The following is a 57,456-nucleotide window of genomic DNA, read 5'->3' as shown; positions in this document are numbered from 1 at the left end:
ACGGTCTCAACATCTGGGTCGTTTCCGACAACCTGCGCAAGGGTGCGGCACTCAACGCGATCCAGATTGCCGAGCTCCTGGTCAACCGCGGTCTCATCAAGCCGCGTAAGCAGGCCGCCTGAAACGGCAATTGAGCAATTCGTTCCCGCCGAGCCCATCCGGGCTTGGCGGGTTTCCTGTTTCACAATCGCGGGTCGTTTCGCCCCGGCTTCACGTGAAACCACGAAAAAGTTACCGCCGCTTCCGGCAGGTGACATGGCCGGCCAAGGCTGGCATTTTTGAAAGCAATGAGATTCGGGCTATGACGGGGTATTTCATGCACAGGGCAAAGTGCGTAGCGGTGGGGCTTGCTGCCCTGGTTTCGACTGTAGTTTTTCCGGCGGTGGCCTCCGCCGCCCAATGCGGCAACGACGGAAGCGGATTTGCTGCCTGGGTGCAGAATTTCAAGCAGGAAGCCTCAGGCAGCGGCATCAGCCCTGCGGTGCTCGACCGCGCCCTTTCCAGCGTCTCCTACAACAAGGCGACGATCCGCGCCGACCGCGGCCAGAAGAGCTTCAAGCTGTCGCTCGACCAGTTCATGCAGAAGCGCGGCGGTCAGACGATCATTTCCCGCGGCAAGAAGATGAAGCAGCAGAATGCGGCGCTCTTCACCAGCATTGAACGCCGCTTCGGCGTGCCCGCCGGCCCGCTGATCGCTATCTGGGGCATGGAAACAGGCTTTGGCGGCTTCATGGGCAAAGAGCATACGCTCTCGGCGGTTTCGACGCTCGCCTATGACTGCCGCCGCTCGGACTATTTCACCGACCAGCTCTATGCCGCCCTGCAGCTTGTACAGCGCGGTGACCTGAGCCCCGATGCGCGCGGTGCGGCCCACGGCGAGATAGGGCAGACCCAGTTCCTGCCGGCCAACGTCCTGAAATACGGCGTCGATGGCGACGGCAACGGCCACATCGACATGGTTCGCTCCAAGGCCGACGCGCTGGCCTCGACCGCCAACTTCCTGCGCGGTCACGGCTGGCAGCCGGGTGCCGGCTATCAACAAGGCCAGGCGAATTTCGGCGCGATCCAGGGCTGGAACGCGGCAACCGTCTACCAGCAGGCAATCGCCATCATCGGCGCCGAGATCGACGGCCTCTGATCGAACCCAATTCGCGCATCTCTCCGGATGCACGATGCCTTTCGGAAGATTGCAAAGCCCGGATCGTCGATTCGGGCTTTTTTGCTGGTTACATGCCCGGGCGGGAGAAGTCGCCGGTCGCGGGATCCATGATCCAAAGCTCGCCGGTCGAGATGTCGAACCAGGCGCCGTGCAGATGCAGCTTGCCCTTGGCTTCGAGGATCTGAACACAAGGGAAGGTGCGCAGGTTGGCAAGCGAGTTGCGGATCGAGACCCGCTCGAGCGCACGCTGCCGCTCCGCCTGGGTCATGACGTCGTTGCTTTGGATCTGCTCGGCGGCCGGCTTCAGGAGGTTCATCCAGCGACCGATGAAATCGCCCGGCGACAAGGGCTCGGCATCAGGATCGAGCACCGCCTTGATACCGCCGCAGCGGCCATGCCCCATCACGACGATGTCGCTGACGCGGAGCGACTGCACGGCGAACTCAAGCGCGGCCGACGTCGAATGGTAATGGCCGTCCGGCTCATAGGGCGGCATGAGATTGGCGACGTTGCGCACGACGAAGAGTTCACCCGGCCCGCTGTCGAAGATCGTTTCCGGCGCCGCCCGCGAATCGCAACAGGCAACAACCATCGTCCTCGGCTTCTGGCCGGTTTCCGCCAGCACCTTGTAGCGCTTCTGCTGTTCGCTGAAGCGGCCATTCATGAAGTTGTGGTAGCCGTTCAGAAGGTGGTCCGGAAAACGCTGTTGCTGCTTGTCCATCGATTACTCCGCTGCTGCTTCGAGCGGGATGAGCGGACTTCCGCCCGCATCACGCCCCGCCATGAATATCATCATGACCTAAAGTTCAATCCACGATGCGACAAGGGCTGCTGCCCATGAACAGTTTCTTCTATTTGCGCCGCATCTGATTCGGATGCACCAGGCGGCGCATCTGCACCATCGCCATCGGCGTCGAAAGGCTCGAAGCGTCCTGCTCGATCGTCAACTCGTCGGCACCGCGTTTGACGCTCCGCGCGATGATCTCGAACACGCTTGCGGTCGCCATCTGCAATGCGCGCTCTTCCGATAGTCCTTCGAGAAGCCGCGCGAGAAACAGGGCAGTCAGCAAGTCTCCGGTGCCATTCGGCGGGTTCTCGACGAGCCGATGTTCGGCGAGCAGCGCGTGATTGCCCGAAAGGAAGAGATTGCCGGTACCGCCGCTCATCATCGGCACCGCTGAGGTCACCAGCACGCGGGCCGGACCGAGGCCGAGGGCGGCATCGAGGATCGCCGTATTGGTCTCCAGCGTCGCGCCGGCGAGCCAGGCGAGCTCGAAGCGGTTCGGCGTCGCCAGGTTGGCGAGCGGCAGCAGCTGGTCGCGGATGGCCGTCGCGGTCGCCTCCGGAACATAGAGCCCGCCGGCGTCGCCAATGACGGGATCGCAGGCGTAGATCAGCTTGGGATTACGTTCCCTGAGAGTCGTCACCAACCGCACAACGCCTTCGGCCTGACCGGGCGATCCGAGATAGCCCGAAAGCACGGCGCGCACCTCCCCGACCCAGGGCGCGGCAATGAGATCGTCGATCATCGACTGGAAATCCGCGTCTGAAATGGTGACGCGGGTCGAGCGCCCGTGTCCGGGATGCCAGGGAAGAATGACCGTCGGCAGTGCCCAGACCGGATGCCCCAGCGTCTCCAACGCGAACACCGCGGCCCGGTTGCCGACCTTGCCACGCACGACATGGCTCGAGATGACGATGACGGCGCCGGGCAGGGAGGGCATTTCGGGCATCGACGAGTCCAATCCTTCGGTCTACAAACTCTGATCACCCGACTGTCACCGCCCTGTCAACAGGCGATGGCAGATAGGTCCGGTGGAAGCCGCCGGCGTTTTCGTGCTTTTTCATCGATTTTCGAGCAATTTTCGCGAAATTGCCTTCGATTTAAATGGATTTAAGCTGTTTTCACGTGAAATTCTCCAATTTTCGGCTCGATTTTGCCGAAATCGGCGTAAATAGCGGTCGCCATTAGCCATGGTTCTGATAGGGTTTGGCCTATCATGAGTGGGAGAGACTTCATGGGCGTGAAATACAATCCGAAGCGGGACAGACACATCGACGCAGCAAAGGCGGCCGCCATCAAACTGGGCGTCGACGCGCTGGCGCCGGAGAGCCTCTTCGGTGGGGCCAGCAACGATGACCTCGATCTTTATTCGGCGGACATGCTGGCGCTGATTGCAGCCCATGCGCATCGTGAACTCGCCCGCTGGGATGGCGGCAAGCCGCAAGTTTCGGTCGAAACCGTCGCCGGCGTCGCGCCGGGTGGCACCGAGGTTTCGATCATCGCGATCACCGAACACAACATGCCGTTCCTCTATGATTCGGTCATGGGGGAAATCACCAGCACGCACCGCGATATCCACCTTGCGATCCATCCCATCCTGGTCAAGGAACCGGGCAAGCCGGTAAAACTCTTCGATCCGGAAGAGGCAAGCGATCCGGCGCACCGCGTCAGCCACATCCAGATCCACTTGACGAAGCTGGCGCCCGTCGAAGCCGAGCAGCTCAGCAACCGCATCCGCGACGTGCTGGAGCAGGTACACCAGACGGTACACGACTGGCCGGCGATGACGGCGCTGCTCGACCAGGCCGTGCAGGAACTCGAGGCCTACAACGCCTCGCGCAAGAAAAGCGACCGTGATGAGGCGCTCGCCTTCCTTCGCTGGCTGCGCGACAACAACTTCACCTTTATCGGCATGCGCGAGTATACCTACTCGGGCAAGGGCGGAAAGGCGACGGTCGAGCGCGGCAAGGGCAGGGGCCTCGGCATCCTCTCCAACCCCGACGTGCGCGTTCTGCGCCAGGGCAAGGACGCAGTACTGACCACGCCGGAAATCCTCGCCTTCCTCGACGGCCCCGATTTCCTGATCGTCACCAAGGCCAACGTGAAATCGGTCGTCCATCGCCGCGCCTATATGGACTATATCGGCATCAAGCGCTTCGATGCCGACGGCAATGTCGCCGGCGAGTTGCGCATTGTCGGCCTGTTCACTTCCTCGGCCTATACCCGCCAGGCGGCTGAAATCCCGTTGCTGCGCCACAAGATCGAGAAGATCGTCGACCATTTCGGCTACGACCCGCAGAGCCACTCCGGCAAGATGCTGGACAACACGCTCGAATCCTATCCGCGCGACGACCTCTTCCAGATCGATGTCGGTCTGCTCGCCGCCTTCTGCGAACAGATCAACGAGTTGGGCGACCGGCCGCGCATCCGCGTCCTGCCGCGCATCGACCATTTCGACCGCTTTGTCTCGGTCATCGTCTTCGTGCCGCGCGAACAATATGATTCCGACGTACGCGAAAAGATCGGCGACTACCTGAAGACCGCCTATGACGGCCGCGTTTCGGCCTATTACCCGGCCTTCCCCGAAGGCGGTCTGGCGCGCGTCCACTTCATCATAGGCCGCACCAGCGGCAAGACCCCGCGCATTCCGCAGGCCAAGCTTGAAGAGGCCGTTCGCGGCATCGTCACGCGCTGGATCGATCGGTTCGACCTTCTCGCCCGTAAGGACGGCATCGAGCTTGATGTCGACGGCGCCTACCAGTCGTTCTTCACGCCGGCGGAAGCCTATGCCGACCTTGCAGACATTGCCGCCTGCAAGGCGGAAGATCCGATCCGGATCTCGTTCTACAACTATAACCGCCCGGTCAACCGTCCTGACACGGCCGAGCTGAAGATCTTCCATGCCGGCGAGCCCGTGTCGCTGTCGCGCCGCGTGCCGCTGCTGGAAAACCTCGGCTTCCGGGTCATCAGCGAACAGACCTACGACCTCAATGTCGGCAGGCACGGCGAGGACAAGCACCGCGTCGTGCTGCACGACATGGAGCTGATCCATCGCGACGGCCTTGCGCTCAATCTCGAAAAGTCGGGTGCGGCGCTGGAGGAAGCCTTCCTCGCCGCCTGGAACGGCACGATCGAGGACGACAACTTCAACCGGCTGATCCTGCTTGCGGGCCTCAATGCCCGCGAAGTCACGGTGCTGCGCGCCTATTCCCGCTATCTGCGCCAGGCCGGCATCACCTATTCGCAGGGCTATATCGCCGACACGCTGAACAAGTATCCGGCGATCGCAGCCGATATCTTCAAGCTGTTCGTGACCCGGATGGATCCGAAGCTCGAGGAAAAGCCGCGTGCAAAGAAGTGCAGCGCCCTGCTTTCCGCGATCGAGGACGCGCTGTCTGCCGTTCCGAGCCTCGACGAGGATCGCATCCTGCGCCGCTACGTCAACGCGATCGAAGCGACGCTCCGGACCAACTACTTCCAGCATGGCGCCGACGGCAAGCCGCGCGCGGTTCTCGCCTTCAAGCTTGACCCGAAGCAGCTCGACGGCCTGCCGGAACCGCGTCCGTTCCGCGAAATCTTCGTCTACGGCACCGAGGTCGAGGGCGTGCACCTGCGCTTCGGCAAGGTCGCCCGTGGCGGCCTGCGCTGGTCGGACCGCGCCCAGGACTACCGCACGGAAGTGCTTGGCCTCGTCAAGGCGCAGCAGGTCAAGAACGCCGTCATCGTACCGGTTGGCGCCAAGGGCGGCTTCTATCCGAAGCAACTCCCCGTCGGCGGCACCCGTGACGAGGTCTTCAGGGCCGGTACCGAAGCCTACAAGACCTACATCCGCACTCTGCTTTCGGTGACTGACAACATCGTCGGCCAGGATATCGTGCCGCCCGCCGATACGCTGCGCCGCGATGGTGACGACCCCTATTTCGTCGTTGCCGCCGACAAGGGCACTGCGACCTTCTCCGACACGGCCAACGGCCTGGCGCAGGAAGCGGGCTTCTGGCTTGACGACGCCTTCGCCTCGGGCGGCTCCGCCGGCTACGACCACAAGAAGATGGGCATCACCGCCCGCGGCGCCTGGGAGACCGTCAAGCGGCACTTCCGCGAGATGGACATCGACATCCAGACGACGCCCTTCACCGTTGCCGGCGTCGGCGACATGTCCGGTGACGTCTTCGGCAACGGCATGCTGCTCTCGGAGAAGATCCGCCTGATCGCGGCCTTCGACCACCGCGACATCTTCATCGATCCGTCGCCGGATATCGATGCCTCGTTCGCCGAGCGCACGCGCATGTTCGCTCTGCCGCGTTCGAGCTGGCAGGACTATGACCGCAAGACGCTGTCCGAGGGCGCGATGATCATCTCGCGTGCCGAAAAGTCGGTGACGCTCACGCCTCAGGCGATGGCCGCCATCGGCCTCGACAAGCAGAAGGCAACGCCCTTCGAGATAATGAATGCGATCCTGAAGAACCAGGTCGATCTGCTATGGTTCGGCGGCATCGGCACCTACATCCGCGGCAGCAACGAAACGGATGCGGAAGTCGGCGACCGCGCCAACGATGCCATCCGTGTGACGGCCGAAGAGGTCCGCGCCCGCGTCATCGGCGAGGGCGCTAACCTGGGCGTTACCCAGAAGGGCCGCATCGGCTTCGGCCTCAATGGCGGCCGCTGCAACTCGGACGCCATCGACAACTCGGCCGGCGTCAACTCCTCCGACGTCGAGGTCAACATCAAGATCGCGCTTGCTTCGGCCATGCGCGATGGTCGCCTGACCCGCCCGAAGCGCAATACGCTGCTCGCCTCGATGACCGAGGAAGTGGGCCATCTGGTGCTGCGCAACAACTACGAGCAATCGCTGGCGATCTCGCTGACCGCGATGCAAGGGCTCGGCAACCGCACGACGCTTGGCCGGCTCATGACGCGCCTCGAGGCCGACGGCCATCTCAACCGCAAGGTCGAGACGCTGCCGACCGACCAGGCGATGACCGAGCGCTACCAGGCAGGCAAGCCGTTGACCCGCGCGGAAATCGGCGTGTTGCTTTCCTACTCCAAGCTCGTTCTCTTCGATGAACTGATTGCGAGCGAACTGCCCGACGATCCGTACTTCACGGCAACGCTGGAGCGCTACTTCCCGGGCAAGATGCGCAAGACCTATGCCGGCGACATTCACGGCCATCGCCTGCGCCGCGAAATCATCGCGACGATCCTCGCCAACGAAGTCATCAACCGCGGTGGCCCGGCCTTCGTCTCGACGCTGACGGATGCCACCGGCTTCCTCTCGGCCGACGTCGTCAAGGCCGCTGTGCTGGCGCTCGACGGCTTCGACCTGCCGCGGATCTATGACGAGATCGACGCACTCGACAACAAGATCGGCGGCGGCCTGCAGAACATCCTCTACCAGGAAGTCGGTCGCATCTTCACACTCGTCACCGAGCGGGCGTTGCGTACCCACGCGGCGACCGGCTCGGTCTCCGAAGCCGTATCGCGTCTCGGCGACGGCCTGCAGAAGCTGCGCGCTACCATGCGGACCGCCGTCTCCGGCGAGAGCGCCGAAGAGGCCCGGTTGAAGACGGCTGCCTTCGTCGAGGGCGGGGTACCCGCCAAGCTCGCCGAGGAGATTTCGGAACTGGCGTTGATGACGCTCGTGCCCGAGATCATGCAGATTGCCGCTGAAACCGGCGAAACGCTGAGCCGCACGGCCCAGGGCTACTTCGCCGTCACCGACACGCTTCGGATCAACCGCCTGCTTGCGGCGTCCGATCGTGTTCCGGCAACGGAGCAGTTCGAGGCAATGGCTCTGTCGCGGGCCGTATCCGATATCGCCGCAGCGCGGCGGGATATCACCGCGGCAGCGCTGCGCGAGCAGAAGAAGGACCGCAATCCGGTAGCCGCCTGGGAAGAGAGCGAACGCGTCCGAGTCGCCCAGGCGACCGGCCAGCTGCGGCTCCTGACCGAGAAGGGCGAAACGACGCTCGCCAAGATCACCGTTGCTGCAGGTCTCCTCAATGACCTCGCACGCGGTAGGGCGAAGTAAGGCATTTTATCCCGTACCGATCGGCGCGGGTTGGATGGAACCGGCCCGCCTGAACGGGACAAACGCAGATGCGGGCAGTTTTTTCGTCCGCATCCTGCTCTGGACCTTTTGGAATCGGTGGGATTGAAGATAGGCTGCGCCGCGCGTTCGAGAGGACGCGCGGCGCAGTCGTTTCGGGAGGGGACCTTGCAGATTTCGGCCGAGAGGACTGAGGAACAACCGCGGGCGTCGCGCGCGGGCATCGCTGGCTGGATGCTGTTCGACTGGGCGGCGCAACCCTTCTTCACGGTCATCACCACCTTCATCTTCGGCCCCTACTTCGTCTCGCGCCTGACGGAGGATCACGCCGTCGGCCAGGCGATGTGGGGCTATACGCTGACGGTTTCCGGCATCATTATCGCCGTGCTTTCACCGGTACTTGGCTCGATCGCCGATGCGACGGGGCCGCGCAAACCCTGGATCGCCTTCTTTGCGGTCATCAAGATCGCATCACTCGCCATGCTCTGGTTCGCGGCACCCGGCTCGCCCATCCTCTACCCGGCGATCTTCATGATCCTCGCAAGCATCGCGGCCGAGTTCTCGATCGTCTTCAACGATTCGATGATGCCGCGCCTCGTTCCGGAGAAGGACGTCGGCCGCATCTCGAATATCGCCTGGGGGCTTGGCTATCTCGGCGGCATGATCGTGCTGATCGCCGTCGTGGCACTCCTTGCCGGCAGCCCCGAGACCGGCAAGACGGCAGCCGGCATCGATCCGTTGTTTGGTCTCGATCCTGCCAAGGGAGAGGATGCGCGCATCACCGGCCCGATCTCGGCGCTTTGGTACCTCGTCTTCATCCTGCCGATGTTCCTGTTCACCCCGGATGCGACTAAGGCGACCATGTCGCTTGGCAAGGCAACCGTCACCGGCCTTCGGGAATTGAAGGGCACGCTCGGCGAACTCAAGGAAAGAACGGGCATTCTGCGCTTCCTCATCGCGCGCATGATCTTCCAGGATGGCGTCAACGGCCTTCTGGCGCTTGGCGGCACCTTCGCCGCCGCAATGTTTGGCTGGCGGACGCTGGAACTCGGCATCTACGGCATCATCTTGAACGTCGTCGCCATCGGCGGCTGCCTCTATGCAAGCAGGCTTGATACGCGGCTCGGCTCCAAGGTCATCGTCACTGCCAGCCTGATCTGCCTGACATTGGCAACGATCGGCATCGTCTCGACCGGCCCGGGCTTCACCCTGTTCGGTCTCATGCCGCTGTCGACGGAGGATACCGGGGGCCTGTTCGGCACGGCGGCTGAGAAGGCCTACATCCTCTATGGCCTCTTGGTTGGCATAGCCTTCGGCCCGGTTCAGGCCTCGTCGCGTTCATATCTTGCCCGCAGCGTCAGCCTGGACGAGGCCGGGCGCTACTTCGGTCTCTATGCGCTTTCCGGCCGCGCCACGTCGTTCCTTGCCCCTGCCTCGGTCGCGACGATCACGCTTGCCACCGGTTCGGCCCGCATCGGCATGATGGCCCTCATCGCGTTTCTGGTCGTTGGCCTGTTGATCCTCCTGCGCACGCCCTATCCGGCTGACGACGGGCGCAAAAAAACCGCCGCATCCTTCGGACGCGACGGCCTCTGACTTGTCGTTCACGCGCCTTAGTGGCGGAAGTGGCGCATACCGGTGAAGACCATGGCAACGCCGTGCTCGTTGGCAGCGGCAATCACCTCTTCGTCACGCATCGAGCCGCCCGGCTGGATGACGGCGGTGGCACCTGCGGCAATCGCCGAGAGCAGACCGTCAGCAAAGGGCAGGAAGGCTTCGGAGGCGACGGCGGAGCCCTTGGTGAGCGGCGTCGCGAGACCGAGCGCCTTGGCCGCTTCCTCGGCCTTGATCGCAGCGATGCGGGCGGAATCGACGCGGCTCATCTGGCCAGCGCCGATGCCGGCGGTCTGGCCGTCCTTGGCATAGACGATCGCGTTCGACTTGACGTGTTTCGCCACCTTGAAGGCGAACTTCATGTCCTCGAGTTCCTGGGCCGTCGGCGCGCGCTTGGTCACGACCTTGAGCTCGAGATCTTCGACCATGCCGTTGTCGCGCGTCTGCACCAGCAGACCGCCTGAGACGGTCTTGGCCGCAAGGCCGGGAATGCGCGGGTCCGGCAGGCCACCGGTCGAAAGCAGGCGAAGGTTTGGCTTGCGGGCGATGACCGCCTTGGCAGCATCGCTGACGGAAGGCGCGATGATCACTTCGGTGAAGAGCTTGACGATTTCTTCCGCCGTTTCCGCATCGAGTTCCTGGTTGAGCGCGATGATGCCGCCGAACGCCGACGTGGAATCGCAGGCAAGCGCCCGGCGATAGGCTTCCGTCAGCGTCGGTGCCGTTGCAACGCCGCAAGGATTGGCGTGCTTGATGATGGCACAGGCCGGCGCCTTCTCCGGCAGGAATTCGGCGACCAGTTCGAAGGCCGCATCCGTGTCGTTGATGTTGTTGTAGGAGAGCTGCTTGCCCTGAAGCAGCGTCGCGGTGGCGACACCCGGGCGGTTCTCGCCGGTGAGATAAAAGCCCGCCTTCTGATGCGGGTTCTCGCCGTAGCGCATCTCTTCCTTGAGCACGCCGCCGATCACCCGGTGGCGCGGCATCGGCGTATCGAGCGCCTCGGCGAACCAGTTGGAGATGGCTGCATCGTAAGCCGCGGTGCGGGCATAGGCCTTGGCCGCCATCTTCTGGCGGAAGGCATAGGTCGTCTTGCCGGCAGCAAGCTCTTCCAAAAGAACCGGATAGTCGGCCGGATCGGTGACGATCGTCACATAGGCATGGTTCTTGGCCGAGGCGCGGATCATTGCCGGGCCGCCGATGTCGATGTTTTCGACTGTGGTCGGATAGTCGCCGCCCTGGGCGCGGACTTCTTCGAAGGGATAGAGGTTGATGATCGCAAGGTCGATCGCGGTGATGCCGTGCGTCGACATCGCGGCGACGTGATCGGCATCGTCGCGGATCGCGAGCAAGCCGCCGTGCACGCCCGGATGCAGCGTCTTCACGCGGCCATCCATGACTTCAGGAAAGCCGGTCAGTTCGGAAACGTCGCTCACCGGCAGGCCGGCCTCCGAGAGCGCCTTGTGCGTGCCGCCGGTCGATACGAGCCGGATGCCCTTTTCATGAAGAGCGCGCGCCAGATCGACGACGCCTGCTTTATCGGACACGGAGAGGAGGGCGGTGCGGACCGTAACCTCGTTCGGGGCGGGGATTTTCTTCGAGGCGACAGCCATCACCATGCTCCTTTGGCGGCGCCGGACGCCCGGGAGGAAGCTCCGGCGGTTGGGATGGCTGCCCGTTAGCATAGCTTGTCTGGAGAAGGAACCTCCACGAGACGGTAGCGCTAAAATAAGCACCTCAGTTCACGCGCGAGAAGGTCCACTGGATCTCCGGCTGACGGGCGACGGCGAAGGTTACGGTCAGTTGCGACGACGCGCGGATGCCCGAAGGATCGGCAAAGAAGATGTCCTCCTCCACCGCAAGCTCTCCGTCCTGGCAGGCAAAGAGCCAGATTTCGCCATCCGGCGCGGTCAGAAAGATCTCGCGCGCATTATTCTGGCGGATGCCCACGGCCGGATGAATGTGGAAACGCGCGACAGCCGTTGCCGTATTGCCGTCGTCCGGATCACTGCCATCGGCCCGCGACAGCCGGTCGCGGCCACGGATCATGCGGCCGCCGTTCAGGACGCCGATGTCGCGTTCGTGGACCAGGTCGAAGGCCGCAAGATAACCGTCATGACTTGCCGTCACCGACTCCAGCCCGCCAGGCTCGTCTTTCCGTGCCACCGTTACCTTCGAAACGCCTGTCGTCATGATCGGCCCCAGGAAACGGGAGTGCGAGAAGCGCGAAGAGGACGTGTCGTTGACGGTGACAGTGGAATGCGCTGCGGTCGTGCGCGACATCTGCCGGAAACGGTCGCCGGCAAATTTCGGGGCACCGGAATTGACGACGAAGCGCGTCTTGCCCGACGACATTTCGAAGGACAGGCAGCCGGCATGGGCGCTGCGCGAGAGATCGACGGAAAGCGGCCGGCCGGTATCCATGATGACGACCGTGTTCTCGATCGCCAGACGCTCGTAATGCGCATGGGGCAGCGAACGGAACGGTTCGCCTGCGGTCTCGTCATAACGCAGCACCGAGGCCAGTTCGTGCGCCAGGACCGACGTCGCGCCGTTGAACAGCGCGAGCTCGCCGCCCTGATGGCGGAAAAAGCGCAGGGCCGGATACATGCGGTCGATGCAGGGGATCAGCCGCGACGGCACGTCATGGCCGAGATTGACGTAGGTCTGCCGAAGCGGCAGCAGATCGAGCAGCAATTCGAGCCCGGCCCGCGGGCTGCGCGAGCAATGGCTGCCATCCGGCAGGATCTGGCGATCGAGTTCGAGGTCGAGATGGCGCGAGGCTTTGCGAATGGCGCTCGGCGAAGCTGGCATGGCGACCGACGCCATGGCAAGCGCAAGCCGCACCCGAAGCCTCGCCTCGCCATCGCGCACCGTCTCTGCGATGTGGCGCAGGTAGCGCACCTGAAGCGCCAGACTCTTCAGGAAACGGCGATAGAAACCATGCTCCGCATTGCGCAAAACAACGGGCGAGTGGGAAAGCCAGGCAATGATACGCTGGGCGATGATATCCGGATCCCAGGCAATGCCGCCGAGATCGCGGCCGTGGGTGGCGATCCAGTCGTCGACGATCTGGCGCAAACGCACATAGCCGGCATCCTCGCGGATCGCACGCAGGTGCCTCAGCCAGCCGAAGGAGTGGAGACGCGCCGCGAACTCGCGCGACGGCAGGTCGATCTCGAACGGCGACTCGCCTTCCGTATCGACAACGCGGCCGGCAAGCGGGAAACGGCCGGCGAGAATTTCTTCGGCAACAAAGGGATCGACGGCTCTAAGATCGGTCGGCGCGACGATCAGGCGGTTGGGCGTCGAGCCAGTAAAACGCAAAGTGGAGACGCGACCGATCGACAGCCGGCGCGACACCCGGCGCCAACCTTCACGCACATACAGGTAAGAAAGCCTCCGCCTGCCGGAAAACAACATCAAGGCCGCCGGTTTCCTCATTTCTGGCACGACCGCTCAAGACATCTGAACGGGCGATGGTCTCGCGCCAGCCGCCGCATGGTGTCAGAGAGACCGTTAAACTTTTATCAATATTGTCGTCTTTGATAGGCCTCTGGCGCGATAGCGTCAAATGACGCGGCAAAACAGGGCCTTGAGCCCCATTTTGACCGACTCAACTTCGGTTGGCGCTGCTATTTGCGGCGAATCACCGCCGCGTAGAAGCCGTCGAGACCACTGGCAAAGGGCGCGTCGAGCGGGAACATCGCCGGCGTGGTGCGCATTTCGCCGAGCGGCGTGATTGCGTCCTCCAGCCCCGGCCAGTCCGCAGCCGAAATCGCAACCCGTTCATAGGCAGCACCGGAACCGATCACTCGCTCAACAACCTCTTCGCCTTCGAGCGGATCGAGAGAGCAATTGGAAAAGACGACGATGCCACCGGGCTTGACGACGGTGAGCGCATGGCGGAGCAGCCGCTCCTGCAAGGTGGCGAGCTTTGCGATATCCTCCGGCCCCTTGGTCCACAGCACGTCGGGGTGACGACGTGTCGTGCCGGTGGAAGAGCAGGGTGCATCGAGCAGGGCCGCATCGAACAGCATTTCCGGCTGGAAGTCGGCCATGTTAACTTCCTTCGTCTCCGCCTCCAGGCCAAGCCGCTTCAGATTGCCCTTCAGCCGACGCAAACGGCTGCCGGACTGATCAAGCGCCGTCACTTCGGCGCCGGCGAGGATGAGCTGTGCGGTCTTGCCGCCCGGTGCGGCACAGAGATCGACGACCCGCTTGCCGCTGAGGTCGCCGAACAGCCGCGCCGGTATCGACGCTGCAGCATCCTGAACCCACCATGCGCCATCGTCGAATCCGGCTAAGGAAGGGATGGAGCCGGAAAATGCGCCGAGACGGACCGAACCGGTCGGCAAGACGATGCCACCAAGACGCTCGGCCCAAGCTGCGGGCTCAGACTTGACCGACAAATCGATTGCCGCCGGCGTCAGCTGCGCTTCCGCGATCTGTTGGGCTGGTCCAGCGCCATAGCGGGCGACCAGGCGCTCGAAGAACCAATCCGGCATCGCCGGGACATCACGCATACCTTCGAGAATGGCATCCTTTTCACGTGACAGGCGCCGAAGAACCGCATTCACGAGATTGGCGAAACGCCGATTGCGCGGATCCGCCTGCGCCTGCTCAACGGCGAGGTCGACGGCGGAATGATCAGGCACATCGAGATAGAGGATCTGCGCTGCCGCGACGGCAAGTACGTGATCGAGCGCGCGCGCGCCCTCCGGCAAAGGCGTCTGCAACAGCGAATTGATGGCGGCCTGGATGCGCGGGAGATGGCGAAGCCCTGAGTTCAGGATCGCCCGCACCAGAGCACGGTCGGCCTCACTGAGTTCGCGATAGGCCGGATTGCCGTGCTCGCTGTCGAGCATGCCGTCGAGCGACGTCTTGCGGTCGATCACCGCGCCGAGAATCTTGGCGGCGGCCTGACGTGCTCTCAGCCCCGGTTTTTCCGGGCCGCGAGGCGCATCGGCGGGTTTTTTCGATTTCGCTGCGGCGCCGTTTCGGTGCGATCGTTTCGGGAGTGAATCGTTCTTGTTATCTGTGGACATCAGGACCAGGGACCTTTGGGTGGTTCGGAACCACCGCGACCCCAACCGGTAGAGGGTACAGAGCGCGATTTGCGCACCGGATTATCAGCCCGAACCGGCGGCGTCGAGACCGAAGACATTTCCTGGGCCATCTGCTGCAGGGCCGCAATCCGGTTTTCGGTGTTCGGATGGGTCGAGAACAGGTTGTCCATCCGCTCGCCGGAGAGCGGGTTGATGATGAACATATGCGCCGTCGCCGGATTGCGTTCGGCGTCGTCATTGTGAATCTGCTGCGCCGCACCGGCAATCTTCTGCAGCGCCGAGGCCAGCGCCATGGGCTTGCCGCAGATCTCGGCGCCGCGCCGGTCAGCCGAGTATTCACGGGTACGGCTGATCGCCATCTGCACCAGCATCGCCGCCATCGGCGCCACGATCATGGCGACCAGCGTGCCGATGAAACCGAGCGGATTGTTGTTTTCACGGTTGCCGCCGAAGAAGAAGGCAAAGTTGCCGAGCATCGAGATCGCGCCGGCAAGCGTCGCCGTCAGCGTCATCGTGAGCGTATCACGGTTCTGCACGTGCGCCAGTTCGTGCGCCATGACGCCCGCCACTTCATCATAGTTCAGCGCATGCAGCAGGCCGGTGGAGGCGGCAACCGCGGCATTTTCGGGATTGCGACCGGTGGCGAAGGCATTCGGCTGGGGGCTGTCGATCACATAGACGCGCGGCATCGGCAGACCGGCATTCCGGGCAAGGTCACGCACGATGCCGTAGTACTCCGGCGCACAGCGCTCATCGACTTCCTGGGCGCGATATATGCGCAGCACCATCTTGTCGGAGTTCCAGTACGAGAAGAAGTTCATGCCCGCGGCCATGACGAAGGCGATCATCATGCCGCCGCGTCCGCCGATGACGAAGCCCACCGCCATGAACAGGGCGGTCATGACTGCAAGCAGCATGGCGGTGCGGACAAGGTTCATCTAAGTCTCCGGATCGTCGATGTTTCACGTGAATCAGGGTTCCCGTTGTGTGAACGGCATCCTATATGATGGGTGCAAATGCCCCGTTCTTCAATATTGATGCTCGAATCCGGATACCGTTCAGATGCAGAACGACAATGACAACGCTCCCGATCGCCCGAAACGGCCACTGCCGCCCGCAGCCATGCGCGCGCTGAAGGAAGCCGAAGAGCGGCGTCAGGCGGAAGAGAAGAAGGAATTGCCACCAGAGATCGGCGGACGCGGCGGTGAAGATCCTGCCCGCTACGGCGACTGGGAGATCAAGGGTCGGGCGATCGACTTCTAAGCTTGAGGCGGCAAGCCGCCGGCCCCTTAGCTGCGAACTGAATCCGGCTCACTAAATCGCCACAGGTGCAGAGCACTGCGTGCAGCGACACCGCAAATCACGTGCAAACCTTATTTGTTTCAGTCGAAACGGCCGCTACACACCCAGTGGGCTCGTAGCGGCCGCAAGAGATCAGGCCTTGTTCTGACGATTGGCGATGAGGTCGTCGACGACGGCCGGATCGGCGAGCGTCGAAGTATCGCCGAGCGCGCCGAAATCGTCTTCGGCGATCTTGCGCAGGATGCGTCGCATGATCTTGCCAGAGCGGGTCTTCGGCAGGCCCGGTGCGAACTGGATCTTGTCCGGCGTGGCGATCGGTCCGATTTCCGAACGGACGTGCTTCACCAAAGCAGCGCGAAGATCGTCATTGCCGATTTCGCCGGCCATCAGCGAAACATAGCAGTAGATGCCCTGGCCCTTGATCGGATGCGGATAGCCGACAACTGCCGCTTCCGAGACGAGGTGATGCGATACCAGCGCCGATTCGACTTCTGCCGTTCCGAGACGGTGGCCGGAAACATTGAGAACGTCGTCCACGCGACCGGTGATCCAGTAATAGCCGTCCTCATCGCGACGGCAGCCGTCACCGGTGAAATACTTGCCCTTGTAAGTGGCGAAGTAGGTCTGGCCGAAGCGCGCGTGATCGCCGTAGATCGTGCGCATCTGGCCGGGCCAGCTGTCGGTGATGCAGAGGTTGCCGTCAGCGGCGCCCTCAAGCACGTTTCCTTCATTGTCGACCAGCTGCGGCTGCACACCGAAGAACGGCCGGGTGGCGGAACCGGGCTTGAGATCGGTTGCGCCCGGCAGCGGCGTAATCAGGATGCCACCGGTCTCCGTCTGCCACCAGGTATCGACGATCGGCGACTTCTGCTCGCCGACGACGTTGTAGTACCACTCCCAGGCTTCCGGGTTGATCGGCTCACCAACCGAGCCGAGCAGGCGGAGCGACGAGCGCGACGAGCGCTTGACGAAGTCGTCACCGGCACCCATCAACGAGCGGATCGCCGTCGGCGCCGTGTAGAAGACGTTGACCTTGTGCTTTTCGACCACTTCCCAGAAGCGCCCAGCATCCGGGAAATTCGGGACACCTTCGAACATGACGGTCGTCGCCGCATTCGCCAGCGGGCCGTAGACGATATAAGAGTGGCCGGTGACCCAGCCGACGTCGGCCGTGCACCAGTAGACTTCGCCGTCGCGGTAGTCGAAGACATATTCATGCGTCATCGACGCATAGACGAGGTAACCGCCGGTCGTGTGCAGCACGCCCTTCGGCTTGCCGGTCGAGCCTGAGGTATAGAGGATGAACAGCGGATCTTCCGCCTTCATCTTCGCCGGCTCGCAATGCGGCTTCACCGTGGCGATTTCCTGGTGATACCAGAGGTCGCGGCCAGGCGCCCAGGCGGTCTTGCCGCCGGTGCGGCGGACCACGAGCACCTTGTTGACGATGACATGCTGCTTAGCCGCGATGTCGATCGCGGTGTCGGTGTTTTCCTTGAGCGGTACCGGCTTGCCGCCGCGCACGCCCTCATCGCAGGTAATGACGAAGGTGGATTCGCAGTCGACGATACGGCCGGCAAGCGCATCCGGCGAGAAACCGCCGAAGACGACCGAATGGATGGCACCGATGCGGGCGCAGGCAAGCATCGCATAGGCCGCTTCCGGGATCATCGGCATGTAGATGGTGACGCGGTCGCCCTTTTTGACGCCGTGCTTCTTCAGCACGTTGGCGAGGCGACAAACCTGCTCGTAGAGCTGGTTGTAGGTGATCTTCTTGTCGATATAGGGGTTGTCACCTTCCCAGATGATTGCCGTCTTCTCGCCATGCGTCTTCAGGTGGCGGTCGATACAGTTGTAGGAGACGTTGGTGAGGCCGTCTTCATACCACTTGATCGAAACCTTGCCCTTGAAGGAGGTGTTCTTGACCTTGGTATAGGGCTTGAACCAATCGATCCGTTTGCCGTGTTTGCCCCAGAACTTTGCCGGGTCCGAAACACTCTCCTCGTACCACTTCAGGTAAGTGGCGTTGTCGAGCAACGTCCGGCTCTTGGCAGACTTCAACACCGGATAGATTTTGGCGGACATATTTTCCTCCCTACGCATTCCTAGTGCGGCTCGCCACTCCCAGGGCCAGCCCGTTTCGCGGACATACATAGCAGGTCAAATGGCTGCCGCAATTAGACAAAAGGACATTTGGAACTGAAGAATTGCAATTTTGAGACAAGGACGGTATAGAGGCCCACATTTCCCGGAAATCAGTGGTAGACTCCACGGCCCGCGACACCGGCGCGGCGGACAAAAGGACTATATCCATGGCTCAGCAACTGCTTATGCCCAAGGCAACAGCCGTCTGGCTCGTTGACAATACCGCGCTGTCCTTCGACCAGATCGCGCAGTTTTGCAAGCTGCACCCGCTTGAAGTAAAGGCGATCGCCGACGGTGAATCCGCGCAGGGCATCAAGGGCCTCGACCCGATTGCCACGGGCCAGCTTTCGCGTGACGAGATCGCTCGCGCAGAAGGAAACCCCAACCACAAGCTGAAGCTTTCCGAGCCGAAGGTCCGCGTTCCTGACTCGAAGCGTAAAGGTCCGCGCTACACCCCGGTCTCCAAGCGCCAGGATCGCCCCAACGCCATTCTCTGGCTGGTTCGCAACCATCCCGAGTTGAAGGATGCACAGATTTCGCGCCTCGTCGGCACCACCAAGTCGACGATCGAGCAGATCCGCGAGCGCACCCACTGGAATTCCGCCAACCTGACGCCGATGGATCCGGTGACACTCGGCCTCTGCTCGCAGATCGACCTCGACCTCGAAGTCGAACGCGCCTCCAAGGGCCGTCCGCTGCCGACGGCTGCCGAACTCGGCCAGACGCTGGAATCGGCTCAGGAGACCGAAAAGCTGGGCTTCAACTACGAGCGCGAGGAAGAGAAGGAAATTGACGCCGATGCCGTCTTCGCCAAGCTCAAGTCGCTGAAGTCGGACCGCAAGGACGAGGACGAAGACGATCACTATTGATCGCCGTCCAGCTCGATGAAAAAAGCCCGGATCGTCGATCCGGGCTTTTTTGTTGGCCAGTGTTCAATACGTTCAATAGGCCGAACCGGATGGATCGTTGAGGTTGTGGCGCTCGGTCCCTTTAAGCGGCGGATTGAAGATGCTGACGAGGATCAGATCTTCGTCCTTGCCGCCGCGCAGATAGTGTTTGTCGTGCTGGTCCAGCACGTAGATATCGCCCTTGTTGATCGGGAAGATCTCGCCCTGCATATCCTCGACCTCACCGTGGCCGGCGATGCAGTAGCAGGCCTCCAGATGGTTGCGATATTCGAGCAGCGATACCGTGCCGGCGCGCACCACCGTGTGGCATACGGTGAAGCCCATGCCATCCCTTTCGGTAAGCAGCCGATGACTGGTGCCGCTGCCCCATTCGACGAAATGATCGGTTGCTTCGATCTGCTGCAGGCTGCGCACGAACATGGGTCTCTCCATCTGTAAGGATTTCTAATGTTTTCGGACGGGATTCTTCCGCCCTTTCCACGATGAGCTCAGTATCCGTTGACATAGGAAGCCAATCAAACGACGATTCCTCACGGAATTGATGAGGAAAATTTACAGATGATGCTGCCACCACTCGGCATGCTGCGCGCCTTCGAAGCCGCAGCGCGTTTGGCAAGTTTCTCCCGCGCCGGCGACGAACTGCATGTGACGCATGCGGCCGTCAGCCACCAGATCCGCTTGCTGGAAGAGTGGTTTGGCCGCCCGCTCTTCGTGCGGGAGAAACGTGGAGTGCGGCTAGCAGCAGAGGCTGAAAGCCTAGCAACGGCGCTGACATCGGCGTTCGAGCGCATCGCCGCGGAAACGGAGTTGCTGCGATTGAATGCCAAGGCGCAAGTGAGCGTCGCCTGTATTCCCTCGATCGCCACCCGCTGGCTGATACCGGCACTCGGTGAATTTCTCGGCCGTCATCCCGAGGTCGACGTCAAGGTCGTCTACGCCATGGCCGAACAGCAATTGCGCGAAACCGGCTGCGATATCCTCATCACTCTCGGCGCCGATACGAGCGAAGGGACGCGGTCAGACCGGCTGTTTTCGCGAATCAATCGGCCAGTTGCGAGCCCCCGTTACATCGAACGGAAAGGTGAGTTGAGGGCAGTGCAGGCGATCGCTTCCGCCGATCTGCTGCACGACGAGACAACCTCGCGGTGGCGCGATTGGTTCGCCAGGGCAGGGGTGACGACGGGACAAAGCCTGCGAGGTCCCATCTTCCAGGACTTCAACCTGCTCGCCACGGCCGTCATTGCCGGCCATGGCGTGGCCCTTTGTCCGGTCGAGGTCTTCCGGCGCGAAATCGAAAGCGGCGACCTCGTGATCCTCTCCGATATCGCCACTCTCGAAGACGAGAGCTACTTTCTCATTACCAAGACCGCGCGCTCAAAGGCAGTGTCAGTGTTCAGCGACTGGTTCGCGACCGTCGTCAGGTCTTAATGCAAGCGCCGTGGCGCTCACATCATAAGCCGGCTCAGGAAGTCGCTAGATGCCGATTCCCCGGCCATGCAGCGCCAACGTGATCTCGTCCAGGATAACCGGGTCGTCGATCGTCGCCGGCATTTTCCAGGGTTGGCGATCGGCAATTTTCTGGATCGTAGCCCGCAGGATCTTGCCCGACCGCGTCTTCGGCAGTCGCTTGACGCAAATCGCCATGCGGAAGGCCGCCACCGGCCCGATGCGCTCGCGCACGAGGCTGATCACTTCGCGTTCGATCTCCGACGTTTCACGGGAAACATTGGAATTGATGACGAGGAAGCCCGCTGGCACCTGACCCTTCAAATCATCGGCTATCCCGATGACAGCGCATTCGGCGACATCAGGATGGCTGGCGCAGACCTCCTCCATTGCCCCGGTCGAGAGCCGGTGACCCGCGACGTTGATGATGTCGTCGGTGCGCGCCATGATGAAGATATAGCCATCCTCGTCGAGATAGCCGGCATCGGCGGTCTTGTAATAGCCGGGAAAATCTTCGAGATAGGCCGCGCGGAACCGATGGTCTGCGTTCCAAAGCGTCGGCAGGCAGCCGGGCGGCAGCGGCAGTTTTACGACGACATTGCCGAGCGTGCCCGGGCCGACCGGATGTCCGGCATCGTCGAGAATCTGGACATCATACCCCGGCAGTGGGACCGCCGGAGAACCGTACTTGACCGGCAACAGGCCGAGACCCATGGGATTGCCGGCCACGGGCCAACCGGTCTCCGTCTGCCACCAGTGGTCGATAACGGGCACCCCAAGCGCTTTCTCCGCCCAGCGGATCGTATCCGGATCCGCCCGCTCACCGGCAAGGAACAGCGCGCGGAAGCGCGACAGGTCATAGCGGCCGACATAGGACGCATCGGGATCGTCCTTGCGGATCGCGCGCAGAGCGGTCGGCGCCGTGAACATCACCACGACCCCGTGCTCGGCGATGATCCGCCAATAGGTTCCGGGATCGGGCGTGCCGACCGGCTTGCCCTCGAAGAGGATCGAGGTGCTGCCGTTCAGGAGCGGGCCATAGACGATATAGGAGTGGCCGACGACCCAGCCGATATCGGAGGCGGCCCAGAATACCTCTCCCGGCTGGACGCCGAAGAAGTTCTCCATGGACCATTTGAGCGCAACCATGTGGCCGCCATTGTCGCGCACCACGCCCTTGGGCTGGCCGGTGGTGCCCGACGTATAGAGCACGTAAAGCGGATCGGTTGAGGCAACGGGCGTGCATCCGACCCCTTCACCCTCCTGCTTCGCCGCCGCCAGCGCCACAGCGAAATCGATGTCGCGTCCCTCCATCATGTCCGCTTCCGCCATTTCCCGTTGGAAGACGAGGCAATGCGCCGGCTTGTGGGTCGCGATCTCCAGCGCTGCATCGAGCAGCGGCTTATAGGCGACGGTTCGGCCGGGTTCGATGCCGCAGCTTGCGGACACCACGAGCTTAGCCTGGCAATCGTCGATGCGCACCGCCAGTTCGTTGGCGGCAAAACCGCCGAAGACCACCGAATGAACGGCGCCGATGCGGGCGGCGGCCAGCATGGCAACCGCCGCCTGCGGGATCATCGGCATGTAGATGATGATGCGATCACCCTTGCCGACACCGAGCTTCCGATAGACGGCAGCCAGTGCTGCCACATCGGCAAGCAATGCCGCATAGGAGATGCGCTCGACACGGCCGGTGACCGGACTGTCATAGATGAAAGCGATCTGCTCGCCGCGCCCGGCTTCGACGTGGCGGTCGAGAGAGTTATAGCAGGTGTTCGTCGAGCCACCGGCATACCAGTGCCCATAGGTGCCGCCCGCGGCATCGAAAGCGCGTTGCGGGCGTTCGAACCAGTCGATGGCGTCGGCAGCACCGGACCAGAAACCTTGCGGATCCGCCTTCCAGGCGGCGTACACTTCGGAATAGCGACTCGCCATTTCCGTTCCTCCCTATGCATTTGCCGGACATGTCCGGCCTCCTCGTGCACAAGGATAGGCTAATGGGTGGGCAGGGGAACCCCGACGAAAGCGTAATGCGGCGAAATGGCGTTATCGCGCGCCGAAAATGGCCGAACCGACACGGACGCTGGTGGCGCCGAACTGCACCGCCGTCTCGAAATCGCCGGACATGCCCATCGACAGCTTCTCGAGCTTGCAGGCGGCGGCCAGCTTGGCGAGCAGGGCGAAATGCGGGCCGGGATTTTCCTCGACCGGCGGAATGCACATCAGCCCCTCTATCTGCAGACCCAGCTCCTGGCGGCAAAGATCGACGAAGGCGACCGTTTCCTCCGGTGGGATGCCGGCCTTCTGCGGCTCCAGCCCGGTGTTGACCTGAACGTAGAGCCTGAGGTTCCGGCCCTGCTTCTGCATTTCCGCGGCAAGCGCGCGGGCAATCTTCTCGCGATCGACCGTCTCGATGACGTCGAAAAGGGCGACTGCCTCAGCCGCCTTGTTCGACTGCAGCGGGCCGATCAGGTGCAGTTCGAGGCTGGGCGTTTCAGCCTTCAGCACCGGCCACTTGCCTTGCGCTTCCTGAACCCGGTTCTCTCCGAAGACCCGCTGGCCTGCGGAAATCACCAGCCGGATTGCATCGGCGTCGAAGGTTTTGGACACGGCGACCAGCGTGGCTGCACCCTTGGCGCGATGAGCAGACTTCTCTGCCGCCTGAATCCGGCTCACGACATCCTGCAATCGCTCTTGGACTTCCATGGACCTTTTCTCCGAAACGGATTTCTCAAACCACTCACCGAGCGGATTAGGCAAAGTTGATCGGCTTGCCAAGACCGCCACCCTCATGACGGGCGCAAATCCGCCAAAGTGTCGCGGCAAACCCTTCAAAAACTTGACCGTCAGGCGGTTTCGTGGTGAAGGTCACCCCAACTATCATGAGGCGCGCCCTATGCGCCGCAGAACTTCCGGAACATCGAAAAGACATGTCTAGCGAACGATACAATCCGCGTGATGCCGAGCCCCGTTGGCAGCAGGAATGGGAAAAGAACGAGGTCTTCCAGACCGAGAACGACGATCCGCGCGAAAAGTACTACGTGCTCGAGATGTTCCCCTATCCGTCGGGCCGCATCCATATGGGCCACGTGCGCAACTACACCATGGGTGACGTGGTGGCGCGCTACAAGCGCGCCCGCGGCTTCAACGTGCTGCACCCGATGGGCTGGGACGCCTTCGGCATGCCGGCCGAAAACGCTGCCATGGAACGCGGCGTGCATCCGGCAAGCTGGACCTACCAGAACATCGCCTCGATGAAGGCGCAGCTCAAGGTCATGGGCCTGTCGCTCGACTGGAACCGCGAATTCGCGACCTGCGACCCCGCCTACTACCAGCGCCAGCAGCACCTGTTCCTGGACTTCCTGGAGAAGGGCCTCGTCTACCGCAAGCAGTCGAAGGTCAACTGGGACCCGGTCGACAACACCGTGCTCGCCAATGAGCAGGTGATCGACGGCCGCGGCTGGCGGTCGGGCGCGCTGGTCGAACAGCGCGAACTGACGCAGTGGTTCTTCCGCATCACCGACTTCAGCCAGGAACTGCTCGACGCGCTCGACACGCTGGATCAGTGGCCCGAGAAGGTGCGCCTGATGCAGAAGAACTGGATCGGCCGCTCCGAAGGCCTGTCGCTGCGTTGGGAACTGGTCGAAGGCACCGCCGGTGACGCGACCGAGCTGACCGTCTACACGACCCGTCCGGACACGCTCTTCGGCGCTTCCTTCCTGGCGATCGCTGCCGACCATCCGCTGGCTAGGCAGGCGGCGGCGACCAATCCGGAAGTCGATGCCTTCTGCGAGGAGTGCCGCCGCGCCGGCACCTCGCTCGCCGCGCTGGAAACGGCGGAAAAGAAGGGCATCGATACCGGCATTCGCGCCAAGCACCCGCTCGATCCGAGCTGGGAACTGCCTGTTTATGTCGCAAATTTCGTACTGATGGACTACGGCACGGGCGCCATCTTCGGCTGCCCCTCCGGTGACCAGCGCGACCTCGACTTCGCCCGCAAGTACGACCTGCCGGTTGTTCCGGTCGTTATGCCGAAGGACGGCGATGCCGCAACCTTCGCCATCGGCGACGAGGCCTATATCGGCGACGGCGTGATGATCAACTCGCGCTTCCTCGACGGCCTGTCGACGGAAGAGGCATTTGAGACAGTCGCCTCGAAGCTCGAGCAGGAAACGCTCGACGGCACGCGGCGCGCCGAGCGCAAGGTGAACTTCCGCCTGCGCGACTGGGGCATTTCGCGTCAGCGCTATTGGGGCTGCCCGATTCCGGTCATCCATTGTGATGATTGTGGCGTCGTGCCGGTTCCGAAGGCCGACCTGCCGGTCATTCTGCCGCCGGACGTCACCTTCGACAAGCCGGGCAATCCGCTCGACCGTCACCCGACCTGGCGCCACGTTGCCTGCCCGCATTGCGGCAAGGATGCCCGGCGCGAGACGGACACGATGGACACCTTCGTCGATTCGTCCTGGTACTTCACCCGCTTCACCGCGCCGTGGGAAGACAATCCGACCGACCCCAAGGTCGCCAACCATTGGCTGCCGGTGGATCAATATATCGGCGGCATCGAGCACGCGATCCTGCACCTGCTCTACTCGCGCTTCTTCACCCGCGCGATGAAGGCGACCGGTCATGTCGCGCTCGACGAGCCGTTCAAGGGTCTCTTCACCCAGGGCATGGTCGTGCACGAAACCTATAGCCGCGGCGAGGGTGCCCAGCGCGAATGGGTGACCCCGGCCGAGATCCGCATCGAGGAAATCGACGGACGCCGCCGCGCCGTGCTGCTCGAGACCGGCGAGGAAATCGCCATCGGCTCGATCGAGAAGATGTCGAAGTCGAAGAAGAACGTCGTCGATCCCGACGACATCATCGCTTCCTATGGCGCCGATACCGCGCGCTTCTTCGTTCTCTCCGATTCGCCGCCGGATCGTGACGTCATCTGGTCCGAAGCCGGTGTCGAAGGATCACATCGCTTCGTCCAGCGCGTATGGCGCTTGATCAGCGAGGCGGCCGAAAAGCTGCGCGGGATCGAAGCCGTACCGGCGCTTGAAGGCGAGGCCCTTGCCGTTTCTCAGGCCGCGCACAAGACGCTGCGCGCGGTCGAGGCGGATTATGACAAGCTGGCCTTCAACAAGGCCGTGGCACGGATCTATGAGCTCGTGAACACGCTTGCCGCACCGCTGACACAGGTTGCCGCCGGCAAGGCGGACGCAGCGCTCGCGAGCGCTGTAAAGGACGCCACGACGATCCTGGTCAGCCTGATTGCACCGATGACGCCGCACCTCGCCGAGGAATGCTGGCGCGAAATCGGCGGCGAGGGGCTGATCGCGGAGCGCGGCTGGCCGACGTTCAATCCTGCGCTGGTCGTCGAGAACGAAATTACCCTTCCCGTGCAGATCAACGGCAAGAAGCGCGCCGATTTGACAATCGCCCGCGATGCGGATCAGAGTGCGATCGAAAGCGCCGTCCTGGCGCTCGATGCCGTCAAGTCCGCGCTCAACGGCAGCAGCCCCAAGAAAATCATCGTCGTGCCCCAGAGGATCGTCAATGTCGTTGTCTGATAGAGCTGGCTCCCGTATCCGGTCGTTTCCGGTGCTGGCAGGTGTTCTTTTGCTGACCGCGCTCGCCGGCTGCCAGGTCAGGCCGCTCTACTCCGATCCTGTCGGTACGTCGACGGCGCTGGCGGCGATCGAGATCTCCGATGCCGACGAGCGCGTCGAACAGGAAGTCCGCAACGCGCTGATCTTCCTTGTGGCGGGCGGGCAGGGCGAACCGGTAAACCCGCAATATCACCTGTCGCTGGACGTCACGAGCCGCGCCATGGGCGTGCTCTATGATCAGAACAAGGACCGCGTGGATCGGGCAAGCGCCGGACGCATCGTCGTCAAGGCGGACTACAACCTGACGAAGATCGGAACGGGCGAGACGATCAAGTCTGGCAACCGCACGGCGGTCGCGCTTGTCGACTTCTCCGTCCAGGAATTTGCCAAGGTGCGCGCCGTGCGCGATGGCGAAAACCGCGCCGCAAAGGAATTGGCCGAGCTGATCCGGGCTGATGTTGCCGCGGCCCTCAGTCGCTAGTCCGGTGTCGGGATGAGCGAAGTCAAGTCGCACGAATTCGACTCCTTCCTCCAGAAGTCCGTCGGGGTCTACCGGCTGTTCATTCTCTACGGGCCCGATCGCGGGCTCGTATCCGAGCGTGCGTCCGCACTCGCCGCGCGCTGCGGCGTGCCGCTGGATGATCCCTTTTCCGTCCTGAAGCTCGATGTCAGCGAGCTGGCGCAATCGCCCGGCCGGCTGCTGGACGAGGTCAATTCCATCGGGCTGTTTGGCGGTGAGAAGCTCATCTGGGTGCGGGGAGCAGCCAACGAGAAGTCACTCGTCGACGCGATGCAGCTTTTGGCGGCCGAGCCGCCCTCAGGCAGCTATGTGATCGTCGAGGCCGGTGACCTGAAGAAGGGTGCCGCCCTTCGCAAGATCGGCGAGACGGCCCGCTCTGTTGCCTGTATCGCCTGCTACAGTGATGACGTTCGCGGCCTGCAGGCCTTGATTGATAAGGAACTTGGCGACGAGAAGCTGGGAATCACGCCGGCCGCCCGTGCGCGCCTGGTGGACGCTCTCGGCGGCGACCGTCTGGCGTCACGCAACGAGCTGCGCAAGCTCGCCCTTTACTGCCGTGGGAAGACGGCCGTGGACGAGGAGGACGTGCTCGACATCGTCGGCGATGCCAGCGCCATTTCCGTCGATGACGCGGTCGATGCGGTGCTCAAGGGCGATCTCGATGGCCTGCTGCACGCGATGCAAAAGATCACGACCTCGAAGACCCCGGCGTTTCTGGTACTGCAGGCCTGTCTGCGACAGTTCCAGCAGCTCGACGTGATGCGCGCCGAGATGGACGCCAGTCGTCAACAGGCAGGGCAAGTGATTGCGACGCTCGGGCGTGGTCTGCATTTCCGACGCAAACCGATCGTCGAGGCCGCGCTGAAGCAATGGACGGCGCCGGCGATACGCCGTGAACTCAATCGCCTGCAGACAACCATCTTCCAAAGCCGCAGTCGCGCCAGCCTCGAAGAAAGCCTGGTCTTGCAGAACCTCATGGCGATCGCGGTGCAATCCGCACGGCGTTGATGCGTTCGGCCCAGGGGAACTCAGCCGGCTGAGTTCGCTTGCTTCCTTCATTTCCTAGCTGGAATTGCCTCTTTACACGCATGGATCCGCGTCCTTGCAGGCGATCCCTTTGAATCTGGTCCGTTCGCGCAGAAAGATTAGAGAAATCAATATATTAAGGCGCGCCCTTGTTTGCAGGGGGCGCCTCTCGATTGTTCTCACAATGGCGTTTGTATGCGCTCAGCGGCGCTCGAGCAGACGGCAGATCTCCTCGAGCTGATCGAGCGTCTTGTAAGCGATGCGAAGATGGCCGCCGGAAGCCTTGTGATTGACGGTGACCTCGAGGCCAAGGCTGTCCGACAGGGTGCGTTCAAGCGCCAGCGTGTCCGCATCCTTCTCGTCGCGGCGTGCCGTCTTGCCGAAATTCGGGTCGTTCTGCGCGCGGATATCGTTCTGGGCGATGCGCTCGGCATCACGCACCGAAAGCCCCTTGGAGACGATCGTGCGGGCCAGCGCCGCCGGATCCGACGTCGGAATCAGCGCTCGCGCATGCCCGGCAGACAGCGCGCCTTCCGACAGCATGTCGCGCACCGGTTCCGGCAATTTCAGCAGTCTCAGGCTGTTTGCGACGTGGCTGCGGCTCTTGCCGATAATTTCGCCGAGATCGTTCTGCGTGTAACCGTGTTCGGCAATCAACTGCTCATAGCCGAGCGCCTCGTCGAGCGGGTTGAGATCCGAGCGCTGAACGTTCTCGACGATCGCGATCTCGAGCGCCGTGCGATCGTCGACGTCACGGATAATGACCGGAATCTCGGTGAATCCGGCTAACTGTGCGGCCCGCCAACGACGTTCGCCGGCGATGATCTCGTAGCGGTCGGCGCCGATCGTGCGAGCGACAACGGGCTGAACGATGCCGTGCTGACGAATCGAATTGGCGAGATCCTGAAGCTCGGCTTCGTCGAACTGCCGGCGCGGGTTGCGCGGGTTGCGCGACACGAACTCAATCGGCACACGCCGGTCCGGATTGACCGGGGCAGGGGCGGAAGCACCTGCCTGCAGCGGTTGATCCATCTCGCCGATCAACGCGGCCAGTCCGCGACCAAGCCGTCTCTTCGAGCTATCGTCGTTCATATCGTCACCCGATTTAAATTACGCTACCGAAATGATTATGCAGCCTTGCGCTGGCGTTCACGCTGAATCACTTCCGATGCCAACTGCAGATAGGCCTGGCTTCCAGCGCATTTCAGATCATAGAGAATCGCAGGCTTGCCATAGGACGGCGCCTCGGAAACGCGAACATTGCGCGGAATGAGCGTGTGATAGACCTTGTCGCCAAGATGGGTCCGGACATCACTGACGACCTGCTGGGCGAGATTGTTGCGCGAGTCGAACATCGTCAGCACGATACCCTGTATATCCAGCGACGGATTCACCGATCGGCGAACCTGATCCACAGTTTCCAACAGCTGGCTGAGACCTTCCAGCGCGAAGAACTCGCACTGCAACGGCACCAGCACGGAATGCGCTGCGGCCATGGCATTCATCGTCAGGAGATTGAACGACGGCGGGCAATCGACGAGCACATAGGAGTACTCCATCGCCGCCGGGCTGACCAAAGCTTTGCGCAGGCGGAAGACCCGGTCCGGTTCCTGAGAAATCTCCATCTCGACGCCGAGAAGATCCATAGTCGAAGGCACAATCGAAAGATTCGGCACAGCGGTTTGCTGTGCTATCTCGTTGATCCCGTGCGAGCCCATCATCAGCTCATAGGATGAGAGGTTCCGATCGCGCCGCTGAATACCCAGACCGGTGCTGGCATTGCCTTGCGGATCGAGATCGACGATGAGGACTCGTTCGCCGATTGCCGCGAGAGCAGTCGCCAGATTGATGGCGGTCGTCGTTTTACCGACTCCACCTTTCTGATTTGCGATTGTGATGATCCGATTTCTTGCGCCAAACATGTTTCCGCTCGCCGATCACTGAACCTTGCGTGATAGATTTGCGATCTCGAGCACAACAGAGTCCGGCTCGACGACGCTTGGATGTTTTACCAGATCGAACTGATAGCGGCCAATGGCTTTGTCGATTTCGCGCTGGTAATCCCGCCCTTTGTGGAAATAGGCGACCGTTTTGCGCTCATCTGCCAGCAACCACGGCGCAGAGTAGTCGAGCAAGAGCGTCAAATCGGCCAAGGCCCGCGCCGAAACCGCGTCGGCGTGCGGAATCACCTTGCCGGCTTCTTCGATTCGAATCGGGTGAACGGAGCCACGCGCGCCCGTTTCGGCCAAGGCGACTCGCAAGAATGCGGCTTTCTTGTTGTTGCTTTCGACGAGATGCACCCAGCCGTCAGCGAACTCCGAGAGATAGATCGCCGTAATGATGCCCGGGAAGCCGCCGCCGCTTCCCAGATCAACCCAGGTCTTTGGCTCGGGCGACAACTGTACAAGCTGCAAGCTATCAACGATATGGCGGCGCCATAGATCCTCAATCGTCGAAGGCGCTACGAGATTGATCGACTTCGCCCACTTCTGAAAAAGGCGGGCAAAGTGCTCCAGGCGTTCATTCGTTTCACGTGAAACACGCAGTCCGTTCAACACATCGATTGGACTCGTTTTCATTGTGCACTTGCCTTTTCTTCGCGTTCTGCGCTTCCGTTTTGACGCTTCAGCCAGGCAAGGATCAGCGATGCGGCGGCGGGCGTCATGCCATCCACCTTCATCACCTGCGACAGATTGCGCGGGGCATGCTGTTTCAGCTTCTGCTTCAACTCATTGGACAATCCCGACAGCCTGTCAAAGTCAAAGCCTTCAGGGATCACCAGATTTTCCTCGCGGCGAATGCCTGCAATATCCGCCGCCTGCCTGTCCATATAGACCGCATAGGCGGCGTCAATTTCCAGCGCCTCGACGACCCGTGAACCAATCGACGACAGCTCCGGCCAGATCGGCACCAAGGCGGAAATCGATTGATCCAGATAGGAGAGGATTTCAAAGGCGGTGCGCCGCTGGCCATCCTGGTTCAGCTTCAGGCCATGACGATTGCCTTCGGCTGGCGTCACCGAGAGGCTCTTCAACAGTTGCCGTCCATCAGCGAACTGTACTTGCCAGTCGGTAAAGCGGTCGCGGCGCGCATCTGAAATACAGCCGAGTTCCATCGCCAACGGCGTCAGTCGCGCATCGGCATTATCAGCGCGCAGCGACAAACGATACTCCGCTCGAGATGTAAACATGCGGTAAGGCTCGGTAATGCCGCGCGACGTCAGGTCGTCGATCATGACGCCGATATAGGAGTTGGTGCGGCTGAAGATCACCTCGGGCCGACCGGTCGCCAGCAGCGCCGCATTCAGGCCCGCGACCAGCCCCTGGGCGCCGGCTTCTTCGTAACCTGTCGTCCCGTTGATCTGCCCTGCCAGGAACAGGCCGGGCATCTTGCGCACCGCCAGCGTCGCGTTCAACTCGCGCGGATCCACATGGTCATACTCGATGGCATAGCCGGGCTGCAGGATCGCCACATTCTCCAATCCCGGAATTGTTCGAATGAACGCCTCCTGGATATCAGCCGGCAATGAGGTCGAGATCCCATTCGGATAGATGGTGTCATCGTCGAGGCCTTCCGGCTCCAAGAAGATCTGATGACCGTCGCGCTCGCCAAAACGCACGATCTTATCTTCGATCGACGGGCAATAGCGCGGACCGACACCTTCGATCTGACCCGAATACATCGCGGACTTTCCGATATTGTCAGCGATGATCTTGTGGGTGGCCTCGGTCGTGCGCGTCACGCCGCAATCAATCTGACGGTTCAGAATGCGGTCGGTCATGAAGGAGAACGGTACAGGATCCTCGTCGGGACCTTGTCGGCCGACACTGTCCCAATCGATCGCGCGCCCATCCAGGCGTGCCGGCGTACCGGTCTTCAGACGTCCCAGCTTCAGACCATAGCGCAGCAGTGTCGCCGAAAGCCCAACAGAGGGTTCTTCACCAACGCGGCCAGCCGGGATCTTCTGGTCGCCGATATGGATCAGCCCCTTCAGAAAGGTGCCGGTCGTCAAAACCACGGACGTCGATGCAAACGTCCGGCCGTCCTTCATGACGACACCGCTGACCTTGCCATCACTCTCGATCAAGTCGAAGGCGTCACCCTCAACCACCGTGAGGTTGGCAATGCCGCTTATTTCGCGCTGCATGGCTTCGCGATAAAGGCGCCGGTCGGCCTGCGTGCGCGGACCGCGGACAGCCGGGCCCTTGCGACGGTTGAGCAGGCGAAACTGAATCCCGCCGGCATCGGCGACCCGACCCATCAGACCATCCATGGCATCGATCTCGCGCACGAGATGGCCCTTGCCCAATCCACCAATCGCTGGATTGCAGGACATCACGCCGATGGTCGACGCCTTGTGCGTGATCAGTGCCGTGTTGGCGCCGAGACGTGCAGCCGCGGCCGCCGCCTCGCAACCGGCATGTCCACCGCCAATGACGATAACATCATACTGGGTCATTGCTCATATCTCCAAGCCAGCACACCTTTGCACCGGCACGAATCGTTTCACGTGAAACACAACGAAGGACTCGCAAACGTTGTATCGTTGTTTCCACAGACTATTTTCCGATACAGAATTCGGAAAATATCACATCCAAAAGGTTCTCGACATCCACCCGCCCGGTAATCCGTCCAATCGCGTCTCCGGCAAGACGAAGCTGCTCTGCTCGGATGTCCAGGCCGTAATGTCGCCCCGCCAAGCTCTCTTCGATTGCCCGAAGAGCCTGCCGGAGACTATCGACGTGACGGCGACGTGAAGGCAAGGCAAGGGACGTTCGACCGCTGAGGTCGGGGAGATGGGCGGCGATCTCATCCAGTAGGCGATCCATGCCTTCACCCGTCCGGGTCGAGATCAAAACATCGGCTTCATCAGGAGACCATTGCCGATCATCTCGATCTATCTTCGTTGCTACACGCAAGACGGCAGTGCCGTCAGATGTGATATCGGACAGAGAATCAAAGCCGCTCGCCGTCTCCGAAAGGAGGAGGATCAAATCTGCTCGCTCGATAATTTCTCGCGCGCGACGTATGCCCTCTTGCTCGACACGTTCCTCGGTTTCACGCAGACCGGCGGTGTCATAAAGCTTGACTGAGAATCCGGCTAATGAAAGATCCACCGAGAGCACGTCACGCGTTGTCCCGGCAATTTCCGTGACGATCGCGATATCTCTCTGCGCCAGTGCATTGAGCAAGCTGGACTTTCCGGCGTTCGGCTCACCGGCGATGACGATCTTCAGCCCATCACGGATGATCTCGGCAATCGGCGCATCGGCGATGTGTGCGGCGATCTCCTGTGCAAGCACGGACATGTCCTGCCAGATGCGTTCGCTCACCGAGCCCGGCACATCGTCCTCGTCAGCAAAGTCGAGTTCGGCCTCGATCATCGCCCGCGCGTGCGTGAGACGTTTCGCCCAAGCCGCATAGACCTGCGATTGCCCGCCGCCAGAGTGTTCGATCGCCAGGCGGCGCTGCATCTCGGTCTCGGCGACGATCAGGTCGGCGAGACCCTCGACTTCCACAAGATCCAGCTTGCCGTTCTGGAAGGCGCGTCGTGAGAACTCACCCGCTTCGGCGTGGCGTAGACCTTCGAACTCGGAGAGCTCTTCGAGCAGGGCGTTCACCGCAGCGCGACCGCCATGGATCTGAAACTCGGCGCAGTCTTCCCCCGTGAAAGAGGCTGGTCCGTGAAAATAGAGAACAAGACCGCTATCGATCACAAGACCGTTGCGTGTCCGAATCGTTTTGAGCGTTGCTGCCCGCGGTAACGGGACATCGCCGCACAATTCCCGTAGGACCGCCGCAGTGTGCTGACCGCTGACACGCACGACCGCGACGCCAGCGGGCAGGGCTCCACTGGAAAGCGCATATATCGTGTGCATTGCTGTCATTGGCTCACCTGAAAAGACCGCGGTGACGGAAGGGCGCCTCGCTGGTCGAAACAATGGGGATCGTCGAAGTTCCGGACCGATTGTTTATTCTTCGCGGAGCGTGCTCACGCAGAATGAAAACGGTACTCAAAGGGTTGGGGAGCTTATGCCGAAACGGCGCCGAAATATCAAGGTCCCGCCACGCTCATGTTTCACAGCGTCGGTGTGTTTCACGTGAATCAGCCGGGGCGATCACCGATCCCAGATCCCGGAGAGAACGAGATTGTTGCGAAGCCGAATCAATGAGGAAGAAGAATCCGGCTAAGGTTTTGGGAAAACAAAAGACCGGTCGACGATAAGTCGACCGGTCTCTCAAATCGGATATCGAACGGGTCTTACGTGTTCATCGAGTCGAAGAAATCACCGTTATTCTTCGTCTGCTTGAGCTTGTCGATGAGGAACTCGATCGCGTCGGTCGTGCCCATCGGCGCCAGGATGCGGCGGAGCACGAAGATCTTCTGCAGATCCTGGCGCGGCACCAGCAGGTCTTCCTTACGCGTACCGGACTTGAGGATGTCCATCGCCGGGAAGATGCGCTTGTCGGCGACCTTGCGGTCGAGCACGATTTCCGAGTTGCCGGTGCCCTTGAATTCTTCGAAGATGACTTCGTCCATGCGGCTGCCGGTATCGATCAGCGCGGTCGCGATAATCGTCAGCGAACCGCCTTCTTCGATGTTGCGGGCAGCGCCGAAGAAGCGCTTCGGGCGCTGCAGCGCGTTGGCATCGACACCGCCGGTCAGGACCTTACCCGATGACGGAACGACCGTGTTGTAGGCGCGGCCGAGGCGGGTGATCGAGTCGAGCAGGATGACGACGTCGCGGCCGTGTTCGACAAGACGCTTCGCCTTTTCGATCACCATTTCGGCGACCTGGACGTGGCGCGTCGCCGGCTCGTCGAAGGTCGATGAAACGACTTCGCCCTTCACCGAGCGCTGCATATCCGTCACTTCTTCCGGACGCTCGTCGATCAGAAGAACGATCAGGTAACATTCTGGATGATTGGCAGTGATCGAATGCGCGATGTTCTGCAACAGAACCGTCTTACCGGTGCGCGGCGGTGCGACGATCAGACCGCGCTGGCCTTTGCCGAGCGGCGCCACCAGGTCGATGACGCGGGCGGAGAGATCTTTCGACGTCGGAACCTCGAGCTCCATCTTGAAGCGCTCGTTCGGATAGAGCGGCGTCAAGTTGTCGAAGTGAACCTTGTGACGGATCTTTTCCGGATCGTCGAAATTGATGGTGTTGACTTTGAGGAGAGCGAAATAGCGCTCGCCTTCTTTCGGTCCGCGGATCGGGCCCTCGACCGTGTCGCCGGTCTTCAGCGAGAAGCGGCGGATCTGGGAAGGCGAGATGTAGATATCATCAGGACCGGGAAGGTAGTTTGCATTCGCGGACCGGAGAAAGCCGAACCCATCCTGCAGCACTTCAACAACGCCTTCGCCGATGATTTCGATATCCTGAGCCGCGAGCATCTTGAGGATCGCGAACATCAGCTCCTGCTTGCGCATCGTGCTGGCGTTCTCCACCTCGAGCTCCTCGGCAAAGGCGAGCAGATCGGTCGGCGTCTTGTTCTTGAGTTCTTGTAGCTTCATTTCAGCCATGAAGGATCCATGTTTGGTATGGGTAGTGGAGAGATGGCGAGTATTCGTTGGGGAGCTGCGGCTGGAAGAGGCAGGCTCTTGTCTTTGTCACAAGCCATGAAGAGGAGATGGCAGAAAATAGCGATTCACGTGAAACCCTGCAAGGGGCTGTCGCAAATTAGAAACGACTATTGCAAATCACGAATCGATTAAATTCAGAACGGCTTCACCACGACCATGATCACGATGAGAATCATCAGCAGCGTCGGGGCCTCGTTCATCAGCCGCCAATAGCGCGCATCGTGCTTGTTTTCGTCACGCTGAAATTCGCGAACGCCACGGCTGAAGCGCATGTGGACTGCCGTCAAAAGCACCACGAACAGCAGCTTGGCGTGCAGCCACCCGCCGTGGAAGCCATAGACGCTCCAGGCGAGGTAGAGGCCGAGCACCCAGGAGATCATCATCGCCGGGTTCATGATCACCTTCAGCAGCCGCATCTCCATCATCTTGAAGGTTTCCGATTGCGCGGAGCCCGGCGCGGCGTCGGTGTGGTAGATGAAAAGGCGCGGCATGTAGAGCAGGGCTGCCATCCATGACATCACCGCGATGACATGCAACGCCTTGATCCAGAGATAGAAATCATCCGGCCGCCAGACGAAGAGACCGACGAGAAGCGCCACGAAAGCACCAAGCGCGATCGTTGCCCTGAGCCGCGCCCTGTTGCCGGGCGCTAAGTCGGTCTGCTTCTCGGCCATCATTGCGCTCCACGAACCCGCGCAACCAGCGCCGACACGTGATCCGGATCGGCCTGCGGCGTGATGCCATGGCCGAGATTGAAGATCAGCGGCCCATGGCCAAGCGCATCGAGAATACGATCGATGCCTTCCTCGAGCGCCATGCCGCCCGCCACGACCCGCATCGGATCGAGATTGCCCTGGACCGGCCCTTCCTTCTGCAAATCCTTCGCAAAGGAAAGCGGCACGGTCCAGTCAAGGCCGATGGCGTCGGCGCCCGTCGCCTGGCGATAAGTCTTCAACAACTGACCGGCGCCTTTTGCAAAGGCGATAATCTTTGCATTCGGCCGCTGCGCCCTGACCGAAGCGATCATGCGCTGCACCGGCTTGACCGCGTAACGGGCGAATTCCTCCTCGCCGAGAACGCCGGCCCAGGAATCGAAGATCTGCACGGCATCGGCGCCGGCATCGATCTGCCGCACGAGATAATCGGCCGAGACATCCGCCAGGAAGGACAGCAGATGATCGAAGGCTTCCGGGTTGCGGTAGGCGAAAAGGCGGGCAGGGGCCTGGTCCGGCGTCCCGTGTCCGGCGATCATATAGGTCGCAACCGTCCAGGGAGCGCCACAGAAACCGAGCAGGGTCGTTTCGACGGGAAGTTCAGCGCGCAACCGCGATACCGTCTCAAAGACAGGCTGGAGGTGCTCAGCGATGCCCTCCGGCTTCAGGCGCAAAATACCGTCGACATCGATCGGATCCATTCGTGGCCCGTGGCCTTCCTCGAAGCGCACATTGCGTTTCAGAGCATCGGGAATGACCAGGATATCGGAGAAGAGGATGGCAGCGTCGAAAGCGTATCGACGGATCGGCTGCAGCGTCACCTCGACTGCGAGATCGGGTGTGTAACAGAGATCGAGGAAGCTCCCGGCCGTAGCCCGTGTAGCCCTGTACTCCGGCAGGTAACGGCCTGCCTGGCGCATCAGCCAGATCGGAGGAGGAGACACCGTCTTCCCTGCCAAAACCTCCAGAACCTTTCTGCGCGTTTCGGTCACGGATCATCTCTCCCAATATAAAATCAAAGATATTTAGAAGGTTTCTATTTCTTAGAGTCGGTGGGTATCAAGGATTAAAACAAGCCACTGACTTGTCCACGGCTGTCGCTCGGGACAACGCGCGATGGGACAGTGTCTGGGTAATCTGGAAAAACAGTGCAGAGAGACGAATAAAGGCATTTGGATTCAGTCGGTTAGCGGAACCACGGATTTGGTCACGCTTGTGGACAAGCGGTTGATACGCGTGACACTTTGTCATCGTCGCGAGTCTTTTCCACATTTGCCCCGAAACGGTTTCCGCGACAGCGCCAATTGTGAATAAGTCGGCAGTTTTCCACTTGCCTGGGTCGGCGCCCCGTCGTTAGCTGTCTTTCATCCCGGCTTATCAACAGCACCAGGAGAATTGCGTGGAGAACAAGAAAAACTACTTCCACCTTCACCTGATTTCGGACTCGACGGGCGAGACTCTGATTGCTGCCGGACGCGCCGCCGCCGCTCAGTTTCAGAGCTCGCATGCGCTGGAGCATGTCTATCCGTTGATCCGCAACCGCAAACAGTTGCTGCAGGTCCTCGACGCCATCGATGGTGCGCCCGGCATCGTGCTCTATACGATTGTCGACCGCGAACTCGCCGATGTCATCGATCGGCGTTGCCGCGAGATGGGTGTCCCTTGCGTCTCGGTGCTCGATCCGATCATCGACCTCTTCCAGTCCTATCTGGGATCGCCGTCGCGCCGCCGTTCGGGCGCCCAGCACGTGATGGATGCGGAGTATTTCGCCCGCATCGACGCGCTCAATTTCACGATGGACCATGACGACGGTCAGTTGCCCGCCGATTTCGACGAGGCGGATGTCGTTCTGGTCGGCATCAGCCGGACGTCGAAGACGCCGACCAGCATCTATCTCGCCAACCGCGGCATCAAGACGGTCAACATCCCGATCGTTCCGGGCGTGCCGCTACCCGAAAGATTGATGGAGGCGACGAAGCCGCTCGTCGTCGGCCTGATCGCCACGGCCGACCGTATCTCGCAGGTGCGCCAGCACCGGGTGCTCGGAACGACGCAGGGCTTTCACGGCGATCAATATACGGACAAGGCCTCGATTACCGAGGAACTGAAATATGCCCGGTCGCTTTGCGCCCGCAACAATTGGCCGGTCATCGACGTCACCCGCCGTTCGATCGAGGAAACCGCGGCGGCAATCGTTGCCCTGCGTCCGCGTCTGCGCTAGACCCGAATCGAACAATACGGGAACCTGCATGATGAATCTTTCGCTCGTCCTGGCCTCGGCAAGCCCGTTTCGACGTGCGCTCCTGGAAAATGCCGGCCTCGTTTTCGAGGCGAAGGCAGCCAAGATCGATGAACGTGCGCTGGAAAAGCCACTCGAAGAAGCCGGTGTGGCACCCGAAACTGTAGCGCTCGCGCTGGCGGAGGCAAAGGCGCGCGACGTCGCCGGCCATTTCGGCGACGCGTTGGTGATCGGCTCCGACCAGACCATGTCTCTGGAAGCACGGGTCTATCATAAGCCGAAGGACATGGCGGAAGCGGCTCAGCATTTGCTGTCTCTGTCCGGAAAGACCCATCGCCTGAACAGCGCCATCGTGCTTTTGCGCGGTGAAGAGGTTGTCTGGCGGCACGTTTCTTCCGCCCACATGACGGTGCGGCCGCTGACGGCAGGTTTCGTCGATCGCCACTTGCAGCGTGTTGGCGAAAAGGCGCTTTCGAGCGTCGGCGCCTATCAGCTGGAGGGCGAGGGGATCCAGCTCTTCGAAAAGATCGAAGGCGACTACTTCACCATCCTCGGTCTTCCGATGCTGCCGCTGCTCGCCAAACTTCGTGAACTGGGAACGATCGATGCGTGATTCACGTGAAACATTTGTTAACCACGCCTTCGTCACCGGCTATCCGATCAAGCACTCCCGGTCGCCTCTGATCCATGGTTATTGGCTGAATGAGCTCGGTCTGCGCGGCAGCTATCGCGCGCATGAGGTCAGGCCGGAAGATTTTGCCGCCTTCATCGAAAGCCTCAAGGACGGAACGTCCGGTTTCTGCGGCGGCAATGTCACCATCCCGCACAAGGAGCTCACCTGTCGTCTGGCGGATCGGCCGGATGAGCTGAGCCAGGAACTCGGCGCGGCCAATACGTTATGGCTCAGAGATGGAGCGGTGCACGCCACCAACACTGATGGCCGCGGCTTCGTTGCCAATCTCGATGAGCGGGCGGCTGGCTGGGACAAGACGTCAACCGCAGTCATTCTCGGCGCAGGCGGCGCCAGCCGTGCGATCATTCAGGCCGTCCGTGATCGCGGCATCAAGACGATCCATGTCGTCAATCGGACGGTCGACCGGGCGAAGGAACTCGCCGATCGTTTCGGCCCGGCGGTCGAAGCGCATCCGATGGGCGCGCTCAAAGAGGTGATGGCGGGTGCCGGTCTGTTCATCAACACCACGTCACTAGGCATGGATGGCAGCGAAGCGCTCGTGCTCGATTTCGGCGTCATGGCTTCCAGCGCCGTCGTCACGGACATCGTCTATGTTCCCCTGAAGACGCCGATCCTCGCGCAGGCAGAGGCGCAAGGTTTTGCGATTGTCGACGGTTTGGGCATGCTCCTGCACCAGGCCGTCCCCGGCTTCGAGCTCTGGTTCGGCTGTCGGCCGACGGTCGATGCCACGCTTCGACAACGCATCATCGATGACATGGACCGGCGCTGATGATGATCCTTGGGCTCACAGGATCGATCGCCATGGGCAAGTCGACGACGGCCCAGATGTTCCGTGACTTCGGCGTTCCGGTGAACGATGCCGATGAGGTGGTGCACCAACTTTATCGCGGCGAGGCAGTTGCGCCGGTCGAGGCGGCTTTTCCCGGAACGACGAAAGACGGCGAGGTTGACCGGTCCGAACTGTCGCGCCAGCTCATGGAGGCGCCGGGACGGCTGTCCGAACTCGAGGCGATCGTACATCCGCTCGTGCGCAAGAAGGAACAGGAGTTCCTTGCAAAGTACGCGGCTACAGCTGCGCCCTTTGTCGTCCTGGACATCCCGCTGTTGTTTGAAACAGGAGCGGAAAAAAGGGTCGACCGCGTCATCGTGGTGACCTGCTCGGCCGAGCTCCAGCGCGATAGGGCGTTGAAGCGACCGGGAATGACAGAGGGAAAACTCGCGATGATCCTTGCGCGGCAGGTGCCGGACAGCGAAAAGCGTAAACGCGCCGACTACATCATCGATACCAGCGACAGTTTCGACGTCACCCGCGGCCAGGTGAAGGCGGTCGTCGACGAACTCGCAGCCAGAAACGGAGACGCGGATGCGTGAGATCATCTTCGATACGGAAACGACGGGGCTCGACAATCGCGAGGACCGGGTGATCGAAATCGGCGGTGTCGAACTCGAAAACCAGTTTCCGACCGGCCGCACGCTCCACATCTTCATCAATCCCGGCAGCCGCAAGGTTCATCCGGATGCGCTCGCCATCCACGGGATCACCGACGACTTCCTGAAGGACAAGCCGCCCTTCGCCGATGTCGTCGATGAGATCCTAGATTTCTTCGGTGATGCGCGTTGGGTCGCCCACAACGCCACCTTCGACATGGGCTTCGTCAACGCCGAGTTCGCGCGTCTGGGACTGCCGCCGATCGCCATCGATCGGGTGACGGACACATTGGCGCTTGCTCGCCGCAAGCATCCGATGGGGCCGAACTCGCTCGATGCGCTTTGCCGTCGTTACGGCATCGACAATTCGCACCGCGCGAAACACGGCGCTCTTCTCGACTCCGAACTGCTCGCCGAAGTCTATATTGAGATGATCGGTGGTCGTCAGGCAGCGCTCGGCCTTGTCTCGACGAAATCGGCGGGGCAGTCGATCGAGCTCGATGATGTGCCGATCGTCATCGGCCAGCGTCCGCGTCCGCTGCCGAGCCGGCTGTCGGAGGACGATCTTGCGGCTCACGCTGCGCTGATTGCCAAGATCGGCGCCAAGGCGATCTGGGCAAAATACGATCCCCAGGAATAACCAGGCATCAAAAAAGCCCGGCGCGAGCCGGGCTTCATTGTTTCAGCGTTCTGATTTTCGATCAGTTCGCGGTTTCGTTCGAGTTCGAAACCTGAGCACGGACCTTTTCTTCTGCCATGCGCTGCGCGAACATCTGCGCGAAGTCGATCGGGTCGATCATCAGCGGCGGGAAGCCACCATTGCGGGTCGCGTCGGCAACGATCTGGCGCGCGAACGGGAACAGCAGGCGCGGGCACTCGATGAAGAGCAGCGGCAGCATGTGCTCCTGCGGGAAGCCTGCAACGCGGAAGACGCCGCCATAGGCGAGCTCGACATTGAAGAGAACACGGTCGCCGTCCTTAGCTTCGGCGTTCAGTGACAGAACGACGTCGAAATCGTTCTCTGCGAGCGGATTGGCGTTGACATTGACGTTGATGTTGATCGACGGCGCCTTGTCACGAGCCTGCAGCGAACGCGGAGCGCCCGGGTTTTCGAAGGAAAGGTCCTTGATATACTGGGCGAGGATATTCAGCGACGGGCTCTGCTGCGCGCTGCCGTTGCCGTTGGATGCGGTATCAGTCGTCATAAGGGTTCCTCGACATCAATTCGGTGAGGCCATCTAGCATTTCGGCCTAGGGCTTACAACCCTGCGGACCCGGCGCTTTCAGGCGGATGCGCGTACCTTTGCTCCAAACCGCCAAGCCAGGATTATGCTCCGGAATGTGGGCGACAGAGTGCCGGATGCGCATTCCGCCAAACGCTCCTCGTCTAGGGGCGATCGCGGTCCCCACCTTGCGGCGGATCCTCGTCGTCCTTCCGCGAAAATTCGCCTTCGTCGAGGTCGATGACGCGCGTCGAGGGTCGTGGCTGCCGCGGGTCGTCTTGTGGGTACCAGTTCGTCCCGGATGCCGCCGTCACGATCGTCATCCTCTTGCGCAGATAGGCGGCCACGACGTCGCGGACAAAGGGCAGAAACAGGAGGAGACCGATCACGTCGCTGACGAAGCCCGGTACGACGAGCAGGATCGCCGCGACGAACAGCAAGGCGCCGCCGATCACCTCCCGGCCCGGGTCACTGCCTGTGCGGGTGGCATCCTGCATCCTGCGGATGACGGTAAATCCCTGGACTCGGAGCAGGATCACACCCACAAATGCGCTTGCAAGCACCAGAAGCAGCGTCATCAAAAGTCCGATCTCTCGGCCGACGACGACGAAACCGGCGATCTCGGCGAGCGGGAGCCCGAAGATGACAAGGGGAATAAGAAATGAGCGCATCAATCTGCCCGAAAATGAAACCTGGTGTTCCCTTAAATCGTCTCCGACTTAAGAGCAAAAACATGCAGCAACTCTAAAGCGCCACAGCGACCTTTGTGCGTCTTAAAAGACGTTCGGTGCTGTAAGGGTGCGACATCGCCATTTGAATGATCTATTCTTGCGGACTATATGGAATAGCCACGAGAAATTCTAACAGCGGTTCCGGGTGGAAATGGGCTCTTTTGACTTCATCACGTTTTTTTTCCTGATCGCCGCGGTGGTCATTTTCCTGCAACTGCGCAGCGTTTTGGGCCGCCGGACAGGAAGCGAACGGCCGCCATTCGATCCCTATTCGCCGCGAGACATGAGCCAGGGGCCGGAAAACGGCGACAAGGGCAAGGTCGTGCAATTGCCGCGACGCGAGAGCGCGGAAGAAGAAGCGGGTCGTTACGAATCGATCGATGCCTTCGCCAAGGCTGGCACAACACTGAACACCCAGCTTCGAGCGCTGAGCGACGCTGATCCGAGCTTCGATCCCAAGGAATTCGTCAACGGCGCCAAGATGGCCTACGAGATGATCGTCATGGCCTTTGCTGACGGTGACCGCAAGACGCTGAAGAACCTGTTGTCCCGCGAGGTCTATGAAGGCTTCGACGCGGCGATCACCGACCGGGAGCGCAAGGGCGAAGTCGTCAAGTCCACCTTCGTCGGCATCGACAAGGCCGACATCATTCACGCCGAAGTGAAGGACAGCGAAGAGAACATCACGGTCCGTATCGTCAGCCAGCTGATTTCGGCGACTTATGACAAACAGGGTGGCCTGATCGACGGCGATGCCGAATCGGTTGCCGAGGTCAATGATCTCTGGACCTTTGCGCGCGACATCCGTTCGCGGGATCCGAACTGGAAGCTGATCGCCACCGAATCCGAAAATTGAGCGGCCGTGGCGACGATGTCCTTTCGACTTGAACCCGTCAGTTTCGACGATCTTCCGGGCTGGCGGGACGACGACCCGACCAAGGTGATAGAGGCGATGCGCCGCTGTCAGAAGCACGTCTCGACCAAGCCCTATCGCACCGGATCGATGGGGATCTCGGCCGATGATCTTATGCCGGCCTTCTCGGCTTCGTCAGCCGACGTCGACACAGCTGACGGCGCACGGGCCTTCTTCGAGAAGCACTTCGCACCGTTCCGGATCAAACCGGAAGCGGGTTCCGGCTTTGTCACCGCCTTCTACGAACCGGAAATCGAGGTTCGCGCCGAAGCGGACGAGACCTATCGCTATCCGCTCTACCGACGCCCTGCGGATCTGGTCGATATCGACGACACCAACCGGCCCGATGGGATGGATCCCTATTTCGCCTTTGGTCTTTCCGAGGATGGCCGGATCAGCGAGTATCCGGACAGGCGGGCAATCGAGCAGGGCTACCTTGCCGGCCGCGGCCTGGAGATCGCCTATGCGAAGTCCAAGGTCGAAGTTTTCTTCGTTCATGTCCAGGGTGCGGCGCGGCTCCTATTCCCGAATGGTTCGCGTCGCCGCGTCACCTATGCCGCCAAGACCGGCCACTATTTCTCAGCCGTCGGCAAACTGCTGATCGAACGCGGCAAGATCGATGCCGCGACCGTCTCGATGATGAGCATTCGCGACTGGCTGGAGGCGCATCCGGACGACGTCGATGAGGTCCTCTGGCACAACCGGTCGTTTATCTTCTTCCGCGAGGCCGCTGTCGAGGACGAGCACCTGGGTCCGATCGCCGCTGCCAAGGTCTCGCTCGAGCCGGGACGTTCCTTGGCGGTGGACCGGCTGATCCATACCTTCGGCGTACCCTTCTATATCGCGAGCGAGAGCCTGACACGCCTCGATGACGGAAAGCCCTTCCAGCGCCTGATGCTGGCGCTCGACACGGGGTCGGCAATCGTCGGTCCAGCGCGCGGTGACATCTTCACCGGTTCCGGCTTCGAGGCGGGCGAACGGGCCGGGGCAGTTCGTAATCAGGCCGACTTCTATGTTTTCGTTCCCAAGGCGGCCGCGGCACGATACGGCCATGCCTAAGAAAAAAGAGCTTTCGTCCGAAGATCGCATTCTCTGGGGCAAGGTTGCCCGCTCGACGAGACCGATGCCGGGTCGGCTCGACGACCTGATGGACATGTTGGCCGTAGACGAAGAGCCGAAGGCGCAGGAAGAACCGAAAGCCAAGCAGCAGCAGAAATCGACCGGCGCCGTCGAACAGCCGGGTATCGCGCTGACGAAAAAGACGGGCGAGAAACTGCATCATCCGCTTGAGAAGCCGGTCAAGCGCAAGCTCGCCAAGGGGCGCCTGACACTCGAAGCCCGGATCGACCTGCATGGCATGATCCAGAGCGAAGCGCATGGTTTGCTGTTGCAGTTTCTCTTAAGGGCGCATGAGCGCGGGCTGCGCCATGTGCTCGTCATAACCGGCAAGGGCACCTCGTTCGGCAGCGACGGTGCTTTGAAGCGGGCGGTACCGCTCTGGTTCTCCTTGCCCGAGTTCCGGCCGCTGATCTCATCCTACGAGCAGGCCGCCCGCAACCATGGCGGCGAGGGTGCTCTATATGTCCGCCTGGCGCGTGTGAGGGGAAGCGCGATATGACACCCTTCGGCGAGGCGCTGCGCGAACTCAGGCGCAGGAAGGGCGTGTCGCAGAAACAGATGGCAGCGGCGATCAACGTTTCGGCCGCCTATCTCTCAGCCCTCGAACACGGAAAGCGCGGCGCGCCGAGCTTCGATTTTCTCCAGCGGGTGGCCGGCTATTTCAATGTGATCTGGGATGAGGCGGAGGAGTTGTTCCGTATCGCCAACGTCTCCGCACCGAAAGTCGTGCTGGACACGTCGGGCCTGACGCCGGAGCACACGGCATTTGCCAACCGCCTCAGCGAACAAATCCGCGCTTTGTCGCCTGAGACGATCCGCGCCCTGGAAGATGTTTTGGAAAAAGCCACATTTCCTGATAATGACAGGGGATGAATGCCTGTTTCCGGCCGCTGCCCGGCGGTCCGGGATTTGGAACCGTGGACAAATTTTCTATAGTCCACGAGGCGTCCGAGACGTGATTCGCAACGAATCACCCTGTCCGAACAACCTGGAAAGACCCGTAGCTGAATGACCGACAATCCTGAGACCGAAACCGGCGCCAGCGCCGAATATGGTGCCGATTCCATCAAGGTGCTGAAGGGCCTGGATGCCGTGCGCAAGCGGCCGGGCATGTATATCGGCGACACGGATGACGGCTCCGGTCTGCACCACATGGTGTATGAGGTCGTCGACAACGCGATCGACGAAGCGCTTGCCGGTCATGCGGATATCGTAACGGTGACGCTTAATTCTGATGGATCGGTAACGGTCACGGATAACGGTCGCGGCATCCCGACCGACATCCACAAGGAAGAAGGCGTGTCGGCGGCCGAGGTCATCATGACCCAGTTGCACGCCGGCGGAAAATTCGACCAGAACTCCTACAAGGTTTCGGGCGGTCTGCACGGCGTCGGCGTGTCCGTGGTCAACGCGCTTTCCGTTTCCCTGAAGCTGAAGATTCGCCGCGCAGGCAAAATTCACGAGATGAGCTTCACGCACGGCGTCGCCGATGGCTCTCTGGCCGTTACCGGCGACGCAGGCGACGCGACCGGAACCGAGGTGACGTTCCTGCCGAGCAGCAAAACCTTCACCAAGACCGAGTTCGATTACAACACGCTGGAACACCGCCTTCGCGAACTCGCCTTCCTCAATTCAGGCGTTCATATCATTCTGACCGACAAGCGCCATTCGGACATTCGCCAGGACGAGATGATGTATGAGGGCGGTCTCGAGGCCTATGTCGCCTATCTCGACCGGGCGAAGAAGCCGCTGGTGCACAAGCCCGTATCGATCCGCGGCGAAAAGGACGGCATCACCGTCGAAGTGGCGATGTGGTGGAACGACAGCTACCACGAAAACGTGCTCTGCTTTACCAACAACATCCCGCAGCGCGACGGCGGCACCCATATGGCGGGCTTCCGCGGCGCGCTGACGCGCCAGGTCACCTCCTACGCGGATTCCTCGGGCATCACCAAGAGGGAAAAGGTCACGCTCCAGGGCGAGGACTGCCGCGAAGGCCTGACGGCTGTTCTTTCGGTCAAGGTTCCAGATCCGAAGTTCTCATCGCAGACGAAGGACAAGCTGGTGTCTTCGGAAGTGCGCCCGGTTGTCGAAAGCCTCGTCAACGAAGCGCTCAGCACCTGGTTCGAAGAACATCCGAGCGAAGCCAAGATCCTCGTCGGCAAGGTGGTCGAAGCGGCTGCTGCCCGCGAAGCCGCCCGCAAGGCCCGCGAACTGACGCGCCGCAAGGGTGCGCTCGATATCTCGTCGCTGCCCGGAAAGCTTGCCGATTGCTCCGAGCGTGACCCGGCCAAGTCCGAAGTCTTCCTGGTGGAGGGTGACTCGGCAGGTGGCTCCGCCAAGCAGGGCCGCTCGCGCGAAAACCAGGCGATCCTGCCGCTGCGCGGCAAGATCCTCAATGTCGAGCGTGCGCGCTTCGACAAGATGCTGTCGAGCCAGGAAATCGGTACGCTGATCACCGCACTCGGCACCTCGATCGGCAAGGACGAGTTCAACGCCGACAAGCTGCGCTATCACAAGATCATCATCATGACGGACGCCGACGTCGACGGCGCCCATATCCGCACCCTGCTGCTCACCTTCTTCTTCCGCCAGATGCCGGAATTGATCGAGCGCGGCCATCTCTATATCGCCCAGCCGCCGCTCTACAAGGTCACGCGCGGCAAGTCGGCTCAATACCTCAAGAACGAGCAGGCACTGGAAGACTACCTGATCACGATGGGTCTGGAAGAAGCCACGCTGGAGCTGGAATCAGGCGAAGTGCGCGCCGGCCAGGATCTGCGCGAAGTCATCAATGATGCACTCCGCCTGCGCAATCTGATGAACGGGCTGCACTCGCGCTACAACCGCTCGATCGTCGAGCAGGCGGCGATCGCCGGCGCCCTGAACGTTGAGCTCAACGGCCAGCGCGACGCCTATGAAGCGGTCGCTGCGGAGGTTGCCCGTCGCCTCGACGTCATCGCCGAGGAAACCGAACGCGGCTGGAGCGGTGCGGTCACGGCAGAAGGCGGTCTTCGCCTCGAGCGCATGGTCCGCGGCGTCAAGGAAGTCGCGGTGCTCGATATGGCGCTGATCGGCTCGTCCGATGCCCGCTACATCGACCAGCTCACCGCGAAGCTCAAGGAAGTCTATGCTGCCCCGCCGGTTCTGCGGCGTCGCGACGGTACCCTGGAGATCAGCGGACCGCGTGCGCTTCTCGATGCGATCTTCGCGGCCGGTCGCAAGGGTCTCTCGATGCAGCGCTACAAGGGCCTCGGTGAAATGAATGCCGAGCAGCTCTGGGAAACGACGCTCGATCCGAACGTCCGCTCGCTGCTGCAGGTCCGCGTCACCGACGCCACCGATGCCGACGGCCTGTTTTCGCGCCTGATGGGCGACGAGGTCGAGCCGCGCCGCGACTTCATCCAGGAAAACGCACTGAGCGTCGCCAACCTCGACATCTGATCTTCTCGGATATCGTGACCACTTGGAATCCCGGTGCCTTGCGGCGCCGGGATTTTTCGTTATTCGCCCTTGAACTGGCCTTCGAAGGCGAACTCGCTGACCGGCTTGCGCTGGCTCGGGATTTCGCGTGCGCGCAGGTCGTCCGGTAGCGTCGAGGGGTCAGCCAGCCGTCCGATCGCCACGGCGGCCTCGACCCGGTGATGCTCGGGAACGTTCAGAACGCGCATCGCCTTGTCGCGGTCGATGCCGGCCATGCCATGGGTATGCCAGCCGCCAAGGGAAGCCTGCAGAGCGAGGCTGTACCAGGCCGAGCCCGTGTCGAAGGCGTGGGTATAGGCCGGCCGCATCTCGCCGTTCTGTGCCTGGTTGTGGGTTCTTGAAATAACGATCAGAAGCGCGGCAGCGTTCTTCGCCCAGCGCTGGTTGCCTTCATCGAGCGTGTCGAGCAGCACCGGAAAGTGCTCCGTTCCGCGACGGGCATAGACGAAGCGCCAGGGCTGTCGGTTGCTCGCAGACGGCGCCCATCGGGCCGCTTCGAAGAAGGAAAGCAGTTCGCGTTCCTCGATCTCCTCGTTGGTGAAGGCGCGGGGCGACCAGCGCTCCAGGAACATGGCATCGATGGGATAATCGGCTTTTCTGTTGTTGGTCGCCGTCATGGACATGCCTCTTCTATGTGTTCTCTATATCCTCGGCCGATCTTCGGTGCCTGATCTGTCACCTGCGCCTATGGCTCGATTCGTTTCGGACGCTACATGAGGACGGGTGTGGATGAAACCGGGTTGGACGCACGGGAACGCGAGCGCGGTCGGTACGCGAGGCGCGCCAGGAAAGTGCAGAAACGGTCGCGTGGGTCATTGCCGTTTCCAAGAAAAAAGTTGTATAAGTTCTGTAGACTTTGAGAGAGGACGGATCATGTCGTTTAAAGACCCATCATTGTTTCGCCAGGCAGCGCTCGTCGGCGGCGAGTGGATCGAGGCGGACGCGGCGAACGCGATCGAGGTGAACAACCCGGCGACCGGTGAGATCATCGGCCGGGTGCCGAAGCTCGGCGCCAAGGAAACCAGGGCGGCGATCGAGGCGGCGCGCGTGGCCCAGAAGGGCTGGGCGGCGCGCACGGCCAAGGACCGCGCCGGCGTTTTGCGCAAGTGGTTCGAGCTGATGATCGAGAATAAGGAAGATCTCGGCCGCATCCTGACGCTGGAGCAGGGCAAGCCGCTTGCCGAAGCAACGGGCGAAATCGTCTATGGCGCAAGTTTCGTCGAGTGGTTCGCCGAAGAGGCGCGCCGCCTCTATGGCGACCTGATCCCCGGTCATCAGCCCGACAAGCGCATCCTGGTGATGAAGCAGCCGATCGGCGTCGTCGCGGCAATCACGCCCTGGAACTTCCCCAATGCGATGATCACCCGCAAGGCCGGCCCGGCTTTCGCTGCAGGTTGCGCGATGGTGTTGAAGCCGGCGGCACAGACGCCGTTCTCGGCAATCGCGATCGCCATTCTCGCCGAACGCGCCGGCTTGCCGAAGGGCCTGTTCAGCGTCATCACCGGCTCGGCCCGCGAGATCGGTGCCGAGATGACCTCCAACCCCGTCGTGCGCAAGCTGACCTTCACCGGCTCGACCGAAGTCGGTGCCGAGCTCTATCGCCAGAGCGCCTCCACCATCAAAAAGCTCGGCCTCGAGCTTGGCGGCAATGCTCCCTTCATCGTCTTCGACGATGCCGATCTCGATGCGGCGGTTGAGGGCGCGCTGATCGCCAAGTTCCGCAACAACGGCCAGACCTGCGTCTGTGCTAACCGCATCTATGTGCAGGACAAGGTCTACGACGCCTTTTCCGACAAGCTCGCCAAGGCGGTCGCCAAGCTGAAGATCGGCAACGGCCTCGACGAGGGCGTGATCCTCGGGCCGCTGATCGACAAGGCGGCGCTGGAGAAGGTCGAGGAGCATATTGCCGACGCCACCTCCAAGGGCGCGCGCGTGATCCAGGGCGGTAAGCGTCACACGCTCGGCGGCACCTTCTATGAGGCGACGGTTCTGGCCGATGTCACCCAGGCGATGGCGGTGGCGCGCGAAGAGACCTTTGGCCCGGTGGCGCCGCTCTTCCGCTTCGCCGATGAGGCGGATGTGGTCGAACAGGCAAACGACACTGAGTTCGGCCTTGCCTCCTACTTCTATGCCAAGGACCTGGCGCGGGTTTTCCGGGTGGCCGAAGCGCTGGAATACGGCATGGTCGGCGTCAACACCGGCCTGATCTCGACAGCGGAAGCGCCGTTCGGGGGCGTGAAACTCTCCGGTCTCGGCCGCGAGGGCTCGCGCTACGGCATCGAAGAGTTCACCGAGATCAAATACGTCTGCCTCGGCGGCGTGGCCTGAAACAGGCGAAAATCCGACTTGCAACAAACCGGCCAACGTTTTGGCCGGTTTTCTTTTGCCAGCAAGGCGTTAGTCTTCGCAGTCGAATCCATCGATGGCGTGAGATTGCCCCTCACCCTAGCCTCTCCCCGCAAGCGGGGCGAGGGGACTTGAGTCGGTGCGGCATCGTCCGTCCTCCTTTTTCCAGGACGAAGGTGCCGGCAGGCGGATGAGGGGCGAAGCTCGATCCCACGCTAAGTTTAAGGAGAGTCAGCATGCCGGCACCGAAGAACCCCTTTAAAGCGGCTCTGCGCGAAAACCGCTTCCAGCTCGGGCTGTGGGTGGCGCTCGCCAGCCCATACGCGGCGGAAGTGGTTTCCGGCAGCGGCTATGACTGGCTGCTGATCGACGGCGAGCATGCGCCGAATGACATTCCCTTGCTGTCGGCGCAGTTTCGCGCGGTCTCGGCATCGGCGAGCCACCCGATGGTTCGCCTGCCGGTCGGCGACACGGTGCTGATCAAGCAGATTCTCGACACCGGTGTGCAGACCCTGCTGATCCCGATGGTCGAGAGCCTGGCGCAGGCACAGCAGCTGGTGCGCGCCACCCGTTATCCGCCGCATGGCGTTCGCGGCGTCGGCGCCGCCCTCGGTCGGGCCTCGCAATTCGGCCGCATCGGCGACTATCTCCAGACCGCCGGTGATGAAATCTGCCTGATCCTGCAGATCGAGAGCCGCGCGGGTCTTGCTGCGATCGATGAGATTGCCGCGCTTGATTGCGTTGACGGCCTCTTCATCGGCCCTTCCGACCTGGCGGCCGACATGGGTTATCTCGGCAAGCCGGGCCATCCGGAGGTGCGCGCGGCAATCGCCGACGCGTTCGAGCGTATCAAGAAGGCCGGCAAGGCGAGGGGCATCATGACGCTCGATCTCGATCAGGCGCGCGACTACCGCGAGATGGGCGCCGATTTCATGGCGATCGGCACGGATGTCACGTCGCTCGTGCGCGCGACGACGGCGCTGCGCCAGGAGTTTCTCGGCGAGGTGGCGGTGGCACCAAAGAAGCAGGAATCCGGCTACTGATCCGAGATTGCCGTGAGCCCGGGCATTGCTACGCCCGGGCTCCAGAGCCGGAGGTCGCCGATCCGGCGCGCGATCTTTTCGCGGTGATGGTTGGCGATATCGCTTAGGCGATGATTGAGGAACGGGTTTCTGAAGCGCTCCAGCGTCGCGGCGACATAGTCCGTCGCTTCGCTTTGCAGGTCCTTCGCGGCGAAAGCGGGAATGACTTCGGATCGATAGATGCGGTCGAGATATGCTGCTACGCGGGCGTCGGCGAGCGTCTCCCGGACGGTCTCATGCGGGTTACGGCCCTCCCTCAGCCAGAGATCGGCCAGCACGGTGTGGCCGAGATTGAGGATGTGAAGCTTCAGCTTCTCGTAAGGCGTCAGGTCATCAACGAGCTTCACGGACGGATGAATGCACGGAAGGTGCAAGCCGGGCTGGTTTTCGATCGCCCAGAGCGCATAGGGTTCGGCAATCGCACCGGCGGGCTCCAGAGGCTCGGAGACGATGCGGTCGACCAATGTGTTTGCCCAGACGACACCTGTGTTCAGCCAGTTCGTGAAAGCGGTGTCTTTGGCCCGCTCCGCCGCGAGCCCCAGCATCAGCGCCTTCAGCACATCGCCGTTGCGTGACACGAGCTCGCAAGGAAGGATCGTCAGGGCGCGCCCACCCGCTTCAAAGCGGGCCTTCAGGAGCAGGAGCAGCTTGCCGGGAAAGGAACGGGGAATGTCCGTGACCAGGTCGTCGTCGGTGATCCGGTAACCCGTATCGCCGGTATTGGAGATCAGGATTTCCGCTTCCTGGGCAACAATCTCCCGGACCTCGCTCCAGTTTTCAGCGGTTGAAAGCGCCCGCGTCACGCTCGTCACCCGCTGCGTCGCGTCGATCCGCTCCCCGTCTTGGATGCCGCGGATGATGACGGGAAAGCCTTCGGGGCGCGCGAGCGCCGCAAGACGTCCGGAACGCTCGCTGGATCCGGTTGTCTGCACGATCGTGATCGGGCCTGGTGCCTTTCCCGCCTTCAGCGCGTCGCTGACGAAGAGATCGGCATGCGCTTGAAGAAAGCGGCTGGTTCCGAATTGCACGATCGGCGTCGGCATCTGTGGCTCCGGTAGCTGGCTATGGAATGGATTGAAGGAGAGTTTCGCGCGCGGACTGGAGATGCCGCCGGCAGGCCTGTTCGGCCTTTGCGGGATCATGCGAGCGCAACGCTTCGATATAGGCGAGGTGTTCTTCAAGCGCGCGGGCGTTGCGCTGGCGGGCATTCGTCTTGTTCCACTGGTAGTGATAGTGGAAGACGATCGCGATGATATCGTAGAAATCGACGATGAAGCGGTTGCTGGATGCCTTGTGCACTAGCAGGTGGAACTGCTCGTCTAACTCGGAAAACTCCCGGTAGCGGTTGTCGATATCGGCAAGCATTTCCCGGTGCAGGGTCTCGATTTCCCTGAGCTCCTCCCAGGCCGGGTGATCATCCGCAAGCGAGACGAAACGTGCGGCCGAGCGCAGCTCGAACATCTCGCGCACTTCCGTCAGCTCCAGCGCGAATTCACGCGTGAAGCCTTTCAGGATCCAGTGGCTGTTTGGCCGTTTTTCGATCAGGCCGAAGCGGCTGAAGCGGATCAGGAACTCGCGCACACTGGTCGTTCCGGTGCCGATCTCGCGCGCCAGTTCAAGCTCGTTGATCTGCATGCCGGGCTCGGCGCCGCCGGCGAGAATCCGGCGCATGAAACTGCGCTCGATGATTTCGGCGAGCGAATCGGTCTCTTCCGTTGGGAAGTAGTCGTCGGGGCGGGGCTGCCGCAGCACGTTCTTCTTGCGCTTGTCCCAGGCGATGAGCTGCGCCTCCTCGAAGCGGCTGAGGATCGCGCGCACCGTCGTCCGGCTGACGCCGAGCACCTGCCCAAGTTCCGGCTCGGAGGGCAGCGAGGATGTTTCCGCCAGAAGCTTCAGGCAGCGGTTATAGGCATCCTTGAAGACGGTGTTCTGTTTTGCCATGGCAAGATCCGGCCGGTTCGAAATTGTCTGCGCTTGTCAGGGACGCTCCTCTATCGCGGCGATCCGGTTTTGTCTCCGTCTGTCGTCAACATCTGTTCCTCCCATTCACCCGGTCCGGTCGTTGGCACGGCGTCGTCGCCGATGTTTTCGCTATAATACCCATTGACGACGATCTGTCTATTGTAGATAAAAGACAGAACAGACGATAACAATCATGGAGAAATCGGTGTCTGCGCCGTCCACCATCCTGCTCGCACCGGAGGACAACGTCGTCGTGGCGACATTGGCGATTGCCGCTGGTGATGCCTTGCCGAACGGCGCTCGCGCCGCAGTAAAGGTCGATGCCGGCCACAAGATTGCGATCCGTCCCATTCGCGCCGGCGAACCGGTCGTCAAATACGCCCAGGCGATCGGACGGGCGACCGCCGACATCGCGCCGGGCGACCATGTGCATTCCCACAATCTTGCCTTCGACCGGGATCGTCTGGCGATCGGTCCACAAGGGACGCCGGAGGCGGCAAGCGATGCCGACAAGGCACGCACCTTCAAGGGCTATCGCCGCGCAGATGGCCGGGCTGCGACGCGAAACTATATCGGTGTCGTCGCCAGCGTTAACTGTTCCACCACGGTCTGCCGTGCCATTGCCGAGGAGGCGAACCGCCGCATCCTGCCGAAATACGAAGGCATCGACGGCTTCGTGCCGATCGTGCACGATCAGGGCTGCGGCATGTCGTCGACCGGCGACGGAATGGCCAATCTGCACCGCACGCTTGCCGGTTACGCCCGCCATGCCAATTTCGGCGGCGTGCTGATGGTGGGCCTCGGCTGCGAGGTCAATCAATTGACGCTCTATGGCCAGAGCGGCGCTGGCGCGGAGAAACGTCATTTCAACATTCAGGAAGCCGGCGGCTCGCGCCGCTCCGTGGAAAAGGCACTCGGCATTCTCGAAGAAATCGCAGCCGAAATCGGAAAAGAGCGCCGTATTGCCATTCCGGTCAGCGAGATCATCGTCGGCTTGCAATGTGGCGGGTCGGACGGGCTTTCGGGCATCACCGCCAATCCGGCGCTTGGCGCCGCCGTCGATATCCTTGCTGCAGCCGGCGGCACGGCGATCCTCTCGGAGACCTCTGAGATCTATGGTGCCGAGCACCTGCTACGCAGCCGGGCGGTGAATGAGGCCGTAGCGGTGAAACTCGACGGCCTGATTGCCTGGTGGGAGAACTATGTGGCGATGCATGGCGCATCGCTCGACAACAATCCTTCGCCGGGCAACAAACGCGGTGGACTAACCACCATTCTTGAAAAATCACTCGGTGCTGTCGCCAAGGGTGGCCGGTCGCCGCTGAACGCAGTCTATCGGTATGCCGAACGGGTCACCGAGCACGGGCTCGTCTTCATGGATACGCCCGGCTACGATCCGGTATCTGCCACCGGCCAGGTTGCCGGCGGTGCCAACGTCATTGCCTTTACCACCGGCCGCGGCAGCTGTTTCGGATGTAGGCCGGCGCCGTCGATCAAGCTTACCAGCAACACGGCGCTGTTTCGGGCGATGGAAGAGGACATGGACTTCGATTGCGGGGTGGTCGCTTCGGGGGAGGCGAGCATTGCCGGGCTTGGCCGGGAGATCTTCGACCTGATCGTCGAGACCGCCTCTGGCCGCAAGACCAAGAGCGAGCTTTTCGGCTACGGCGACAACGAGTTCGTGCCCTGGCATCTGGGGGCGACGCTCTAGACATGTGACGACTGGCATCCTTGGAGGAGGAGAACAGGGAATGCAGACGAGACGGATCGGTCGAACCGGACTAGCGGTGACCGAATTTAGCTTCGGTGCCGCCGGCCTCGGCGGGCTCTACCGGGAGTGCACCCGTGACGCGGCCATCGCGACACTGAACGCGGCCTGGCAGTCGGGTATGCGCTATTTCGATGTGGCACCCTATTACGGCCTCGGGCTTGCCGAGCGCCGCGTCGGCGACTTCCTGCGCGACAAGCCGCGCGACGAATTCGTGCTCTCCACCAAGGTCGGCCGGCTCCTCCATCCGGTGCCGGAAGACAAGGTGCCAGACTATTCCTATGTGAAGCCGCTCAATTTCGATGTCAGATACGACTACAGCTATGACGGCATCATGCGCTCCGTCGAGTTCAGCTACGCCCGGCTCGGACTCGGCCGCATCGACATCCTCTATGTCCACGACATCGGCGGCTACACCCACGGTGCCGCCCGCAATGCCGTCTATATCAGGCAGTTGCTGGAGGGTGGCCTGAAGGCGTTGGAGGAGCTGAAATCCTCAGGAGCGATCGCCGCCTATGGTCTTGGCGTCAACGAAGTGCCGGTCTGTCTGGAGGTCATGCGGTGGGCCGATATCGACTGCATCCTGCTGGCCGGCCGTTACACGTTGCTCGATCGCTCGGCCGTCGCCGAACTGCTGCCGCTCTGTGAAAAAAAGCAGACCTCGCTTGTCGTCGGCGGGGTCTTCAACTCGGGAATCCTGGCAACGGGTCCGGTCGAGGGTGCGCATTTCGATTACATGCCGGCAACGGAAGATATCCGGCAAAAGGTCGCTGCCATGGAGGCGGTTGCGCGCGGCATGAACGTGCCGCTTGCCGCGCCAGCCATGCAGTTTCCGCTGAGCCATCCCATGGTCGCCTCCGTGCTGCTCGGCACCGCCAAGCCGGAGAGTCTGAGGCGCAACATGGCGCTCACCGAACACCGGTTTTCAGCGGCCGATTTCGCGGCTTTCGAACCGTTCACGCTGGTCGCGCCGGAGCTCGGCGACGAGGCGGTTCGCGTATAGCGGGCGGGAGCCGCGTTTCGATCTGAAATGCTGTTCCGGCAGCTTGCCAAGCCGGAATTGTCGTATTAGCATTCCAATATGTTTTTTATCGATAAAAGGTCGATAGCTAGCACCTGCGATCGATCTCCAAGAAGTGGAACACGGTGCACTGAGAGGAGAAACCTGGGATGAGCATTCTAAAAAGCAGCCTTACCCGTCGTGCCTTCACCGCTTTGGCGAGCGCTGCGATGATCGCCGGCATGACGCCGGTGGCATCCTTCGCGCAGGACGTGACGATCCCGATCATCGTCAAGGACACCACGTCCTTCTACTGGCAGATCGTGCTGGCGGGCGCGCGCGCTGCAGGCAAGGACCTGGGTGTCAACGTGCCGGAACTGGGCGCTCAGGCCGAGTCCGACATCAACGGCCAGATCAGCATTCTTGAGAATGCGGTGGCTGGCGCTCCGGCTGCTGTCGTCATTTCGCCGACGGAGTTCAAGGCGCTTGGCAAGCCGATCGATGAGGCGGCCAAGGCGGTACCGATCATCGGCATCGATTCCGCCGCAGACTCGAAGGCATTCTCGTCGTTTCTGACGACCGACAACGTCCAGGGCGGGCGCATCGCTGCCGACGGGCTCGCCGCAGCTGTGAAAGAAATGACCGGTAAGGAAGAGGGCGAAATTGCCATCATCACCAACCTTCCGGGCGTCGGTTCGCTCGACCAGCGCCGCGAAGGTTTCCTCGATCAGGTCAAGACCAAGTATCCGGGCTTCAAGGTCGTTGCTGATAAATACGCCGACGGTCAGGCGACCACCGGCCTCAACATGATGACCGACCTGATCACCGCCAACCCCAATCTGGTTGGCGTCTTCGCTTCCAACCTGATCATGGCGCAGGGTGTCGGCCAGGCGATCGCCGAAAACAAGCTCGGTGACAAGATCAAGGTGATCGGCTTCGACAGCGACGACAAGACCGTCGGCTTCCTCAAGGAAGGCGTTCTTGCCGGCCTCGTCGTTCAGGATCCCTATCGCATGGGCTATGATGGCATAAAGACGGCGCTCGCCGTCTCCAAGAAGGAGAAGGTCGAGGCGAATGTCGATACCGGTGCCAACCTGGTGACCAAGGCCAACATGGCGGACCCGAAGATCGACGCTCTCTTGAACCCGAAGATCAAGTGACGATGGCGCGGCGGGCCTCCGGCCTGCCGCACCGCGCTTGCGGCCGGAGCGAGGACCGGCCGCAGCCGATCGCTGTCATGGGAGGAATGCGCAGATGACCGAGTTGCAAGAGGCACGCGACGTCAGGACCGAAGGGCTGCATGTGGCGACGCGCCACCCGGTTCCGAAAGGCGAGCCGATCCTGGAGCTGCGCGCCCTGCAGAAGAAATACGGCGCCGTGGAGGCCTTGAAGCCGGCGTCGCTGACCTTTCTTTCCGGTGAAATTCACGCGATCGTCGGCGAAAACGGTGCCGGCAAGTCGACGCTGATCAAACTCTTGACCGGCGTCATCAAGCGCACGTCAGGCGAAATCGTCTGGTGCGGCAAACCCGTCCAGCTCGGCACGCCACAGGAGGCG

At 61.7% G+C, this 57,456-nt stretch carries 49 protein-coding genes (2 of these 49 running past the window's edge); 26 read left to right on the top strand and 23 right to left on the bottom strand.

Annotation, left to right across the window (positions count from 1 at the left end; all coding sequences use genetic code 11):
* Both AC070A_RS14995 and AC070A_RS14990 read left to right on the top strand, forming a co-directional pair.
* A protein-coding gene (locus AC070A_RS14995) for an aspartate-semialdehyde dehydrogenase (RefSeq protein ID WP_057251996.1) crosses the window boundary here: on the top strand, positions 1-122 show its 3' portion. The gene continues 913 nt to the left of window position 1, outside the view; only the last 122 of its 1,035 coding nucleotides appear in the window; the start codon falls outside the window, past its left edge; it ends in the stop codon at positions 120-122.
* 194 nt (positions 123-316) lie between these two features.
* Positions 317-1,138: a lytic murein transglycosylase gene (locus AC070A_RS14990; protein ID WP_093233510.1), complete on the top strand. Its 822-nt coding sequence runs from the start codon at positions 317-319 to the stop codon at positions 1,136-1,138.
* Positions 1,139-1,226: 88 nt separating this feature from the next.
* On the opposite strand, the gene AC070A_RS14985 is transcribed toward AC070A_RS14990, so the two are convergent.
* Positions 1,227-1,880, bottom strand: a complete 654-nt coding sequence (locus AC070A_RS14985) for a carbonic anhydrase (protein ID WP_058327505.1) — start codon at positions 1,878-1,880, stop codon at positions 1,227-1,229.
* Positions 1,881-2,010: 130 nt separating this feature from the next.
* Positions 2,011-2,892, bottom strand: a complete 882-nt coding sequence (pdxY, locus tag AC070A_RS14980) for a pyridoxal kinase PdxY (RefSeq protein ID WP_058321638.1) — start codon at positions 2,890-2,892, stop codon at positions 2,011-2,013.
* A gap of 285 nt (positions 2,893-3,177) precedes the next feature.
* Between pdxY and AC070A_RS14975 the strand changes: the two genes are divergently transcribed.
* Together AC070A_RS14975 and AC070A_RS14970 are read left to right on the top strand one after the other, a co-directional pair.
* Positions 3,178-7,971, top strand: coding sequence for an NAD-glutamate dehydrogenase (locus tag AC070A_RS14975; RefSeq protein ID WP_112995100.1), 4,794 nt, complete (start codon positions 3,178-3,180; stop codon positions 7,969-7,971).
* A 186-nt stretch (positions 7,972-8,157) separates the two neighbouring features.
* Complete coding sequence (locus tag AC070A_RS14970; protein WP_112995099.1) at positions 8,158-9,585, top strand: MFS transporter; 1,428 nt, start codon at positions 8,158-8,160, stop codon at positions 9,583-9,585.
* A 17-nt stretch (positions 9,586-9,602) separates the two neighbouring features.
* On the opposite strand, the gene purH is transcribed toward AC070A_RS14970, so the two are convergent.
* The 4 genes from purH to htpX all read right to left on the bottom strand — a co-directional run bounded on the left by purH (position 9,603) and on the right by htpX (position 15,607).
* The gene (purH, locus tag AC070A_RS14965; protein WP_112995098.1) at positions 9,603-11,213 is read right to left on the bottom strand and encodes a bifunctional phosphoribosylaminoimidazolecarboxamide formyltransferase/IMP cyclohydrolase; all 1,611 of its coding nucleotides are present in this window, start codon (positions 11,211-11,213) and stop codon (positions 9,603-9,605) included.
* A 124-nt stretch (positions 11,214-11,337) separates the two neighbouring features.
* Positions 11,338-13,023 carry a heparinase II/III family protein gene (locus tag AC070A_RS14960; RefSeq protein ID WP_113133126.1) on the bottom strand — a complete coding sequence of 562 codons (1,686 nt, stop codon included), beginning with the start codon at positions 13,021-13,023 and terminating at the stop codon, positions 11,338-11,340.
* A 212-nt stretch (positions 13,024-13,235) separates the two neighbouring features.
* Positions 13,236-14,648 carry an RsmB/NOP family class I SAM-dependent RNA methyltransferase gene (locus AC070A_RS14955; RefSeq protein WP_112995096.1) on the bottom strand — a complete coding sequence of 471 codons (1,413 nt, stop codon included), beginning with the start codon at positions 14,646-14,648 and terminating at the stop codon, positions 13,236-13,238.
* A complete protein-coding gene (gene htpX / locus AC070A_RS14950; RefSeq protein WP_112995095.1) occupies positions 14,648-15,607 on the bottom strand; it encodes a zinc metalloprotease HtpX in 960 nt (319 codons plus the stop codon). Before htpX ends, AC070A_RS14955 begins: the two co-directional genes overlap by 1 nt.
* A 124-nt stretch (positions 15,608-15,731) precedes the next feature.
* On the opposite strand from htpX, the gene AC070A_RS14945 reads away from it, so the two are divergent.
* Positions 15,732-15,932, top strand: coding sequence for a DUF1674 domain-containing protein (locus AC070A_RS14945; protein ID WP_057252005.1), 201 nt, complete (start codon positions 15,732-15,734; stop codon positions 15,930-15,932).
* A 171-nt stretch (positions 15,933-16,103) separates the two neighbouring features.
* Here AC070A_RS14945 and acs read toward each other — a convergent pair whose 3' ends face one another.
* A complete protein-coding gene (acs, locus tag AC070A_RS14940) occupies positions 16,104-18,053 on the bottom strand; it encodes an acetate--CoA ligase (RefSeq protein ID WP_057252006.1) in 1,950 nt (649 codons plus the stop codon).
* A gap of 227 nt (positions 18,054-18,280) precedes the next feature.
* Here acs and AC070A_RS14935 point away from each other — a divergent pair, with 227 nt between their 5' ends.
* Entirely contained in the window at positions 18,281-18,982 is a 702-nt protein-coding gene (locus tag AC070A_RS14935) for a DUF1013 domain-containing protein (RefSeq protein ID WP_093233470.1), read from the top strand.
* A 72-nt stretch (positions 18,983-19,054) separates the two neighbouring features.
* Here AC070A_RS14935 and AC070A_RS14930 read toward each other — a convergent pair whose 3' ends face one another.
* Positions 19,055-19,441, bottom strand: coding sequence for an ectoine synthase (locus AC070A_RS14930; protein WP_113737277.1), 387 nt, complete (start codon positions 19,439-19,441; stop codon positions 19,055-19,057).
* 138 nt (positions 19,442-19,579) lie between these two features.
* Here AC070A_RS14930 and AC070A_RS14925 point away from each other — a divergent pair, with 138 nt between their 5' ends.
* The gene (locus tag AC070A_RS14925; RefSeq protein ID WP_375374154.1) at positions 19,580-20,449 is read left to right on the top strand and encodes a LysR substrate-binding domain-containing protein; all 870 of its coding nucleotides are present in this window, start codon (positions 19,580-19,582) and stop codon (positions 20,447-20,449) included.
* A 45-nt stretch (positions 20,450-20,494) separates the two neighbouring features.
* On the opposite strand, the gene AC070A_RS14920 is transcribed toward AC070A_RS14925, so the two are convergent.
* Both AC070A_RS14920 and AC070A_RS14915 read right to left on the bottom strand, forming a co-directional pair.
* On the bottom strand, positions 20,495-22,402 hold the full coding sequence (locus AC070A_RS14920) for an AMP-binding protein (RefSeq protein ID WP_112995094.1): 1,908 nt from the start codon (positions 22,400-22,402) through the stop codon (positions 20,495-20,497).
* 111 nt (positions 22,403-22,513) lie between these two features.
* Positions 22,514-23,173, bottom strand: a complete 660-nt coding sequence (locus AC070A_RS14915) for a YggS family pyridoxal phosphate-dependent enzyme (RefSeq protein WP_058321629.1) — start codon at positions 23,171-23,173, stop codon at positions 22,514-22,516.
* 224 nt (positions 23,174-23,397) lie between these two features.
* Here AC070A_RS14915 and leuS point away from each other — a divergent pair, with 224 nt between their 5' ends.
* From leuS to holA, 3 genes are read left to right on the top strand one after another with little or no spacing between them, the layout of a single operon-like run.
* Positions 23,398-26,025 (top strand): leucine--tRNA ligase, encoded by a 2,628-nt coding sequence (leuS, locus tag AC070A_RS14910; RefSeq protein ID WP_112995093.1) that lies wholly within the window; start codon positions 23,398-23,400, stop codon positions 26,023-26,025.
* Positions 26,012-26,545, top strand: coding sequence for an LPS assembly lipoprotein LptE (gene lptE, locus AC070A_RS14905; RefSeq protein ID WP_057252012.1), 534 nt, complete (start codon positions 26,012-26,014; stop codon positions 26,543-26,545). The genes leuS and lptE overlap by 14 nt, the downstream gene beginning before the upstream one ends.
* Positions 26,546-26,557: 12 nt before the next feature.
* On the top strand, positions 26,558-27,592 hold the full coding sequence (holA, locus tag AC070A_RS14900) for a DNA polymerase III subunit delta (RefSeq protein ID WP_058321627.1): 1,035 nt from the start codon (positions 26,558-26,560) through the stop codon (positions 27,590-27,592).
* 219 nt (positions 27,593-27,811) lie between these two features.
* Here the strand turns inward: holA and AC070A_RS14895 are convergent, their stop codons facing one another.
* The 8 genes from AC070A_RS14895 to hemE form a co-directional block, all read right to left on the bottom strand.
* Positions 27,812-28,702 (bottom strand): ParB/RepB/Spo0J family partition protein, encoded by an 891-nt coding sequence (locus AC070A_RS14895; protein WP_057252014.1) that lies wholly within the window; start codon positions 28,700-28,702, stop codon positions 27,812-27,814.
* Between the two features lie 35 nt (positions 28,703-28,737).
* A complete protein-coding gene (locus tag AC070A_RS14890) occupies positions 28,738-29,532 on the bottom strand; it encodes a ParA family protein (protein WP_057252015.1) in 795 nt (264 codons plus the stop codon).
* Between the two features lie 15 nt (positions 29,533-29,547).
* A complete protein-coding gene (gene rsmG / locus AC070A_RS14885) occupies positions 29,548-30,189 on the bottom strand; it encodes a 16S rRNA (guanine(527)-N(7))-methyltransferase RsmG (RefSeq protein WP_058321626.1) in 642 nt (213 codons plus the stop codon).
* A complete protein-coding gene (gene mnmG, locus AC070A_RS14880; protein ID WP_113737278.1) occupies positions 30,186-32,069 on the bottom strand; it encodes a tRNA uridine-5-carboxymethylaminomethyl(34) synthesis enzyme MnmG in 1,884 nt (627 codons plus the stop codon). The genes rsmG and mnmG overlap by 4 nt, the downstream gene beginning before the upstream one ends.
* 100 nt (positions 32,070-32,169) lie before the next feature.
* A complete protein-coding gene (gene mnmE / locus AC070A_RS14875) occupies positions 32,170-33,498 on the bottom strand; it encodes a tRNA uridine-5-carboxymethylaminomethyl(34) synthesis GTPase MnmE (protein ID WP_112995091.1) in 1,329 nt (442 codons plus the stop codon).
* A gap of 374 nt (positions 33,499-33,872) precedes the next feature.
* Positions 33,873-35,138, bottom strand: coding sequence for a transcription termination factor Rho (gene rho / locus AC070A_RS14870; protein ID WP_093233478.1), 1,266 nt, complete (start codon positions 35,136-35,138; stop codon positions 33,873-33,875).
* Between the two features lie 194 nt (positions 35,139-35,332).
* Positions 35,333-35,875 (bottom strand): protoporphyrinogen oxidase HemJ, encoded by a 543-nt coding sequence (gene hemJ, locus AC070A_RS14865; protein WP_057252019.1) that lies wholly within the window; start codon positions 35,873-35,875, stop codon positions 35,333-35,335.
* Positions 35,872-36,903 (bottom strand): uroporphyrinogen decarboxylase, encoded by a 1,032-nt coding sequence (gene hemE, locus AC070A_RS14860; RefSeq protein ID WP_110879966.1) that lies wholly within the window; start codon positions 36,901-36,903, stop codon positions 35,872-35,874. Before hemE ends, hemJ begins: the two co-directional genes overlap by 4 nt.
* A 407-nt stretch (positions 36,904-37,310) precedes the next feature.
* Here hemE and AC070A_RS14855 point away from each other — a divergent pair, with 407 nt between their 5' ends.
* From AC070A_RS14855 to dnaQ, 5 genes are read left to right on the top strand one after another with little or no spacing between them, the layout of a single operon-like run.
* The gene (locus tag AC070A_RS14855; RefSeq protein ID WP_057252021.1) at positions 37,311-38,132 is read left to right on the top strand and encodes a pyruvate, water dikinase regulatory protein; all 822 of its coding nucleotides are present in this window, start codon (positions 37,311-37,313) and stop codon (positions 38,130-38,132) included.
* Between the two features lie 31 nt (positions 38,133-38,163).
* The gene (locus AC070A_RS14850; RefSeq protein ID WP_057252123.1) at positions 38,164-38,763 is read left to right on the top strand and encodes a Maf-like protein; all 600 of its coding nucleotides are present in this window, start codon (positions 38,164-38,166) and stop codon (positions 38,761-38,763) included.
* A complete protein-coding gene (locus tag AC070A_RS14845) occupies positions 38,756-39,613 on the top strand; it encodes a shikimate dehydrogenase (protein WP_112995089.1) in 858 nt (285 codons plus the stop codon). Before AC070A_RS14850 ends, AC070A_RS14845 begins: the two co-directional genes overlap by 8 nt.
* Positions 39,613-40,215, top strand: coding sequence for a dephospho-CoA kinase (gene coaE, locus AC070A_RS14840; protein ID WP_112995088.1), 603 nt, complete (start codon positions 39,613-39,615; stop codon positions 40,213-40,215). Before AC070A_RS14845 ends, coaE begins: the two co-directional genes overlap by 1 nt.
* Positions 40,208-40,912: a DNA polymerase III subunit epsilon gene (gene dnaQ, locus AC070A_RS14835; protein ID WP_112995087.1), complete on the top strand. Its 705-nt coding sequence runs from the start codon at positions 40,208-40,210 to the stop codon at positions 40,910-40,912. Before coaE ends, dnaQ begins: the two co-directional genes overlap by 8 nt.
* A 61-nt stretch (positions 40,913-40,973) precedes the next feature.
* Here dnaQ and secB read toward each other — a convergent pair whose 3' ends face one another.
* A complete protein-coding gene (gene secB / locus AC070A_RS14830; RefSeq protein WP_057252025.1) occupies positions 40,974-41,477 on the bottom strand; it encodes a protein-export chaperone SecB in 504 nt (167 codons plus the stop codon).
* Between the two features lie 182 nt (positions 41,478-41,659).
* Complete coding sequence (locus AC070A_RS14825; RefSeq protein ID WP_112995086.1) at positions 41,660-42,166, bottom strand: FxsA family protein; 507 nt, start codon at positions 42,164-42,166, stop codon at positions 41,660-41,662.
* Positions 42,167-42,377: 211 nt separating this feature from the next.
* Between AC070A_RS14825 and AC070A_RS14820 the strand changes: the two genes are divergently transcribed.
* From AC070A_RS14820 to gyrB, 5 genes are all read left to right on the top strand, one after another.
* On the top strand, positions 42,378-43,082 hold the full coding sequence (locus tag AC070A_RS14820; protein WP_057252027.1) for a Tim44/TimA family putative adaptor protein: 705 nt from the start codon (positions 42,378-42,380) through the stop codon (positions 43,080-43,082).
* Positions 43,083-43,097: 15 nt separating this feature from the next.
* Positions 43,098-44,198, top strand: a complete 1,101-nt coding sequence (mltA, locus tag AC070A_RS14815) for a murein transglycosylase A (RefSeq protein WP_112995085.1) — start codon at positions 43,098-43,100, stop codon at positions 44,196-44,198.
* The gene (locus AC070A_RS14810) at positions 44,191-44,757 is read left to right on the top strand and encodes a Smr/MutS family protein (protein ID WP_112995084.1); all 567 of its coding nucleotides are present in this window, start codon (positions 44,191-44,193) and stop codon (positions 44,755-44,757) included. Before mltA ends, AC070A_RS14810 begins: the two co-directional genes overlap by 8 nt.
* Complete coding sequence (locus AC070A_RS14805; RefSeq protein WP_058321614.1) at positions 44,754-45,131, top strand: helix-turn-helix domain-containing protein; 378 nt, start codon at positions 44,754-44,756, stop codon at positions 45,129-45,131. Before AC070A_RS14810 ends, AC070A_RS14805 begins: the two co-directional genes overlap by 4 nt.
* A gap of 135 nt (positions 45,132-45,266) precedes the next feature.
* Positions 45,267-47,702, top strand: coding sequence for a DNA topoisomerase (ATP-hydrolyzing) subunit B (gene gyrB / locus AC070A_RS14800; protein WP_112995083.1), 2,436 nt, complete (start codon positions 45,267-45,269; stop codon positions 47,700-47,702).
* A 59-nt stretch (positions 47,703-47,761) separates the two neighbouring features.
* Here the strand turns inward: gyrB and AC070A_RS14795 are convergent, their stop codons facing one another.
* On the bottom strand, positions 47,762-48,358 hold the full coding sequence (locus AC070A_RS14795) for a nitroreductase family protein (RefSeq protein WP_112995104.1): 597 nt from the start codon (positions 48,356-48,358) through the stop codon (positions 47,762-47,764).
* 256 nt (positions 48,359-48,614) lie between these two features.
* Between AC070A_RS14795 and gabD the strand changes: the two genes are divergently transcribed.
* Both gabD and AC070A_RS14785 read left to right on the top strand, forming a co-directional pair.
* The gene (gabD, locus tag AC070A_RS14790; RefSeq protein ID WP_112995082.1) at positions 48,615-50,069 is read left to right on the top strand and encodes an NADP-dependent succinate-semialdehyde dehydrogenase; all 1,455 of its coding nucleotides are present in this window, start codon (positions 48,615-48,617) and stop codon (positions 50,067-50,069) included.
* 254 nt (positions 50,070-50,323) lie between these two features.
* Positions 50,324-51,130: an aldolase/citrate lyase family protein gene (locus tag AC070A_RS14785; protein WP_112995081.1), complete on the top strand. Its 807-nt coding sequence runs from the start codon at positions 50,324-50,326 to the stop codon at positions 51,128-51,130.
* On the opposite strand, the gene AC070A_RS14780 is transcribed toward AC070A_RS14785, so the two are convergent.
* On the bottom strand, positions 51,124-52,212 hold the full coding sequence (locus AC070A_RS14780; protein WP_112995080.1) for a mannitol dehydrogenase family protein: 1,089 nt from the start codon (positions 52,210-52,212) through the stop codon (positions 51,124-51,126). The genes AC070A_RS14785 and AC070A_RS14780 overlap by 7 nt on opposite strands.
* 19 nt (positions 52,213-52,231) lie before the next feature.
* A complete protein-coding gene (locus tag AC070A_RS14775; RefSeq protein ID WP_112995079.1) occupies positions 52,232-53,110 on the bottom strand; it encodes a GntR family transcriptional regulator in 879 nt (292 codons plus the stop codon).
* A gap of 214 nt (positions 53,111-53,324) precedes the next feature.
* Here AC070A_RS14775 and AC070A_RS14770 point away from each other — a divergent pair, with 214 nt between their 5' ends.
* From AC070A_RS14770 to AC070A_RS14755, 4 genes are all read left to right on the top strand, one after another.
* Positions 53,325-54,842, top strand: a complete 1,518-nt coding sequence (locus tag AC070A_RS14770) for a UxaA family hydrolase (protein ID WP_255571511.1) — start codon at positions 53,325-53,327, stop codon at positions 54,840-54,842.
* A gap of 40 nt (positions 54,843-54,882) precedes the next feature.
* Positions 54,883-55,902 (top strand): aldo/keto reductase, encoded by a 1,020-nt coding sequence (locus AC070A_RS14765; RefSeq protein ID WP_112995078.1) that lies wholly within the window; start codon positions 54,883-54,885, stop codon positions 55,900-55,902.
* Between the two features lie 167 nt (positions 55,903-56,069).
* The gene (locus tag AC070A_RS14760) at positions 56,070-57,059 is read left to right on the top strand and encodes an ABC transporter substrate-binding protein (RefSeq protein ID WP_058327480.1); all 990 of its coding nucleotides are present in this window, start codon (positions 56,070-56,072) and stop codon (positions 57,057-57,059) included.
* A gap of 94 nt (positions 57,060-57,153) precedes the next feature.
* Positions 57,154-57,456, top strand: the beginning of a protein-coding gene (locus AC070A_RS14755) for a sugar ABC transporter ATP-binding protein (protein ID WP_058327479.1). The gene runs 1,251 nt beyond the window's last position; only the first 303 of its 1,554 coding nucleotides appear in the window; it begins with the start codon at positions 57,154-57,156; its stop codon lies off the right edge, out of view.

This window comes from Ensifer sp. GW101-20A05 (genome assembly GCF_059424735.1).
This window is presented reverse-complemented; position numbering and strand designations above follow the sequence as displayed.

What these genes read in the sequence shown, in the direction of transcription:
- AC070A_RS14955 (WP_112995096.1), bottom strand. Translation starts at nt 14,648, where the DNA reads ATGTCCACAGATAACAAGAACGATTCACTCCCGAAACGATCGCACCGA.
- AC070A_RS14760 (WP_058327480.1), top strand. Translation starts at nt 56,070, where the DNA reads ATGAGCATTCTAAAAAGCAGCCTTACCCGTCGTGCCTTCACCGCTTTG.
- coaE (WP_112995088.1), top strand. Translation starts at nt 39,613, where the DNA reads ATGATGATCCTTGGGCTCACAGGATCGATCGCCATGGGCAAGTCGACG.
- rho (WP_093233478.1), bottom strand. Translation starts at nt 35,138, where the DNA reads ATGGCTGAAATGAAGCTACAAGAACTCAAGAACAAGACGCCGACCGAT.
- AC070A_RS14945 (WP_057252005.1), top strand. Translation starts at nt 15,732, where the DNA reads ATGCAGAACGACAATGACAACGCTCCCGATCGCCCGAAACGGCCACTG.
- mltA (WP_112995085.1), top strand. Translation starts at nt 43,098, where the DNA reads ATGTCCTTTCGACTTGAACCCGTCAGTTTCGACGATCTTCCGGGCTGG.
- AC070A_RS14930 (WP_113737277.1), bottom strand. Translation starts at nt 19,441, where the DNA reads ATGTTCGTGCGCAGCCTGCAGCAGATCGAAGCAACCGATCATTTCGTC.
- AC070A_RS14975 (WP_112995100.1), top strand. Translation starts at nt 3,178, where the DNA reads ATGGGCGTGAAATACAATCCGAAGCGGGACAGACACATCGACGCAGCA.
- htpX (WP_112995095.1), bottom strand. Translation starts at nt 15,607, where the DNA reads ATGAACCTTGTCCGCACCGCCATGCTGCTTGCAGTCATGACCGCCCTG.
- AC070A_RS14915 (WP_058321629.1), bottom strand. Translation starts at nt 23,173, where the DNA reads ATGGAAGTCCAAGAGCGATTGCAGGATGTCGTGAGCCGGATTCAGGCG.
- AC070A_RS14845 (WP_112995089.1), top strand. Translation starts at nt 38,756, where the DNA reads ATGCGTGATTCACGTGAAACATTTGTTAACCACGCCTTCGTCACCGGC.
- leuS (WP_112995093.1), top strand. Translation starts at nt 23,398, where the DNA reads ATGTCTAGCGAACGATACAATCCGCGTGATGCCGAGCCCCGTTGGCAG.
- hemJ (WP_057252019.1), bottom strand. Translation starts at nt 35,875, where the DNA reads ATGATGGCCGAGAAGCAGACCGACTTAGCGCCCGGCAACAGGGCGCGG.
- AC070A_RS14850 (WP_057252123.1), top strand. Translation starts at nt 38,164, where the DNA reads ATGAATCTTTCGCTCGTCCTGGCCTCGGCAAGCCCGTTTCGACGTGCG.
- AC070A_RS14935 (WP_093233470.1), top strand. Translation starts at nt 18,281, where the DNA reads ATGGCTCAGCAACTGCTTATGCCCAAGGCAACAGCCGTCTGGCTCGTT.
- AC070A_RS14765 (WP_112995078.1), top strand. Translation starts at nt 54,883, where the DNA reads ATGCAGACGAGACGGATCGGTCGAACCGGACTAGCGGTGACCGAATTT.
- AC070A_RS14775 (WP_112995079.1), bottom strand. Translation starts at nt 53,110, where the DNA reads ATGGCAAAACAGAACACCGTCTTCAAGGATGCCTATAACCGCTGCCTG.
- AC070A_RS14785 (WP_112995081.1), top strand. Translation starts at nt 50,324, where the DNA reads ATGCCGGCACCGAAGAACCCCTTTAAAGCGGCTCTGCGCGAAAACCGC.
- gyrB (WP_112995083.1), top strand. Translation starts at nt 45,267, where the DNA reads ATGACCGACAATCCTGAGACCGAAACCGGCGCCAGCGCCGAATATGGT.
- AC070A_RS14820 (WP_057252027.1), top strand. Translation starts at nt 42,378, where the DNA reads ATGGGCTCTTTTGACTTCATCACGTTTTTTTTCCTGATCGCCGCGGTG.
- dnaQ (WP_112995087.1), top strand. Translation starts at nt 40,208, where the DNA reads ATGCGTGAGATCATCTTCGATACGGAAACGACGGGGCTCGACAATCGC.
- mnmE (WP_112995091.1), bottom strand. Translation starts at nt 33,498, where the DNA reads ATGACAGCAATGCACACGATATATGCGCTTTCCAGTGGAGCCCTGCCC.
- AC070A_RS14890 (WP_057252015.1), bottom strand. Translation starts at nt 29,532, where the DNA reads ATGTTTGGCGCAAGAAATCGGATCATCACAATCGCAAATCAGAAAGGT.
- secB (WP_057252025.1), bottom strand. Translation starts at nt 41,477, where the DNA reads ATGACGACTGATACCGCATCCAACGGCAACGGCAGCGCGCAGCAGAGC.
- purH (WP_112995098.1), bottom strand. Translation starts at nt 11,213, where the DNA reads ATGGCTGTCGCCTCGAAGAAAATCCCCGCCCCGAACGAGGTTACGGTC.
- AC070A_RS14825 (WP_112995086.1), bottom strand. Translation starts at nt 42,166, where the DNA reads ATGCGCTCATTTCTTATTCCCCTTGTCATCTTCGGGCTCCCGCTCGCC.
- AC070A_RS14805 (WP_058321614.1), top strand. Translation starts at nt 44,754, where the DNA reads ATGACACCCTTCGGCGAGGCGCTGCGCGAACTCAGGCGCAGGAAGGGC.
- gabD (WP_112995082.1), top strand. Translation starts at nt 48,615, where the DNA reads ATGTCGTTTAAAGACCCATCATTGTTTCGCCAGGCAGCGCTCGTCGGC.
- AC070A_RS14990 (WP_093233510.1), top strand. Translation starts at nt 317, where the DNA reads ATGCACAGGGCAAAGTGCGTAGCGGTGGGGCTTGCTGCCCTGGTTTCG.
- AC070A_RS14795 (WP_112995104.1), bottom strand. Translation starts at nt 48,358, where the DNA reads ATGACGGCGACCAACAACAGAAAAGCCGATTATCCCATCGATGCCATG.
- AC070A_RS14895 (WP_057252014.1), bottom strand. Translation starts at nt 28,702, where the DNA reads ATGAACGACGATAGCTCGAAGAGACGGCTTGGTCGCGGACTGGCCGCG.
- AC070A_RS14985 (WP_058327505.1), bottom strand. Translation starts at nt 1,880, where the DNA reads ATGGACAAGCAGCAACAGCGTTTTCCGGACCACCTTCTGAACGGCTAC.
- mnmG (WP_113737278.1), bottom strand. Translation starts at nt 32,069, where the DNA reads ATGACCCAGTATGATGTTATCGTCATTGGCGGTGGACATGCCGGTTGC.
- AC070A_RS14920 (WP_112995094.1), bottom strand. Translation starts at nt 22,402, where the DNA reads ATGGCGAGTCGCTATTCCGAAGTGTACGCCGCCTGGAAGGCGGATCCG.
- acs (WP_057252006.1), bottom strand. Translation starts at nt 18,053, where the DNA reads ATGTCCGCCAAAATCTATCCGGTGTTGAAGTCTGCCAAGAGCCGGACG.
- AC070A_RS14810 (WP_112995084.1), top strand. Translation starts at nt 44,191, where the DNA reads ATGCCTAAGAAAAAAGAGCTTTCGTCCGAAGATCGCATTCTCTGGGGC.
- pdxY (WP_058321638.1), bottom strand. Translation starts at nt 2,892, where the DNA reads ATGCCCGAAATGCCCTCCCTGCCCGGCGCCGTCATCGTCATCTCGAGC.
- lptE (WP_057252012.1), top strand. Translation starts at nt 26,012, where the DNA reads ATGTCGTTGTCTGATAGAGCTGGCTCCCGTATCCGGTCGTTTCCGGTG.
- rsmG (WP_058321626.1), bottom strand. Translation starts at nt 30,189, where the DNA reads ATGAAAACGAGTCCAATCGATGTGTTGAACGGACTGCGTGTTTCACGT.
- AC070A_RS14960 (WP_113133126.1), bottom strand. Translation starts at nt 13,023, where the DNA reads ATGTTGTTTTCCGGCAGGCGGAGGCTTTCTTACCTGTATGTGCGTGAA.
- AC070A_RS14770 (WP_255571511.1), top strand. Translation starts at nt 53,325, where the DNA reads ATGGAGAAATCGGTGTCTGCGCCGTCCACCATCCTGCTCGCACCGGAG.
- AC070A_RS14780 (WP_112995080.1), bottom strand. Translation starts at nt 52,212, where the DNA reads ATGCCGACGCCGATCGTGCAATTCGGAACCAGCCGCTTTCTTCAAGCG.
- holA (WP_058321627.1), top strand. Translation starts at nt 26,558, where the DNA reads ATGAGCGAAGTCAAGTCGCACGAATTCGACTCCTTCCTCCAGAAGTCC.
- AC070A_RS14925 (WP_375374154.1), top strand. Translation starts at nt 19,580, where the DNA reads ATGATGCTGCCACCACTCGGCATGCTGCGCGCCTTCGAAGCCGCAGCG.